This window comes from Paraburkholderia phosphatilytica, from assembly GCF_003443895.1.
Lineage (GTDB): Bacteria > Pseudomonadota > Gammaproteobacteria > Burkholderiales > Burkholderiaceae > Paraburkholderia > Paraburkholderia phosphatilytica.
In genome coordinates, this window is record NZ_QQOA01000044.1 from 1 (window position 1) to 57023 (window position 57023).

The 57023-nt window shown below is 65.2% G+C and carries 51 protein-coding genes and 1 pseudogene (1 of these 52 running past the window's edge); 20 read left to right on the top strand and 32 right to left on the bottom strand.

The window, feature by feature from the left end:
- From DVS29_RS30750 to DVS29_RS30760, 3 genes are all read left to right on the top strand, one after another.
- Positions 1-563: RNA-guided endonuclease InsQ/TnpB family protein (locus tag DVS29_RS30750; RefSeq protein WP_164708026.1), on the top strand; the 563-nt coding region annotated here is incomplete at its 5' end.
- A 403-nt stretch (positions 564-966) separates the two neighbouring features.
- Entirely contained in the window at positions 967-1371 is a 405-nt protein-coding gene (locus DVS29_RS30755; RefSeq protein WP_164708027.1) for an aspartate/glutamate racemase family protein, read from the top strand.
- 379 nt (positions 1372-1750) lie between these two features.
- Positions 1751-2842: an NHL repeat-containing protein gene (locus tag DVS29_RS30760; protein WP_240655875.1), complete on the top strand. Its 1092-nt coding sequence runs from the start codon at positions 1751-1753 to the stop codon at positions 2840-2842.
- Positions 2843-2903: 61 nt separating this feature from the next.
- Here DVS29_RS30760 and DVS29_RS30765 read toward each other — a convergent pair whose 3' ends face one another.
- The gene (locus DVS29_RS30765; RefSeq protein WP_240655877.1) at positions 2904-5198 is read right to left on the bottom strand and encodes a PA14 domain-containing protein; all 2295 of its coding nucleotides are present in this window, start codon (positions 5196-5198) and stop codon (positions 2904-2906) included.
- 222 nt (positions 5199-5420) lie between these two features.
- A complete protein-coding gene (locus DVS29_RS30770; protein ID WP_205962546.1) occupies positions 5421-6338 on the bottom strand; it encodes an AraC family transcriptional regulator in 918 nt (305 codons plus the stop codon).
- A gap of 98 nt (positions 6339-6436) precedes the next feature.
- Here DVS29_RS30770 and DVS29_RS30775 point away from each other — a divergent pair, with 98 nt between their 5' ends.
- Positions 6437-7186 carry an SDR family oxidoreductase gene (locus DVS29_RS30775; RefSeq protein ID WP_118184308.1) on the top strand — a complete coding sequence of 250 codons (750 nt, stop codon included), beginning with the start codon at positions 6437-6439 and terminating at the stop codon, positions 7184-7186.
- A gap of 57 nt (positions 7187-7243) precedes the next feature.
- Complete coding sequence (locus DVS29_RS30780; RefSeq protein WP_118184309.1) at positions 7244-8002, top strand: SDR family NAD(P)-dependent oxidoreductase; 759 nt, start codon at positions 7244-7246, stop codon at positions 8000-8002.
- Between the two features lie 18 nt (positions 8003-8020).
- Here the strand turns inward: DVS29_RS30780 and DVS29_RS30785 are convergent, their stop codons facing one another.
- Positions 8021-8950, bottom strand: a complete 930-nt coding sequence (locus tag DVS29_RS30785; RefSeq protein ID WP_118184310.1) for a LysR family transcriptional regulator — start codon at positions 8948-8950, stop codon at positions 8021-8023.
- A gap of 132 nt (positions 8951-9082) precedes the next feature.
- Here DVS29_RS30785 and DVS29_RS30790 point away from each other — a divergent pair, with 132 nt between their 5' ends.
- Positions 9083-9793, top strand: coding sequence for an SDR family NAD(P)-dependent oxidoreductase (locus DVS29_RS30790; protein ID WP_118184311.1), 711 nt, complete (start codon positions 9083-9085; stop codon positions 9791-9793).
- 30 nt (positions 9794-9823) lie between these two features.
- Here DVS29_RS30790 and DVS29_RS30795 read toward each other — a convergent pair whose 3' ends face one another.
- Complete coding sequence (locus DVS29_RS30795; RefSeq protein ID WP_118184312.1) at positions 9824-10771, bottom strand: LysR family transcriptional regulator; 948 nt, start codon at positions 10769-10771, stop codon at positions 9824-9826.
- A 158-nt stretch (positions 10772-10929) separates the two neighbouring features.
- On the opposite strand from DVS29_RS30795, the gene DVS29_RS30800 reads away from it, so the two are divergent.
- The 3 genes from DVS29_RS30800 to DVS29_RS30810 all read left to right on the top strand — a co-directional run bounded on the left by DVS29_RS30800 (position 10930) and on the right by DVS29_RS30810 (position 15174).
- Entirely contained in the window at positions 10930-12360 is a 1431-nt protein-coding gene (locus DVS29_RS30800) for a sulfatase family protein (RefSeq protein ID WP_118184358.1), read from the top strand.
- A gap of 61 nt (positions 12361-12421) precedes the next feature.
- Positions 12422-13726, top strand: coding sequence for an MFS transporter (locus DVS29_RS30805; RefSeq protein ID WP_118184313.1), 1305 nt, complete (start codon positions 12422-12424; stop codon positions 13724-13726).
- 74 nt (positions 13727-13800) lie between these two features.
- Positions 13801-15174, top strand: a complete 1374-nt coding sequence (locus tag DVS29_RS30810) for an FAD-binding oxidoreductase (protein WP_240655878.1) — start codon at positions 13801-13803, stop codon at positions 15172-15174.
- 10 nt (positions 15175-15184) lie between these two features.
- Here DVS29_RS30810 and DVS29_RS30815 read toward each other — a convergent pair whose 3' ends face one another.
- The 13 genes and pseudogenes from DVS29_RS30815 to DVS29_RS30875 all read right to left on the bottom strand — a co-directional run.
- Positions 15185-17464 carry a TonB-dependent receptor gene (locus DVS29_RS30815; protein WP_118184315.1) on the bottom strand — a complete coding sequence of 760 codons (2280 nt, stop codon included), beginning with the start codon at positions 17462-17464 and terminating at the stop codon, positions 15185-15187.
- Positions 17461-18639, bottom strand: a complete 1179-nt coding sequence (pqqE, locus tag DVS29_RS30820; protein ID WP_118184316.1) for a pyrroloquinoline quinone biosynthesis protein PqqE — start codon at positions 18637-18639, stop codon at positions 17461-17463. Before pqqE ends, DVS29_RS30815 begins: the two co-directional genes overlap by 4 nt.
- A 4-nt stretch (positions 18640-18643) precedes the next feature.
- Positions 18644-18934 carry a pyrroloquinoline quinone biosynthesis peptide chaperone PqqD gene (gene pqqD, locus DVS29_RS30825; RefSeq protein WP_118184317.1) on the bottom strand — a complete coding sequence of 97 codons (291 nt, stop codon included), beginning with the start codon at positions 18932-18934 and terminating at the stop codon, positions 18644-18646.
- The gene (gene pqqC, locus DVS29_RS30830) at positions 18931-19671 is read right to left on the bottom strand and encodes a pyrroloquinoline-quinone synthase PqqC (protein WP_118184318.1); all 741 of its coding nucleotides are present in this window, start codon (positions 19669-19671) and stop codon (positions 18931-18933) included. The genes pqqD (DVS29_RS30825) and pqqC overlap by 4 nt, the downstream gene beginning before the upstream one ends.
- 60 nt (positions 19672-19731) lie before the next feature.
- Entirely contained in the window at positions 19732-20661 is a 930-nt protein-coding gene (gene pqqB / locus DVS29_RS30835; RefSeq protein ID WP_118184319.1) for a pyrroloquinoline quinone biosynthesis protein PqqB, read from the bottom strand.
- Between the two features lie 51 nt (positions 20662-20712).
- Positions 20713-21981, bottom strand: coding sequence for a c-type cytochrome (locus DVS29_RS30840; RefSeq protein WP_118184320.1), 1269 nt, complete (start codon positions 21979-21981; stop codon positions 20713-20715).
- 93 nt (positions 21982-22074) lie between these two features.
- Positions 22075-23802 (bottom strand): methanol/ethanol family PQQ-dependent dehydrogenase, encoded by a 1728-nt coding sequence (locus tag DVS29_RS30845; protein WP_118184321.1) that lies wholly within the window; start codon positions 23800-23802, stop codon positions 22075-22077.
- Between the two features lie 285 nt (positions 23803-24087).
- Positions 24088-24372: a pyrroloquinoline quinone biosynthesis peptide chaperone PqqD gene (gene pqqD / locus DVS29_RS30850; RefSeq protein WP_118184322.1), complete on the bottom strand. Its 285-nt coding sequence runs from the start codon at positions 24370-24372 to the stop codon at positions 24088-24090.
- A 110-nt stretch (positions 24373-24482) separates the two neighbouring features.
- Complete coding sequence (pqqA, locus tag DVS29_RS30855; RefSeq protein WP_118184359.1) at positions 24483-24557, bottom strand: pyrroloquinoline quinone precursor peptide PqqA; 75 nt, start codon at positions 24555-24557, stop codon at positions 24483-24485.
- Between the two features lie 202 nt (positions 24558-24759).
- Positions 24760-26727 (bottom strand): sigma-54-dependent Fis family transcriptional regulator, encoded by a 1968-nt coding sequence (locus DVS29_RS30860; protein ID WP_118184323.1) that lies wholly within the window; start codon positions 26725-26727, stop codon positions 24760-24762.
- Positions 26728-26996: 269 nt separating this feature from the next.
- A complete protein-coding gene (locus DVS29_RS30865; RefSeq protein WP_118184324.1) occupies positions 26997-27782 on the bottom strand; it encodes a helix-turn-helix domain-containing protein in 786 nt (261 codons plus the stop codon).
- 197 nt (positions 27783-27979) lie between these two features.
- On the bottom strand, positions 27980-28627 hold the full coding sequence (locus DVS29_RS30870) for a response regulator (RefSeq protein WP_118184325.1): 648 nt from the start codon (positions 28625-28627) through the stop codon (positions 27980-27982).
- A pseudogene (locus tag DVS29_RS30875) lies at positions 28624-29883 on the bottom strand (PAS domain-containing sensor histidine kinase); the annotation flags it as partial. The gene DVS29_RS30870 and the pseudogene DVS29_RS30875, both read right to left, overlap by 4 nt.
- A gap of 306 nt (positions 29884-30189) precedes the next feature.
- Between DVS29_RS30875 and DVS29_RS30880 the strand changes: the two are divergent.
- Positions 30190-30663, top strand: coding sequence for a universal stress protein (locus tag DVS29_RS30880; RefSeq protein ID WP_118184327.1), 474 nt, complete (start codon positions 30190-30192; stop codon positions 30661-30663).
- Between the two features lie 20 nt (positions 30664-30683).
- Here the strand turns inward: DVS29_RS30880 and DVS29_RS30885 are convergent, their stop codons facing one another.
- The 3 genes from DVS29_RS30885 to DVS29_RS30895 all read right to left on the bottom strand — a co-directional run bounded on the left by DVS29_RS30885 (position 30684) and on the right by DVS29_RS30895 (position 33647).
- A complete protein-coding gene (locus tag DVS29_RS30885) occupies positions 30684-31190 on the bottom strand; it encodes a universal stress protein (protein WP_118184328.1) in 507 nt (168 codons plus the stop codon).
- Between the two features lie 30 nt (positions 31191-31220).
- Positions 31221-32048, bottom strand: a complete 828-nt coding sequence (locus DVS29_RS30890; RefSeq protein ID WP_118184329.1) for a universal stress protein — start codon at positions 32046-32048, stop codon at positions 31221-31223.
- Positions 32049-32255: 207 nt separating this feature from the next.
- A complete protein-coding gene (locus DVS29_RS30895; RefSeq protein ID WP_118184330.1) occupies positions 32256-33647 on the bottom strand; it encodes a GGDEF domain-containing protein in 1392 nt (463 codons plus the stop codon).
- A 437-nt stretch (positions 33648-34084) separates the two neighbouring features.
- Between DVS29_RS30895 and DVS29_RS30900 the strand changes: the two genes are divergently transcribed.
- Complete coding sequence (locus DVS29_RS30900) at positions 34085-35119, top strand: porin (RefSeq protein ID WP_118184331.1); 1035 nt, start codon at positions 34085-34087, stop codon at positions 35117-35119.
- Positions 35120-35191: 72 nt separating this feature from the next.
- On the opposite strand, the gene DVS29_RS30905 is transcribed toward DVS29_RS30900, so the two are convergent.
- Positions 35192-35884 carry a CBS domain-containing protein gene (locus DVS29_RS30905; RefSeq protein WP_118184332.1) on the bottom strand — a complete coding sequence of 231 codons (693 nt, stop codon included), beginning with the start codon at positions 35882-35884 and terminating at the stop codon, positions 35192-35194.
- Between the two features lie 517 nt (positions 35885-36401).
- Here DVS29_RS30905 and DVS29_RS30910 point away from each other — a divergent pair.
- The 3 genes from DVS29_RS30910 to DVS29_RS30920 are packed head-to-tail and all read left to right on the top strand — an operon-like array spanning position 36402 to position 38362.
- Positions 36402-37646: an alkaline phosphatase family protein gene (locus tag DVS29_RS30910; RefSeq protein ID WP_118184333.1), complete on the top strand. Its 1245-nt coding sequence runs from the start codon at positions 36402-36404 to the stop codon at positions 37644-37646.
- Positions 37643-37888, top strand: coding sequence for a hypothetical protein (locus tag DVS29_RS30915; RefSeq protein WP_118184334.1), 246 nt, complete (start codon positions 37643-37645; stop codon positions 37886-37888). Before DVS29_RS30910 ends, DVS29_RS30915 begins: the two co-directional genes overlap by 4 nt.
- 54 nt (positions 37889-37942) lie before the next feature.
- Complete coding sequence (locus DVS29_RS30920) at positions 37943-38362, top strand: ester cyclase (RefSeq protein WP_118184335.1); 420 nt, start codon at positions 37943-37945, stop codon at positions 38360-38362.
- Between the two features lie 12 nt (positions 38363-38374).
- On the opposite strand, the gene DVS29_RS30925 is transcribed toward DVS29_RS30920, so the two are convergent.
- Entirely contained in the window at positions 38375-39661 is a 1287-nt protein-coding gene (locus DVS29_RS30925) for an MFS transporter (RefSeq protein ID WP_118184336.1), read from the bottom strand.
- Positions 39662-39766: 105 nt separating this feature from the next.
- Between DVS29_RS30925 and DVS29_RS30930 the strand changes: the two genes are divergently transcribed.
- Positions 39767-40705 (top strand): LysR substrate-binding domain-containing protein, encoded by a 939-nt coding sequence (locus DVS29_RS30930; RefSeq protein ID WP_118184337.1) that lies wholly within the window; start codon positions 39767-39769, stop codon positions 40703-40705.
- Here DVS29_RS30930 and DVS29_RS30935 read toward each other — a convergent pair.
- From DVS29_RS30935 to DVS29_RS30945, 3 genes are read right to left on the bottom strand one after another with little or no spacing between them, the layout of a single operon-like run.
- Positions 40693-41604: a LysR family transcriptional regulator gene (locus tag DVS29_RS30935; RefSeq protein WP_118184338.1), complete on the bottom strand. Its 912-nt coding sequence runs from the start codon at positions 41602-41604 to the stop codon at positions 40693-40695. The two genes, DVS29_RS30930 and DVS29_RS30935, sit on opposite strands and share 13 nt — an antisense overlap.
- A 60-nt stretch (positions 41605-41664) precedes the next feature.
- The gene (locus tag DVS29_RS30940; protein ID WP_118184339.1) at positions 41665-43107 is read right to left on the bottom strand and encodes a M81 family metallopeptidase; all 1443 of its coding nucleotides are present in this window, start codon (positions 43105-43107) and stop codon (positions 41665-41667) included.
- Between the two features lie 37 nt (positions 43108-43144).
- Entirely contained in the window at positions 43145-44476 is a 1332-nt protein-coding gene (locus DVS29_RS30945; protein WP_118184340.1) for a D-amino acid dehydrogenase, read from the bottom strand.
- A 278-nt stretch (positions 44477-44754) separates the two neighbouring features.
- On the opposite strand from DVS29_RS30945, the gene DVS29_RS30950 reads away from it, so the two are divergent.
- Together DVS29_RS30950 and DVS29_RS30955 are read left to right on the top strand one after the other, a co-directional pair.
- The gene (locus DVS29_RS30950) at positions 44755-46029 is read left to right on the top strand and encodes an MFS transporter (RefSeq protein WP_118184341.1); all 1275 of its coding nucleotides are present in this window, start codon (positions 44755-44757) and stop codon (positions 46027-46029) included.
- 182 nt (positions 46030-46211) lie between these two features.
- Positions 46212-46631: an organic hydroperoxide resistance protein gene (locus DVS29_RS30955; RefSeq protein ID WP_118184360.1), complete on the top strand. Its 420-nt coding sequence runs from the start codon at positions 46212-46214 to the stop codon at positions 46629-46631.
- 69 nt (positions 46632-46700) lie between these two features.
- On the opposite strand, the gene DVS29_RS30960 is transcribed toward DVS29_RS30955, so the two are convergent.
- From DVS29_RS30960 to DVS29_RS30980, 5 genes are all read right to left on the bottom strand, one after another.
- Positions 46701-47165 (bottom strand): MarR family winged helix-turn-helix transcriptional regulator, encoded by a 465-nt coding sequence (locus tag DVS29_RS30960; RefSeq protein ID WP_118184342.1) that lies wholly within the window; start codon positions 47163-47165, stop codon positions 46701-46703.
- Between the two features lie 111 nt (positions 47166-47276).
- Positions 47277-48815 carry an efflux transporter outer membrane subunit gene (locus tag DVS29_RS30965; RefSeq protein ID WP_118184343.1) on the bottom strand — a complete coding sequence of 513 codons (1539 nt, stop codon included), beginning with the start codon at positions 48813-48815 and terminating at the stop codon, positions 47277-47279.
- Positions 48812-49897 carry an HlyD family secretion protein gene (locus DVS29_RS30970; RefSeq protein WP_118184344.1) on the bottom strand — a complete coding sequence of 362 codons (1086 nt, stop codon included), beginning with the start codon at positions 49895-49897 and terminating at the stop codon, positions 48812-48814. Before DVS29_RS30970 ends, DVS29_RS30965 begins: the two co-directional genes overlap by 4 nt.
- A 14-nt stretch (positions 49898-49911) precedes the next feature.
- Positions 49912-51477 (bottom strand): MFS transporter, encoded by a 1566-nt coding sequence (locus DVS29_RS30975; RefSeq protein ID WP_118184345.1) that lies wholly within the window; start codon positions 51475-51477, stop codon positions 49912-49914.
- Positions 51478-51488: 11 nt separating this feature from the next.
- Positions 51489-52163 (bottom strand): antibiotic biosynthesis monooxygenase family protein, encoded by a 675-nt coding sequence (locus DVS29_RS30980; RefSeq protein WP_118184346.1) that lies wholly within the window; start codon positions 52161-52163, stop codon positions 51489-51491.
- A 390-nt stretch (positions 52164-52553) separates the two neighbouring features.
- Here DVS29_RS30980 and DVS29_RS30985 point away from each other — a divergent pair, with 390 nt between their 5' ends.
- On the top strand, positions 52554-53486 hold the full coding sequence (locus tag DVS29_RS30985; RefSeq protein ID WP_118184347.1) for a LysR family transcriptional regulator: 933 nt from the start codon (positions 52554-52556) through the stop codon (positions 53484-53486).
- Here DVS29_RS30985 and mug read toward each other — a convergent pair.
- Positions 53447-53977 carry a G/U mismatch-specific DNA glycosylase gene (gene mug / locus DVS29_RS30990; RefSeq protein ID WP_118184348.1) on the bottom strand — a complete coding sequence of 177 codons (531 nt, stop codon included), beginning with the start codon at positions 53975-53977 and terminating at the stop codon, positions 53447-53449. The two genes, DVS29_RS30985 and mug, sit on opposite strands and share 40 nt — an antisense overlap.
- Complete coding sequence (locus tag DVS29_RS30995) at positions 53974-55005, bottom strand: GlxA family transcriptional regulator (RefSeq protein WP_118184349.1); 1032 nt, start codon at positions 55003-55005, stop codon at positions 53974-53976. Before DVS29_RS30995 ends, mug begins: the two co-directional genes overlap by 4 nt.
- A 372-nt stretch (positions 55006-55377) precedes the next feature.
- Between DVS29_RS30995 and DVS29_RS31000 the strand changes: the two genes are divergently transcribed.
- Both DVS29_RS31000 and ilvB read left to right on the top strand, forming a co-directional pair.
- Positions 55378-55947, top strand: coding sequence for a GlxA family transcriptional regulator (locus DVS29_RS31000; protein ID WP_118184350.1), 570 nt, complete (start codon positions 55378-55380; stop codon positions 55945-55947).
- Between the two features lie 74 nt (positions 55948-56021).
- Positions 56022-57023, top strand: the 5' portion of a protein-coding gene (ilvB, locus tag DVS29_RS31005; protein ID WP_118184351.1) for a biosynthetic-type acetolactate synthase large subunit. Its footprint extends 864 nt past the window's final position; the window shows 1002 of its 1866 coding nt (coding positions 1-1002); its start codon is at positions 56022-56024; the stop codon falls past the right edge of the window.

Consider the following 57023-nt stretch of genomic DNA (forward strand, 5'->3'; position numbering starts at 1 on the left):
ACTGGAAGAAGGCGAAAGCCCGCGTCCAGCGTATTCATTCCCGCATTGGCAACGCTCGCCGCGACTACCTGCACAAGTGCTCAACCACGATCAGCCCAAACCACGCGATGGTGTGTATCGAGGACTTGCAGGTGCGGAACATGTCCAGGTCCGCCACGGGCAATGCCGGACAACCGGGAAAGCAGGTCAGGGGCAAGTCCGGGCTGAACAGATCCATCCTCGATCAGGGCTGGTTCGAGTTCCGCCGCCAACTGGACTACAAGCTGGCGTGGCACGGCGGCTGGCTCGTCGCCGTACCGCCACGGAACACGAGCCGCACCTGTCCGTGCTGCGATCATGTGTCGGCGGACAACCGGCAGACGCAGGCGCGGTTCGCGTGCGTGGAGTGTGGCTTTGAGGAAAACGCCGATGTAGTCGGCGCGATCAATGTTCTAAGGGCGGGACACGCCCGGTTCGCCTGTGAAGTGAGCGATGCAGCACAGTCGCCAGCAGCAGGAACCCACCGAAGCGGCTCATCCCGGCTCGACGCCGGGGTGAGCGCCGTAGGAATCTCCGGCCTTTAGGCCGCGGGAGGATGTCAAATTGAGCTTCCGGCAGACCTCCGCAACGGATCGATAGAAGCGGCAAAGCAGACGCAGGTTCTCGCAAAAGTCGCTGGGCACACGCCCGCTTTCCGCGGCGGTTTCCGATGCTCGCCCAGGACGTCCTTCAACGGTTTCTTCGCCACAGCCGGTTCTCCACCCAGGACATCCAGTTGACTTCAAGCCGTTCGAATTCGACGGCTCCGTCCCTCGGGTCACGACTTGCGCGTGACCGCAAGCATCACCGGCTCACCTTATCGCGTCAAAAAGAATGGTGCTAGTCGATGCTCGATGAGCGTCGACTAGCACCACTTGGGCTCAGTTCGCGGAATTCTTTGACGTGCGACGAGCGCATATAGTCGATTCCGTCGCGATGTGGAGCGCATTGAACCGACCATATGCGAACAAGCGGCACATAACAGTGGGGCGGCGCCAGAACGACGACGAGCGTGGAGCGAATCGCGTCGCGCTGCTCGGCGCGCGGCCGGTTACCGATATGGGTCCATGGTCGCACTATCCAAGGCTGATGGGCCAGATCGATGTCGAATTGCCGGACGCAAAGGTGGCTGAAAGATTGCATGAGCTGATCTACGACATCAAGGAGAGAGGCAACGCGCCTGAACTCAGAGATGCGTTCACGGCGATCCTCGATGCCATGAAGTCCGACGTGGTGCTGCTTGCCTGTACCGAATTGCCCCTTGTTTATGTCGAGCATGAGGGCAAGGAAGTCGTCGACGTAACGGATCTGGTGGCACGTAAGCTGGCTCGTCTGACACTGCCGAACGGCTAGCGCCGCACGCAATCGATCGCAAATCCACGCTCGCATCGAACAGCGTGGAATATCCGCATCCCCCCGCACGTTTAAGCAGCACGGTCCGCCCGAGCGCGTTGATCCCCGTCGGACGTCCGTTCGCATCTGGTCATTCTGCAAGACGATCGGCCCACCGTTGACGCCACGCGTTGCATGGACGCGCATGGCGGTGGGCGCGCTCGACCCTGCCATCCAGCGACGGGCGAAACCGCTCGCGGCTGACACATGCCATTCCCGGCGTCGCTTGGTGTGCTCGCGGTCGCGATCTCTCTGGAGAATCGTCATGAATCGCGTTTTCTCTGCTCTCGAGTTCAGTGACAAGCCGTGGTCATGTGCGCGTTCGGCTCGCCGGAAAGGGATGGCGAGCGCTGCGCTGATAGCCGCGCTGTGTGCGGCGATCGTGTCAGCTGCAAGCAGGCCAGCGCTGGCCGACGATCTGCAACTGCTACCGCCGCCGGCGGTCATGTCATCCACCGTGCCGCCGAACGGCGACGTCAATCCATACGGCGTTGCGTTCGTTCCGCAAGGTTTTCCGTCGAACGGCACCATTAGCGCGAGCGATCTGCTGGTGGCCAATTTCAACAACGCGCAGAACCTCCAGGGCACCGGCAGGACGATTGTCAAGATCGTGCCGAACGGCAATCCGATGGTGTTCTTCCAGGGCCCGGCAGGGCTCGGTCTGACTACGGCGCTCGGCGTGCTGCGCGCTGGCTTCGTGCTGGTCGGGAACGTCCCGACAACAGACGGGACGTTTGCGACCATCCAGCCCGGCTCGCTGCTGGTGCTGAACCGGACGGGGAACGTCGTCGCGCAATGGACGATGGCGAACGCAGGTCTCGACGGCCCATGGGACCTGACGATTTTCGATCTTGGCGATCGCGCGAAAGTGTTCGTGTCGAACGTGCTCAACGGGACCGTGACGCGTCTCGACCTCACGATCGACGACAACGGCGTGCATCTGCAAGCCAGCACGCGGATCGCATCCGGCTATCCGTTCCGCGGCGATCCGGCCGCGCTGGTCGTGGGTCCGACCGGACTCGCGTACGATCCGCAGCGGGACGTGCTGTACGTCGCATCGACGGTCGACAATGCGATCTTCGCCGTGTTCGGCGCAGGCAATTCACGGCACGACGGCGGCAAGGGTGTGCTGATCTATGCGGACAATCAGCATCTGCACGGTCCGCTCGCGCTCGCGCTGGGTCCGAACGGCCATCTGTTCACTGCGAACGGCGATGCGATCAACGCTGACCCGACCCAGCCGAGCGAACTCGTTGAGTTCACGCCGCAAGGACGCTTCGTCGCGCAGCTTTCGGTGGATGCCGCGCAAGGCGGTGCATTCGGACTGGCGTTTTCGCAGGTGCGCAATAACGTCGTGCGCTTCGCGGCCGTTGACGACAACGTGCCCAACATCACTGTGTGGACTTTGCCATTCGATATGAACGGCCAATGAAGGCGAAAAAAGCCGGCGACGCTTCCACGCCGCCGGCAACGTCACACACACCGAGATCAGATCAGTTCGTCGCCACCAGCGGATCCGACGGTACGATCCTCACCGCCGCGGGGCTCTGCACCAGCGGATTCCACCACGACAGATGCATGTCCGCGGGCCCCGTGCCGTGCACGTACTCCACCTTGATCGACGTATGCTGCTTCGCGTTCAGCCACGTGATGCCGCTGACCGTGGAGCGCGTCGAGGTCTGCTTGTTGATGATCTCGACGCCGTTGATCCACAGACGCGCCACGTTGTCGCTGTTGATCGAGAACGTGTAGAGCCCTGACGTCGACGCTTCGATCGCACCGGTCCAGCGGATGCCGTAGTTGGTCGCATTGACGCCCGCGGATGCATCCGGCGAATCGGTGCCGCGCTCCGTGTTCAGATCGAAATCGACCAGCGGCGCAATCGACGTCTTCACCGGTGCGCTGTTGAACGTCGGGTCGTTGTAGTACGCGACGTTGAGCACCGGCAGCTTCACATCGAACCCTCCCGTCAGTGCCTGCACTTCCGACGTCTGCCACGGGTGACCGTCCGGGTAGATCGTCCCCTGGAACGGCGTGGCCGGTTCGACCGTCGCGGGTGCGCTCGGCGTCTGGCCCCAGTGGAAGCGCGTGTTGGTGCGCCCGATCATCAGTTCCCAGATGATGAAGCCGGTGGTGCCACCGTAGTTCGTTACGATGCCCGGCATCGTCTGCCCCGTCGTGCCGGGGAAGCCGCGCTGCAGCGTCTCGGAGTTGAGCGCGTTTACGTAGCTGCCGTTGACGGGACCCGTGTACGGGTTGTTGTACGGATGGAAGGCATAGAAGTCCGAGAAATACGTGCCTTCGTCTTCCTGCACCTGCGGCGAATTGATCGGCTGCGTCGCGCCCGCGTTCAGGATCGCGATGCGCGCATCGTTCATCATCACCGCGCGCGTTTCCTGCAGCGCGCCGTTGCCGCTGCAACCCGGCTCGTTCATCGGCTCCCAGAAGATGATGCGCGGGTCGTTACGATGCGGCGCCACGAAATCGGTGATGTAGTTCGCGAGGCTCTGCTTGTACGTGATCGATGCGTTCGTCGCGCTTGACTGGAAATACGCCTGCTCGACCGGCGTGCCCGGCGACTGCACCCACTGGCTGTTGTGCACGCCCCAGACCGGCGCCGGCTGCGGGCCGTACTGCGGGTTCGGATTCCAGCAGTCGTCGTAGAAGATCGGCGACACCTTGATGCCGTGCCGCGCCGCGATTTCCAGCAGGTTCTCGAACTTGCTCAGGAATGCGACACGATCGTTCGCCCACACCAGGTAATGCAGATACACGGCGATCGTGTTGACACCGTAGGTCTGCGCATAGGTCAGCTCGCGGTTCACCACTTCGGGGTCGTAGTTCTCCCAGAAGTCGATCGCGTTGTCGGCAGTGGACGGCGTGTAGACCGTGCCGACCACCTTGGAGAAATCGAAGGTCGGCGACGTCACGGTCGGATACGTCTTGATCGTGATGTTGCTGAAGGTCGCGCCCACGCCAAAACGGCGCACGCCGAAGCTGCCCTTCGAGAACGCGGCGGGCAGTGCATTGGTCGCGTCGTTCGCGCTGACCACACGCTGGTTGTCGAGGTCGACGGTGATCGCCGTGCCGCTTGTCGTCACCTTCAGATGGTGCGTGCTGCCGCCGACGATCGTGCTGATCGGGTACTGGATGAACTGCGTCCAGTTGTTGTTCTCGCGGCCCACCACCAGCGTATGCGAGCCGGTATCGAGGCCGATGAAGTAGCCGGTCAGGCTGTCGGGGCCGCCGGCGGTCGGATTGGTCGTGCGCACGATGAAGCCCGCGTTGGCTGGGCCGGTGCCCACCGGGTTGCTGACCGTGACGTCCGCTTCGTACGACGCGGTCGCATACGTGCTGCCGAGCGCGACGGCCTTGTCGCCGGCGCCCGTGCCGTTGGTCGCGGGCGCGGGAATCGTGATGCTCGACGGCGTTGCGCCGGCCACCCAGCCGTTCGTCGAACCGGCCGCGAGATAGCTCGTGAAGTCGCCATAGCTGAGCGTGGTCGACGTGAGCGCGGCGGGCGGCGCGGGCGGCGTGTACGGCGCGAGATTCTGGTCCGGATCGCTGATCACGACGGCCGGCGTGGTGGTTCGCATGCCGAGCGGCGTCGAGCCGGCAAGCTTGAATTCGGTCTGGATGTTGGCCGCCGCCGCAGCCGCAGCAGCCAATGCCGCGTCCGTGGCTGGCGTCTGACTGTTGGCCACGGAAGCCGGGCCGGACGAATCGTTGTTCCCTCCGCACGCGGCCAGCATGGCGGCGCTTGCGGCAAGCACGATGATATTGCGCACCTGTCTCTCCTGAGATCCCCGCCGTTATAGGAGGTCTGAAATTATTATTAATTTCTCGGGCAAAGCTCCGCCCCTTGCCGGTGTGCAGGCAATCCCAAAGGCTGGAAAGAAACGGTAAGGTTAAGGCGGAATTAATAATATTAGTAATTGTCCGCCGCCGTATTCGGACTTACCCTGGCGGGAGATGGCTCATCAACTGCTTGCGCGCGGCAACTGGGTCATTCACGCGCCGTTCGCGGCGCCCTGTTCTTCGCGCGCGTACTGCGTGGGTGGCCGGCCGACATGCCGCGTGAACGCGACGCTGAAAGTGCTGGCGGAGCTGTAGCCGACGCGCTGCGCGATCTCGGCGACGCGGCCCTGGTTGCGGCGTAGCAGGTCTTTCGCAAGCGCCATGCGCCAGCTGAGCAGATATTCCATCGGCGCGACGCCGACCGCGCGGCTGAAGCGCTCGAAAAAGCTCGAACGCGACAGCGCGGCTTCCTTCGCGAGCGCGGCAACGGTCCACGCGTGCGTCGGACGTTCGTGCATGCCGCGGATCGCGACCGCGAGGCGGCTGTCGGCCAGTCCGCGCACGAGCCCCGCCGGCGCGTTCGTCTCCGCGGTGGAACGCAATGCCTCGATCAGCAGCACTTCCAGCAGGCGTGACAGCACGACGTCGCGCGCGGGCCGCTGTTCGCTCGATTCCTCACGCACCAGCCGTACGAGCGTGGCGAGTCGCGCTTCGCCGCGCACGTGCACGAGTTGCGGCAGCAACGAGACCAGCAGCGACGCATCCGGCGAGCCGAAGCTGCAATGGCCCGCGATCATGCGCGAATCGATCGTGCGCTCCATGCCGCCAATGCGGTATTCGCCGTTGCCGAGCACGGTGGGCGCGAGCGTCTCGGCGACTGACGGTGACGCGTCGAGACTCGACATCGCGACGCCCCAGGCCGCCGGAATCAGCACGAAATCGCCCGAGAGAAGTTCGAGCGGTTCGTGTCCGTCGATCGCGATGCGGCAGCCGCCTTCCAGGATCACGCAATAGAACGGCTGGCCCGTATCCGTGCGGCGGATGCGCCACGGGCTCGCGCCGAACACGAGTTTGGAGAAGCGCGCGCTCGGCTGCAGCAGCGTCACGACTTCGGCGAGCGGATCGATCATCGCCGGACTCCTGCAAATGAAATTCGGACCTTCGATTGTAGCGAGTACGGCCGCGGCGATCTATCGTAGGGACACTTGCCAATCATCAAGGAGTGTCCATGCCAACCGTGTTGATCACCGGCTGTTCTTCGGGATTCGGTCTCGAGATCGCCCGCACCTTTCTCGCTCGCGACTGGCGCGTCGTCGCGACGATGCGCACGCCGCGCGCCGACGTGCTGCCGCCTTCGGAGCGCCTGCGCGTGCTGCCGCTCGACGTTACGAACGCCGACAGCATTCGCGCGGCCGTCGAAGCCGCAGGTCCGATCGACGTGCTCGTGAACAACGCGGGCTTCGGCGCCGCGTCGCCTGCCGAACTCGTGCCGCTCGCGACCGTGCGCGAGGTCTTCGAGACGAACACCATCGGCACGATCGCGCTGACCCAGGCGGTGCTGCCGCAGTTCCGGCAACGCGGCGCCGGCGTGGTCGTGAACGTCACGTCGAGCGTCACGCTAAAGGCGTTGCCGCTGATTTCCGCGTACCGCGCGAGCAAGGCAGCAGTGAACGCGTTCACGGAATCGATGGCGCTGGAACTCGAGCCGTTGGGCGTGCGGGTACGTCTCGTGCTGCCGGGACGCTCGCCCGAGACAAGCTTCGGCGACAACGCGCGCGCCCACATGCATGGCTTCGATCACGCGGCGTACGCGGACATCGTCAAGGCGACGTTCGCGCGTCTGGAGGACACGTCGGTTCCGCTCACGCGGTCACAGGATGTCGCCGAAGCGGTATGGCGCGCGGCGACGGACGCATCGTCGCCGATGCGTATCCCCGCCGGCGCCGATGCCGAAGCGTGGGCGGCTGAGGTCAGCTGATCCTCAATCCCGCACAAACATTCCGCGCAACACACGTAACACGATAAGGAGCATGCCATGCAGGACAAACGCGTCGTTCTCGTCACCGGAGCGAATCAGGGAATCGGTCTTCAGATCGCGAAGGATCTGGCCGCACACGATTTCATCGTGCTCGTCGGATCGCGCGATCTGACGCGCGGCGAAGCTGCTGCAAAAGAGGTCGGGAAGAACGCGATCGCGCTTCAGCTCGACGTGACCGATCAGGCATCGATCGCTGCGGTGGCACAGCGGATTCGCAAGGAAGCGGGCCGCCTCGATCTGCTCATCAACAACGCGGCGATTTCGAACACGCGCAGGCAGCAGGGTCAGCCAATCGAGGAGTACGCGAAAACGACCCGCACGAGCAACGTATCGCTCGATGAAATGCGCGCGGTGTGGGACACCAACGTGTTCGGCGTACTCGCGGTCTACCAGGCGATGCTGCCGCTGCTGCGCGAGGCGCCGTTCGCGCGCATCGTCAATGTGTCGAGCGGCGTGGGGTCGCTCGCGACGAACCTGAACCCCGAGTTCGCGTATCGCTCGATTTTCGGTCCGGTGTATCCGGCATCGAAGACGGCGCTCAATGCTTTGACCGTCGCGATGGCGATCGAGCTGGAGCCCGAGGGCATCAAGGTTCACGCTGTTTCGCCGGGATTTACGAAAACCAACCTAAACGGTTTTGCCGGTACCGATACGGTGGAACAGGGCGCGCGCGAAGTGGTGCGGGTGTCGCTGCTGGGTCCGGATAGTCCGACTGGCACGTTCACGCGATGGGAGGGCGAGACGATTCCGTGGTGATGCGGGGTGATTCCGTTGCTACGCCGCCGGATAAGCCTCACGACATAACGACAGAACGACTCCGCGCAACCATCGATGCGCCGGGTCCGCATGCACGCGAGGATGCCAGGTCGCCGAGATCCGCAATTCCGGCGTTTGCACTGGCAGCTCGAAGTCCTGCAGACCTTGCCGCGCAGCGTGATCGCTCGCGAGCGCGTTGCCGAGACACGATCGCGGCACCAGCGCGACCAGATCCGTATGACGCGCGATCCGCATCGCATCCGGAAAGCCGGGCACGACGATACGGATGTCCCGTCGAAGCCCAAGCGCTTCCAGCGCGTCATCCACAGGGCTGGTGAAATCGCCGCGCGGCGAGGCCGCAACATGCGCGCAGGCCGCATACCGTTCGACGGTCACTCTCTTGCCCGCCAGCAGCGGATGACCGATTCGCGCGATGCCAACCAGCCGGTCGCGGAACAGAAGCCGCGTATGCAATTCCGGCGCGCTGGCTTCGACCACGCCGATCTCGAGATCGATCAAGCCTTCTCTTAGCGGCCCCGCGTCCTTGTTCGGCTTCGGCGCGAAGCGAAGGCGAACGCGCGGCGCAGCTTCAGCGATCGCGGCCAGCAATGGCACGGAGAAGAACTCGACGAATGCCTCGTTCGCGCGAATCGTGAAGGTCTGCGCGAGCGAGGCGACTTCGAGATCGCTGGTCTGCGGCCTGAGCACGGCTTGCGCATCGCGCGTCAATTCACGGACGCGATCGCGCAGCGCGGCAGCGTGAGGCGTCGGTACCAGCCCGCGGCCCGCGCGCACCAGCAGCGGGTCACCGGTGGCCGATCGTAGCCGCGTGAGCGTGCGGCTCATCGCGGAAGAGCTCAGGCCAAGACGGCGGGCCGCGCCGGTGACGCTGCCTTCGGCGAGCAGCACATCGAGCGCGACGAGCAGGTTCAGGTCCACGTTGTCCATGGCCGGAGCATACCCCAATGGCTCGCGACACCCGGCGTTGAACGCAATGATGGTTTGATTCCTGTGCGTCTTGTGCATGCGAGGGGTGCGTGTCACGATCGACAGGGTTCAAGTCATCGAAGGAACTGCATCATGTCCACAGCAACTTCTAACCGCACGATCCTGATCGTCGGCGCGTCGCGCGGTCTGGGTCACGCGATGGCCGTCGAGTTTGTGAAGAAGGGATGGAGTGTGGTCGGCACGGTTCGCGGCGGCACGACCCGCACGTTGCTGCACGAACTCGCGGACCAGCACCCCGGTCAGGTCGACATCGAGGTCATCGACATCGTCGAACCGGATCAGCTCGCGGCGTTGAAGCAGCGTCTGTCGGGCCGCGCGTTCGACATCCTGTTCGTCAACGCGGGCACCACCAATCCCGATCCGACGCAGACGATCGGCGAAGTGTCCACGGGCGATTTCGTCAGCCTGATGATCACCAACGCGCTCAGCCCGATGCGTGTCGTCGAAGCGCTGGAGCAGAACGTGACGCCCGCGGGCATCATCGGCGTGATGTCGTCGGGCCAGGGCAGCGTCGGCAACAACGAGACCGGCGAGCGCGAACTGTATCGCGGCACCAAGGCGGCGCTGAACATGTTCATGCGCAGCTTCGCGACGCGTCACGCGAAATCGTCGCGCGCGATGGTATTGATGGCGCCGGGCTGGGTGCGCACCGATCTCGGCGGACCGGAAGGGCGGCTCAGCATCGAGGAAAGCGTGCCGAGCCTCGTGAACGTGCTGCTTTCGATGGAAGGCACGCCGGGTTTGCAGTATGTCGATTATCTCGGGCGTACCGTGCCATGGTAGGCGTGTTCACAGCGGGGTTCGACGCAGCGTTCACACGCTCAGCGAAGCCGAAATGCGCAGCTCGACGGCGGTCACGCAGTCGAGCGCGGTCGCGAGAACAGGATTGGGCGAGGTCTCGCTGAAGTAGAGCCGCACGGTTTCCAGAAAGCGCGCGCCTTCCAGCGCGAGGATCGCGAGCGTGTCGCGCGCGATGCCGCGTCTCGCCACCGTCAGCGGCATCAGCGCAAGAAACGGATACAGGCCGACCATCGTCTCGTTGGCCTGGATCGACACCGACTGTACGCAGCCGGCCGGCAATTCGAGGCCCCCACGTTGCAGCCAGCGTTCGAGCGCGATGAATGTGGGCGCTTCGCGCGGCGGCAAAATCCACGGCAGCCCGGCAAGGTCGGCTCGCGTTACGGTGCGGCGCGCGGCCAGCGGATGGTCGCGTCCGCACACGATCACGATCGGATCGTCGAGCAGCGCGCGCGACGCTAATCCGCCAATGCCCTCCTGCGGCTCGTTGCGGCTCAACACGAAATCGAGCCCGCCGGTGGCCAGCATCTGGAACAGCCGGTCGCTGGTGGCTTCGAAAAACGATGCGTTGACGTGCGGCGCGCGCTTCTTCAGTTCCAGTACGAGCTCGGGCGCGAACACCGGCAGCACGGTCGGCACCGCGCCCACCGAAATGCGCCCGGACAGGCCGCTTGTGAGCGCGTCGACCTCGTAGCGCGCCCGCTCGATCTGATGAAACACCTCGCGTGCGTGGCGCAGCAGCACGTCGCCGACCGGCGTGAAGCGGAGCCGGTTGCCCGCGCGTTCGAGCACCGTAGCGCCGAGCCCGTCTTCGAGATCGGCGAGCTGCTTCGAAACGGCGGCCTGCGTGAGGTTCAGGCGCTCCGCTACGAGCCGGATCTGGCCCAGGCTGTCGAACAGCGTCAGCAGGCGCAGATGGCTGAGCTTCAGGCCAGCCTCGAAAAAACGTTCGATCGGATTCATGGGCGCCAGGCAGGCTGCGAATAACGAAAAGTTATTCGCTTTCAAAAAACGCTCACTTGCATCTCATGCGCAAGCGTACCACCATTGGTTGCAGGAGACGCAGCCAGGCCTTACCCATGGGCTGCTCGCGCATTCATCTGCGCACAGACAACAGAGTCATGCGACCGACCAACGTCCTCTTCATCCTGTCGGACGAACACCAGCACGGCCTGATGGGCTGCGCGGGTCATCCGTTCATCCACACGCCCAACCTCGACGCGCTGGCCGCCCGCGGCACGCGTTTTTCGAACGCCTATACGCCGTCGCCGATCTGCGTGCCCGCGCGTGCGAGTCTTGCGACCGGGCGCCACGTGCACGACATCCGCTGCTGGGACAACGCGATCGCGTACGACGGCGTGCCGACCGGCTGGGCGCAACATCTCGCCGATCACGGCGTGCTGTGCGATTCGGTCGGCAAGCTGCATTACCAGTCGGAGGCGGCGCCGGTCGGTTTTCATCGTCAGCATCACGCGGTGCATATTCTCGACGGCATCGGCCAGGTGTGGGGCTCCGTGCGCGATCCGCTGCCGGAGACGATGGGCCGTTCGCCGCTGTACGACACGATCGGCGCGGGCACTTCCAGCTACAACCGCTTCGACATGCGCGTGGCCGACACCGCGGTCAGCTGGCTCGCGGACCACGCGCAGGACGCGTCGCCGTGGGTGCTGTACGTCGGCCTCGTCGCGCCGCATTTCCCGCTCGTGGTGCCGCAGGAATGGCTCGATCTGTATCCGCCCGAGTCGCTCGATCTGCCGTTGCTGCATCCGTCGACAGGCTATGTGCGTCACCCGTGGGTCGAGCGCCAGGCGCGCCACGTGGATCACGATGCCGCGGTGGGGAGCGAAGCGCGGCGGCGTCTTGCTGTCGCGTGCTATCTCGCGCTCGTATCGTTCATGGACGCGCAGGCGGGCAAGGTGCTCGCGGCGCTGCGCGAGCATGGCCTCGAAGACACGACGACGGTGATCTACAGCAGCGATCACGGCGACAACCTCGGCAAGCGCGGCATGTGGAACAAATGCCTGATGTACCGCGAATCGACGGGCGTGCCGCTGATTCTTGCGGGCCCCGGCATTCCGGCGGGCGAGGTCAACGCGACGCCGGTGTCCCTCGTCGACGTGCAGAACACGCTGCTGGACCTGACCGGTTGTCCCGAAGCGCTGCAGGCAGGCCCCGGCACCTCGCTCGCGCGGCTCGCGAACGCACCGGCGCAGCCGGACCGGCTTGCGTTCAGCGAGTACCATGCGGTCGGCTCCGAAACCGCGGCGTACATGCTTGCCGATGCGCGCTACAAGTTTCACTACTACGTGGGCCACCGCGCCGAACTGTTCGACCTGCAACGCGATCCCGAAGAGTTGCGCGACGTCGCGAACGATCCCGCTTATGCCGACGTGGTTGCGCGCTTCGAAGCGTCGTTGCGCGCGCTGCTCGACCCGGAAGCAGTCGATGCGGCGGCGAAAGCCGATCAGGCGCGTCTCATCGAAAAATTCGGCGGACGCGAAGCCGCGCTGAGAACCGGCACGCCGGCGGCCACACCGGTGCCGGCAGCCTGAACGCGCATCGCGGGCACGGCCCGCAGCAGCACAAAACAGAAAACACACATCGGAGACGACGATGCACTCAGCCCCTCTCGCCACGGCGGCGGCACCGGCCGGGCTCAGGCGCAAATGGAAGACGGTGATTCTCGCGAGCCTCGGCGGTTCGCTGGAGATCTACGACTTCATCATCTACGGCGTATTCGCGCGCGAGATCGCGCGGCAGTTTTTCCCCGCCGCGGATCCGGTCGCGTCGCTGATCAGCGCATTCGGCGTGTTCGCGATCGGCTACGTGTCGCGTCCGCTCGGCGGCATCGTGCTGTCGAGTCTCGGCGATCGCTTCGGGCGGCGCGCGATCTTTCTGGTGTCGGTGCTCGCGATGTCGGCATCGACGATCGGCATCGGGCTGATTCCCGGCTACGCGAGCATCGGCGTTTTCGCGCCGGTGCTGCTCGTGCTGCTGCGGCTTGCGCAAGGCTTTTTTCTCGCGGGCGAACTGCCGTGCTCGATCTCGTACGTCGTCGAGGAAATGCCGCAGCGTGCGAGTCTCGTCGGCGGTCTCGTGGTGTTCTGCCTGAACTCGGGCGTGCTCACCGCGACATTGATGAGCCTCGTGCTGCACGCGTCGCTCGACGCCGCCGACGTGCTCACGTACGGCTGGCGCATCGCGTTCATCTTCGGCGGCCTGATCGGGTTGCTGTCGTACTGGCTGCGCACGTCGCTCGAGGAATCCGCGGAATATCAGCGGCTGCGCAGCCACAAGGCGAAGCGTCCGTTTCGCACGGTGCTGACGGCCTATCCGTGGCAGGTCGCGGCGGGCGTCGGCGTGGCCGGCATCGTGAATGCGGCGAACAGCCTGCTGTTCGTCGTGCTGCCGTCGTATCTCGCGACGGTGCTGCATGAATCGCCGGCAACCGCGAGCGCCGCGCAGAATCTCGGCATCTCGGCGATGTCGGTGTCGCTGCTGGCCTGCGCGTGGCTCGGCGACCGTATTCCGCCGCGCGTCGTGCATCGCGCCGGCGCGCTGGTGATGCTCGCGGGCAGCTATCCGTTCTATCGACTCGTCGCTCACCACGCGATCGATCCGTACACGATGTTCGCGATCGTCGGCGTGGTGGGCGGCTTCGTCAACGGCACTTACGCGTTTCTGCTCGCGGATCTGTTCCCGACGCCGGTGCGTTTTTCCGGCGTCGCGCTCGCGCTCAATCTCGCGACCGTGGTGTTCACGGGCATCACGCCGCTCGTCGTCACCAACCTGCTGCATCGCGTGGGGCCGACCGCGCCGGGTCTTTATATGACCGTGATCGCGTGCATCGGGCTCGTTGCCGGTCTCGCGCTCAAGCGCTTCGGCGGCAAGGTCGAACGCACGCATAGCGCCGATTGAGCAGCGCGATACCGTTTGCTTCAACTCACGATTGCCCTGATTCGAGCGCTGCTGCCATGCACGATTCCCATTCGATGTTCCTTCAAGACGCGTTGGCCAAGGCCCTCGGCGCCGATCGCGTCACCGCCGATCGCGCCACGGCGGACGCCCATGCCGCCGACTGGAGCGATGCGCCGCGCTGCGTGCCGCCGCTCGTGATCCAGCCGCGTACGCCCGAAGAAGTCGCGCGCGCGTTCGCGGTGCTGGCGCAGCATCGTCAGCGGGTCGTCGTGCAAGGCGGCCTCACTGGACTCGCGGGCGCCGCTACGCCGCAGGCCGGCGAAGTGGTGCTGTCGCTCGCGCGGCTGAACGCGATCGAAGCGTTCGATACGACCGGCGGCACAATCACGGTGCAGGCGGGCGTCGTGCTCGAACAACTGCAGGGTCACGTGGAGGAAGCGGGCTGGTTCTTTCCACTGGATCTCGGCGCGCGCGGCTCGTGCCAGCTCGGCGGCAATGCGGCCACCAACGCGGGCGGCAATCGCGTGCTGCGCTTCGGCACCATGCGCGAGCGCATTCTCGGCCTGGAAGTGGCGCTGCCGGACGGCACCGTGCTGTCGATGCTCAACCGCACGACGAAGAACACCACGGGCATCGATCTGAAGCAGCTGTTCATCGGCTCGGAAGGTATGCTCGGTGCGATCACGCGGCTCGTGCTGAAGCTCGAACCCAAGCCCGCCGCCGCGCAGACGGCACTCTGCGCGCTCGGTTCGTTCGATGCCGCCGCGCAGCTGCTCAAAACGCTGCGCATGCGTTTGCCCGGTCTATCGTCGTTCGAACTGATGTGGGACGACTTCATGCTGGCGGCCGGCGAAGTCGCGCATCTGAAGCCTCCGTTTGCGACGCGCTATCCCGTGTACGCGCTCGTCGAAACGCTCGGCGATGCGGGCGACGATGCACAACGCGCGCTGGAAGCAGCGCTTGGCGATGCGCTCGAAGCCGGCAGCATCGACGACGTGATCGTCGCGCAGTCGATCGACCAGGCGAAGCAGCTGTGGGCCGCGCGCGAGTCGGTCGGCGAACTGCTGGCGGCGACGCGGCCGCACGCGGCATTCGATGTCGGCGTGCCGATGGATGCGATGGAGCGCTGCGTGTCGATGCTGAGCGCGAGCCTGCGAACGCGTTTTCCGGCGCAGCGTCATCTGTTCTTCGGCCATCTCGGCGATGGCAACCTGCACGTACTGAGCGGCCCGTATCACGACGAAGCCGCGCTGCACGACGTCGAACGGCTCGTGTACGAAGCGGTGAGCGACGCGGGCGGTTGCATTTCGGCGGAGCACGGCATCGGCGTCGTGAAGCGCGAATTCCTGCCGTTGACGCGCTCGGAGGCCGAACTCGAGCTGATGCGCAAGCTGAAGACACTGCTCGACCCGTCGCACATCCTGAACGCGGGCAGGGTGATGCCCTGACGGGGCTTCGTCACTTCCACGCGTAGCGTACCCCTACCCACGCACCGCGCGGCGTGCCGGGCCCCACGAACTGCTCGTTCACTGGGTTCGCACCATCGAACGTGTGGTTCGGCCCGTTGAAATAGTTCTGGCCGAGAATGCCGAACGTGTCGTAGCGCTTGTTCAAAAGATTCGTCACCGTCGCGAAGATCTGCAGTTGCTTCGTCGCCTGCCAGCTTGCATCGAGGTCCACGAGCAGATAGCCGGAGAGCTTGCCGTTCACGTCCTGATTGTCTTCGTCGCCGCGCGCGAAAATACTGCCACGCCATGTCAGGTTCGTGCCGACGGTCGAGTGCGCAGCCGGCTGATAGTCGAGACGCAGCTTGACGGTGTTCGCCGGAATGCCCGGGATGCGGTCGCCGGAATGCACCGTGATATTGCCGTTTGCGTCGGCGCTCGAATTGCTCGCGCTGCTTTCCACCCACGTCGATCGATAGGTCGCGTCGACAAAGCTGTAGCTCGCGCTCACACCCAATGGTCCGTACTGCGTGCGGCCCGCCAGTTCGAGGCCTTGACGGCGTGTCCTGCCGACGTTCTGGAAATTGCCGAGCGTGCTGGCCGCGCCCAGGCTGCTGACGAACTGGATGTCGTTGTCGAGCGTGGTGCGGTAGAGTGCCGCGCTCCACGTCGTGTTGCGGCCAATGCGCCCGCGCGCGCCCACCTCGATGGTCTTCGAAATCACCGGATGCAAAGACGGATCGGCGATGAAGTCGTTCGGCAGCGAGCACGGCGCGGCGGGGTCCGCGCACGCCAGTTCGATCGCGGTCGGCGAGCGCATGCCCTCGTTGTAGGTTGCGTACGCGGTGAAGTTCGGCGTTGGGTTCCAGTTGAGGCCTACGGCCGGATTGAAGCGCGAGAACGTATGCCGGCCGTCGAGCAGCGGCTCGATGCCGCTCTCGTCGCCGATCGTCGCGCGTGCCCAGTCGTAGCGCCCGGCGAGGGTCAGCGCCCACTGTTTCGTCAGCGACAGCGTGTCGTCGAAGTAGAGCCCGTAGTTCGCGTTGTGAGTGGCGGCGTTGGTCTGCGGCGTGTAGCTGCCGATGCCGAGCGTCGCGCGCGAGTCGCTGAACATGGCGTTCTGCTGCGATTGCACGAAGCCTGAATTTGCAATATCTGCCGATATGCCCGCGACGAACTGGTTGTCCATGCCAGCGAGCTTGTGCAGCAGCGTCAGTTGCAGGCTCGCGCCGTAGCTGTCCGTCGTGATGACGGACCGGTCGTTGGTCGCCTCGATCGTGTCGACGTTGCCGTTGTCGTCCACGGTGCCATAGTCGTTGTTGACGTTGCTGCTGATGTTCGTGTTGCGATAGTGGCGGTAGTAGACGTTGCCGCTCAGCTCCGCGTTCTCGTTGAAGTAATGGTCGCCGGAAAGCGTCACCCAGGTGGCGCTGTTTTCGTTCTGGTCCGGAAAGGTGTACGCCTGCTTCGGATTGCCAAGGAATGAGCGTGGAATGGTTTGTGTGCCTTGCAGGTGGTTGTCCGCGCCGCCGGCCGAGATCGACAGCGTCGTGTCGGCGTCGTGATAGCGCAGCTTGCCGAAGCCCTGACGTACGCGGCTCGCGTTGTGATCGGCCCAGCCATCGTCGTTTGCGATGTTGCCAGTCACGTAGTAGTCGAGGTTTGTGCCGATCGTGCCGCCCTGTTCAATCTGCGCGGTCTTGCGGCCCCACGAACCGGCGGTGATCTGCGCGTTGCCGCCGGGATCGGAGCGGCCGTTCTTCGTGGTGATCGCGAGCGCGCCGCCCAGCGTGTTCAGTCCATAGGTCGGGTTGGAGCCCGGAATCAGCTGGATCTGGCTGATCGCGTTCTGCGCGATCAGATCCCAGTTGACCACGTCGCCGAAGGGTTCGTTCACGCGCACGCCATCGACGAACACGGACAACCCCTGCGGCGTGCCGAGCAGCGGCGACGCGGTGAAGCCGCGGTAGTTCACGTCCTGCTGGAACGGACTGCCCTGCGCGTCGTTGATGTCGATGCTCTGCGCGTTCCTGTCGAGGTAGTCGGTGAGCGACTCGCGATGCTGCTGTGCGATGTCCCTGCCGCGTATCGTCTGCACGTCCGCAGGCACCAGCGGGAGCGGCGTGCCGACACCGGCGAGCGGCGTCGTGCCGACCACGAGGATCGGCGCGAGGGTCGTGACGGGCGTCGGCGGAGGACTGGTTTGCGCCCGGACTCCCGCAGGTACGCCGACTGCGAGCACGCTGCCGAACGCAACGCGCGCCGCGGTGGCGAGGGCTTTCTGGGCACTCATACGCCGCCCGTTGCCAATGCAAGCCAGCGCGAGTTCGCGTCGTTGCGGAACAGGATCGGCTGCTCGCGCGCCGCCGTGAGTTCCGGCGAAGCGCCGGCTTCCGCACGTGCCGCATCGCGCACCATCTGCACCACCTTCTCGTGCATCGGCGATCGGTCGCACACCGGGTCGGCGTTCGTCGGGTCGCCGGTCAGCATGGATGCCTGGCAGCGGCAGCCGCCCAGGTCGTGCTCCTTCTCGTCGCAACTGCGGCAGGGCTCCTTCATCCAGCTCGTGCCGCGAAAGCGGTTGAACGCATCGCTGTCGTACCAGATCTGGCGCAACGGCATGTCGCGCACATTCGGCAGCGCGAGGCCCGGCAAACTGCGCGCGGCGTGACAGGGCAGTGCGGTGCCATCGGGCCCAACCCCGAGGAACACCGACCCCCAGCCGTTCATGCAGCGCTTTGGCCGCCGCTCGAAGTAGTCGGGCACGACGAAGAAGATGCGGCAGCGTTCGCCAAGCTCGCGCCGATAGCGTTCGACGACGGCTTCCGCGGCGTCGAGCTGCTCGCGCGTCGGCATCAACTGCGCGCGGTTCGCGTGCGCCCAGCCGTAGTACTGCGTGTTCGCGAGTTCGAGATACTCGGCGCCGAGCGCAACGGCCATCTCGATGATGCGATCGACGTGCGGCAGGTTGAAGCGGTGCAGCACGCAGTTCATCACCATCGGAAAGCCGTGCCGCTTGATCGAATCGGCGACGCGGCGTTTCAGGGCGAAGGTGCGGGTGCTGCTCAGGAAATCGTTGAGTTCCTGCGTGGAGTCCTGAAACGACAGCTGGATGTGATCGAGGCCCGCGGTCTTGAGGTCGGCGAGCCTTCGTTCGGTCAGACCAACGCCGGACGTGATCAGGTTCGTGTAGAAGCCGAGCTTGCGTGCTTCGGCGACGAGCGTTTCGAGGTCGTCGCGCATCAAGGGCTCGCCGCCTGAAAAGCCCAGTTGCGCCGCGCCCAACGCACGCGCGTCGCGCAGCACGTCGATCCATTGGCCGGTTGAAAGTTCACGCGAATGGCGCGTGTAGTCGACCGGGTTGTAGCAGAACGCGCAGTGCAGCGGGCAGCGGTAAGTCAGTTCCGCGAGCAGCCACAGCGGCGGTTCGATGTGCGGTTGCGTTGACGCTGAACATGGTTCGCTCATGGCGTTACTCCAGCCAGCCGCGCGTATGCGCGTGTTCGACGAAGGCTCGTATTTCGGGGGCGAGTCCTGCTGTGTCGAATGCCTGTTCGAGATCGGCGACGAGCGCGTCGAACGAACGCGTGCCGTCACAGCGCTTCAGTATTTCCGCCGCGCTCTGGTTCAGCTTCACCATGCCCTCCGGGTACAGCAGCACCGACGCCTGCTGCGCGGGCTCCCATTGCAGCCGGAACAGCCGCTTCAGTTTCGGATGATCGGGCGCCGTGACGTTGCCGCCGGTTCGTGTGGTGTCGTTCATTGCGCGAAGGCCTTTTCGATCGAGTCCAGCATGGTCCACAGGATGTCGAGCTTGAATTGCAGGATTGCGAGCGCGCGATGCTGTTGTTCGCGAGTCCGGAAATGGTCGAGCGTCACTTCGAGACCGTGCTCGACGTCGCGCTGCGCGAGCGTGATGCGCGAGCGGAAATACGCGAGTCCAGCGGCTTCGATCCACGGGTAGTGCTGCGGCCACGACGCGAGACGATCGCGGTGTACCTGCGGTGCGAACATCTCGGTGAGTGACGAACACACCGCGTCCTGCCACGGCGCGCGGCGCGCGAAATTCACATACGCGTCCACCGCGAAGCGCACGCCAGGCGTCACGTGCTCCAGCGACCACAGTTCGCCGCGTGACAGGCCGACCGCGTCGCCGAGGCGCGCCCACGTCTCGATGCCGCCTTCCTGATCGCCGTAGCCGTCGTGATCGAGAATGCGCTGCACCCAGCGGCGCCGCGTCGCGCGATCGGGGCAATTCGACAGCACGGCCGCGTCTTTCAGCGGAATGTTGATCTGGTAGTAGAAGCGGTTCGCGACCCAGCCGCGGATCTGCTCGCGCGTACAGCCGCCGCTGTTCAGCTTTACGTTGAACGGGTGATGGATGTGATACGCGGTGCCTTTCGCGCGCAGTTGCGCCGCGAATTCGTCGCGGCTCCATGCGGGCAATGTGCCGTCCACCGGCAGCGCGGGCGCGGTGCCGTAGGTGTCGTTCAGGTTCATGCGTGTCTCCATGTCCGCCGTGTCGGTGTGTGCCGCACAGCGTCTTGCGCTTTGCGCGCTTTAAAGCTCGAAGCTCATGCCGTCGTACGCGACTTCGATGCGATGTTCCGCGAGCACGCGCCGCTCGGGGCCGTCGTCGATGAGGATCGGGTTCGTGTTGTTGATGTGAATCAGCACCTTGCGTTGCGCGCGGTCTCGCAGCGGTGCGAGCGCATCCAGTGTTTCGATCATGCCGCCGGCACCTGTTTGCGGCAGGTGCCCCATGTCCGCCGCGGTCTTGTTCGAGAGGCCCAGGCGGATCATCTCGTCGCCGGTCCACGTCGTACCGTCGACAAGCAGCAGGTCCGCATCGCGCATCGCGTCGCGCACGTGCGGCTCGATCGCGCCGAGCCCCGGCGCGTAGAACACGCTGCGCCCGCTCGCGGTATCGTCGATCACGATGCCGATGTTGTCGCCGCGTACAGGTGCATCACGATGTGGCGAGTACGGCGGCGCCTTGCTCGACAGCGGCAGCGCGACGACGCGGATGCCCGGCAGCGCGGCCATCTCGATGGGTGACCCGTCGAGTGCGATACGTCGATGCTCGACTCCGCAGTAGTGCGAGAGCATCGGCACGATCGGGAAGCCTTGCGACAGGTCCTGCCAGACGGCATCGGTCGCGTAGAGCGGCAGCGGCGTGCCGCGTTCGCGCAGCATCAGAAGACCCGTGACGTGATCGATCTGCGCATCCATCACGAGCGCCGCCGCGATGCCGCTGTCGCGTACGCGTCGCGCGGGTTGCAGTTCGGGATTCGCGGCGATCTGCGCGAGCAGGTCCGGCGATGCATTGACGAGCAGCCAGTCCTCGCCATTCGCGCTGACCGCGATCGACGACTGGGTGCGGCGCGTCGCCTTCAGCGTGCCGCGCCGGACCCCGTCGCAGTTGCGACAGTTGCAGTTCCACTGCGGAAAACCGCCGCCCGCGGACGATCCGAGCACCTTGATTTTCATATCGCGTGGCGCGTGTCGCGCCCCTCGTCGGCGATCATCGTGCGGCATCCGTCAATGCGCGCTACCGGCGTTGAGCGGCGTCGACGACGCTTTCGCGCGATCCGCCGTCAGCTTCGCGCTGCCCGCCGCATAGCCGTTCGAGTACAGCAGGAACGCCATGATGTCCGCGTAGTCCTGGTCCTTGAGCTTGCCGGGTTTGTCCGCGGGCATGTTGGTCGCCATGTAGCCGTACACGCCGCCGATGGTCAGATGCGAGTTCGACGCGGGCGCGAACGCGGGCCCTTTCAACGCCGGTGCGGTCACACCTTGCAGCGCCGCGCCGTGACACTTCGCGCAGGAACTCGCATACAGCCCTTTGCCGTGGTCGGCCTGAGTCTGCTCGAACGAAGGCACACCCGTGCCCGCATCCGCGCTATCGGCGACGCGGATCATTCGGCTAGTTGAAGACGTGGTCGCAACGGCTGTGATCAGACGCGGCGCATCGTTCGACGTGGCGCGCCATGCGGCAGTATGCATGCCGTTCGCGATTGAAGGAGCGATCGAAGACACCGTGCGATCCGGCAAGGTCCAGGCTTTCGTGAGCGTATCGAGCTGTCCGTTTGCGGTCAGCTTGACGAGCGCATCGTCGACCTGCCTGCGCAGCGCCGCCGATTTCGCGGGAAACGCGAACACCAGATGCCAGTCCGCGTACGGCGACGCCGCCGGCGCGACCCGGAAGTGCTGCGACGGATGCGCGAGACCATACGCGACCACCGCTGGATACCAGACCACGGCGCGCGCCGCTTCGCCGTTCACGACGGCTTCGACGGTGGATGCCGAGGTATTGCGCAGATCGAGCTTCACGCCGGACTGCTGCAGCGCGATCAGCTGCGCGGGGCTCGCATACATCGCCGCGACGACGTTGCCGTTTGCTGTTTCTCCAACGCCGTTGCCATTGCCACTGGAGGAAAGCCTGACGTCGACGTACCCGGACTTCAGATAGCCTTGCGAAAAGATCAGATCGTGACCCGATGCATCGGCCACGCTCGAACGCGGAAAGCCGGCGATCACGTCGCAGTCGCGACCGAGCACGCGATGCAGTTCTTTCAGCGACACGCCGTCGTCGTCGGCGTCGCCGATGCCGTCGGCGACGAGTGTGATCGGCACGCCGGCCGCCGCGAAGGTTTCGCTGGAGACGTGACGGTCGAGTGCGGCGGACGGGCTGCCCGGAAACGTGCAGACCCGGACGCCCGCGACCGAGGTGGCGGGGAGCGGCGCGAGCGTGCCCAGCAGCGCGGCGGCGACGAGCGAATCGATTCGATACTTGATGAGCGTGGACATGAGAACTTCCTTCGTGCGGTTGCGCGACCGCGGCACCGCGGCACGGTCACGCTTGGTAGAGAGCGTCAGGAGAAAGACGTCATGCAGGCGACGTCATGCATGACCGAGTGCGAAGACATACAGCGTGCCGCCCTTCGGCACCTGGTCCGCGATCTTCGCCATCGGGCCGCCCCAGATCGGATTCGCGCCGCCGTAGCCGGCCAGCACGGCGACGTACTCCTGGCCGTCCACGTCGAACACCGACGGCTGCGCAATAATGCCGCTCGCGAGCTTCGGGCTTTGCCACAGCACCTTGCCGGTGGCTTCGTCGAACGCGTACAGATGGCCGTCGAGCGAACCGCTGAACGCGAGGCCGCTCGCGGTCGTCGCGACGCCGCCGTTCCAGGGCAGCGCGCTCCAGTGGCTCCAGAGCTTCTTGCCGGTATTCACGTCGATCGCCTGCAGTTCGCCGTAGCCCTTGCTGCCAGGCTCTTTCTGGATCTCGAAGCCTTCGCCGAGATAGGGCAGGCCTTCCATGTAGTTCACCGATTTGCCGGACAGGGACATGCACGCGTGCAGCGTCGGCACCACGGCGATATGGGTCTTCGGATCGTACGAGAGCGACCACCAGTTCTTGCCGCCGAGGAAGCTCGGGCACGTCTCGATCGTCGTGCCGGCCTTCGGATATTTGCTGGCGTCCTGCTGCGGTGAACCGTCGTGCGCGTAACCCGTGACCGAGGTTGCGCGCACGAACGGCTTCGCGTAGATCAGCTTGCCCGTCGCGCGGTCGATCGCGTGGAAATAGCCGTTGCGGTCGGCATGCACGATCGCGTCGTAATCCTTGCCGTCGTACTGGATCTTCGCGAGCACCGGCGTATTCACGCCGTCGTAGTCCCACGTGTCGTGACGCGTGTACTGGTAGTGCCACTTCAGATCGCCGGTCTTCGGGTCCATCGCGAGCAGCGAATCGGAGTAGAGGTTGTCGCCCGGGCGCAGGTCCGCGAGCCACGGTCCGGGGTTGCCGACGCCCCAGTACAGCGTTTTCGAAGCGGGGTCGTACGTGCCGGTGAGCCACGCGGGCGCGCCGCCGTGTTCCTGCATGCCGTCCGGCCACGTGTCGCCGCCTTTCTCCTTCGCGCCCGGCACTGTGAAGCGCTTCCACAGTTCCTTGCCGTCGGCGGGATCGAGCGCGGCGATGAAGCCGCGCGCGCCGTATTCGCCGCCCGAACTGCCCACCACGATTTCGCCGTCGAGCGCGAGCGGCGCGAGCGAGAACGCGTAGCCGATGCCCGGATCGAACATCGTCTTCTTCCACACGAGCGCGCCGGTCTGCGCATCGAGCGCGACCACGTCGCCGCTCAGCATCGCGACGTACACGTTCTTGCCGTACAGCGCGACGCCGCGGTTTACCACGTCGCAGCAGGCGGTCTTGAACGATTCGGGCCCGAGATTGGGCTCGTATTTCCAGAGGTTTTTGCCGGTCAGCACATCGAACGCGTAGACGTTGTCCTTCGGCGTGGTGACGAACATGACGCGCCCGTTGACGATCGGCGTGGCTTCGAAGCCTTGCTGAAGATCCGCGGGGAAGCGGTAGCTCCACGCCTGCTTCAGCTTCGCGACGTTCGTGCGGTCGATCTTCGTGAGCGGCGAATGCGACTGTCCGTTGTAGGTGCGGTAGTACGTGAGCCAGCCCGGATCGTCCTGTGCGGCGCTCAGGCGTTCGTACGTGACGGCCGGATAGTCGTCCGCCGCGGCGACCGGGTGAGGATCGATGCCGAAAGCGGCCAGCACGCCGAGAGTGATGGTCGCGAACGCCGTGGCCGAAGCCAGCTGAGTCTTCATCTTTGTCTCCTGTGGATTTGTCATCGCAAGGCCGCTGGCTCGATGCTTACGCGCGCCGGCCGGCCGCGGATCGTTCAAGGCAAGTCGCATGCCATCGGATACAGGAGTACGAATGAACTGCGCTGGAGTGCGTGCTTGAACGCTGTGTGGCGTTCGGTGAGAAGTGACTGACGCGCGAGCGGTGTGCAGCGGTGTTGCGTTGTGCAACAGGTCATGCGCCGGGTGTTGAGTTGTGTGGCACCTGCTGCGGGCGAGCGTGCGTCATCGCATGCGTTAGCGCGTGTGTCAATCGAGCCAGCCGCGCTGGCGGGCATAGTCGATGAAGCGATAGATATCGGTGGCGAGATCGGATGCGCTGAACAGTGCCTCGAGCTCCTCGATGATGCCGTCGAGGTCGCGCGTGCCGTCGCAACGCGCTAGTATCTCGCCCGCGCTCGGATTCAGCCGGACCGTACCTTCAGGCCATGCAAGTACGTAGGTATCCTGCATGTTCTCCCATCGCAGGATGAAGCGGCTGCGCAGGATCGGACGTGGATTGACGCAAGGGCGTGCGGCGTCGGCGTTCGTCATGTCGGCTCTGCCTTGTCGGTCGAGTCGAACCTCGACCGCGGAGTGTCGTGAATGCGTGAACGAACCGGATGCCGCCGGCGTGGCAGACATCCGGGCATCGCGCTGCCGCGTCAGCGAGTGGCGATGTACATCGTGATTTCGAAGCCGTAGCGCAGATCGGTGTAAGCGGGGGTGGTCCAGGTCATGGCTGTCTCCTTGATATCGACAGTAGAAGATTGAGAGTGGCCGGCGCAATGCGACGGTCCGCGCTCAATTTGCAAGGTCCATGCCGGGCGGGTGCGACGTCATGCATCGCGACGCGATACGCTCACGGTTGCTCAGATTTCGAACACCGGTGTTACGGAACGGAACACAAGCGGAACAGCCAGGGTGTGACTCTCTCGACGATCACGAGGGTTCGTGCGCCGCGCCGCTCATATGCCGGTAGACGGTGTTGCGCGACACGCCGAGCGCACGCGCCGCCGCGGACACATTGCCGTTGTGCTGCGCGACCGCTGCCGCGATCGCGCTGGCCTGCAGGTTCTGCAGGCTGTTGTGCGACGCCGTTGCGGCTGCTGTGCCTGCGGCTGAAGGCGCGGCGACGAGGTAATCGAAGAAGTCGTCGGGCAGATGCTCCTGGCGGATCACGCCGTCGTCGTCCACCATCGCGGCGGCAGTGCGCAGCAGGTTGCCCAGCTGGCGGAAGTTGCCGGGCCACGCGCATTGCGCGAACAGCGCCATCACATCGTCGGCGACGCTGAGCATGGGTCCGTCGGGCAGTTCGTCGGACGTGCGTTGCAGCACCTTCTCGATCACGCGCTCGAGATCGGTGCGTTCGCGCAGCGGCGGTAGCTTCACGACCAGCCCGTTCAGGCGGAAATACAGGTCTTCCCTGAAACGGTTTTCCGCGATCATCTGCCGAAGGTCGCGGTGCGTCGCGCAGATGATCGCGATGTCGACCGGAATGGATCGGGACGAGCCCAGCGGATTCACGAGCCGCTCCTGCAGCACCCGCAGCAGCCGCACCTGGAGCGGATACGGCATGTCGCCGATCTCGTCGAGAAACAGCGTGCCGCCGTTCGCCTGCAGCAGCTTGCCCGTCGCGCCCTTGCGGCGCGCGCCGGTGAACGCGCCTTCCTCGTACCCGAACAGCTCGGATTCGATCAGCGTTTCGGGAATGGACGCGCAGTTCACCGCGACGAACGCCTGGCCGCGCCGCGGCGAATCGTTGTGGATCGCCTGCGCGAGCAACTCCTTGCCGGTGCCGGTTTCTCCGGTGATCAGGATCGGGATGTTGCGCGCGATCACCTTGCGCACCTTTGCGATCACGCCGGCAATCTGCGGGTCGCCGGTATCGAGGTACGCGAGCTTCGACAGCGCATTCGCGGATAGCTGCAGCGCCGTCGTTCCGGTTGCCCGCTGCGCACCTTCGGCGGGCTCCGCCGAAGGCAGCAAACCGTTCTGCGCGAGCGTGCCGCGCCGGTACTCGAGGTTCGCGCATACCACCGCGCCGCCGGGCAGGTTCAGCGTGACGTGGCGTCCGAGCGTGGAGCGGTACGCGTCGATCAGCTGCGTGCTGGTGACGCCCAACAGCGACGACAGCGTGTGTGCCCGCAGCGCCGGCAGCGGCAGCCCGAACTGGAACTGCGCGCTGCGATTCGCCGACAGGAAGCGGCCGTCGCAGGTGAACGCGGCGATGCCTTCCATCAGCGTGCCGAGGAACTCCGGGCGCGAGTGGAAGCTGATCTGCAGCGTATCGCGGAAGGTGGTCGCGAACAGGTGGTTTTCGATCATCTGCACGGACATGCGCGCGAGCGCCATCGTGTGCTGGTGATAGCTGCGATGATCGCCGGTCACGTCGAGCACGCCGATGAGGTCGCCGTACGGCCCGGAAATCGGCACGCTGGAGCAGGTCAGGAACTGGTTCGCGGCGAGGTAGTGCTGGTCGCCGTGCACGACGGTCGGCGAGCGTTCGATGATCGCCGTGCCGATTGCATTGGTGCCTTGCCGTTCTTCCGCCCAGTTGGCGCCCGGGCGCAACGCCACCTTTTCGGCGCGCTGCAGGAAGTCGTCGTCGCCGATCGAATGCAGGATCAGCCCGCTCGCGTCGGTCAGCACGATCATGCTCTGGGTATTGACGATCTGCTCGCGCAGCGTCTCCATCACCGGCGTTGCATGCACGCACAGCACGCGGCTTTGTTCGAGCTTCAGCGCGAGTTCGGAGGTGGGCAGCACGTCGTAGTCCGGCCGGGTGGCCGCGCTCAGTCCGAACGTTTCCGAGCGCTCGTGTGCTTTCTGGATCGCCGGGGTGAGCCATTCGCCTTCGCGTCCGCGGTTCTCGCCGCGCGGGCTGGCATGCGAAACTTCGTCGCGCATTGTCTCCCTCCTTGGTCGGGCGCCGGTCCTGATGCCGCCGCTTGATTTGTCGCCCTGTCGATGCAAATAGCGCGCCAGGTTGTGCGCATGTCGCGCGATGCGGTTCGATGCAGGCGGACATTGGGCGACGTGCTTGCCGCGTCACGCTTACCTGAGTCATCGCCATGCCGCATCGCGCGTGCTCGCGCCCATACGATGAGCCGCCGGAGTGAGGCTCGCCAATCCGGGCAACCCCGGGGGCAACTGCGCATCGGTGCTCGAACCCGCGCTCAAACGCATGCCGCGAGACCTTCCGGATCGAGAATGCGGATCTGCTTGCCTTGCGCGTCGAGCAGACGGTCGCGCTGGAAGCGCGACAGGGTCCGGCTCACGGTTTCGAGCTTCATGCCGAGATAGCAGCCAATCTCGCGTCGCGTCATCCGCAGATGAAACTCGGCGGACGAATAGCCGAGCGCCTTGAAGCGCTGCGACAGATTGAGCAGAAACGCGGCCACGCGCTGGTCCGCGCGCATCGTGCCGAGCAGCATCATGAGCCGCGATTCGCGGACGATCTCTCCGCTCATCAAACGATGCACGTGGTGCTGCATCGTGTGGATTTCGCGGCACACCGTCTCCAGCTGCAGGAACGAAATCACGCAGACCACACTGTCTTCCAGCGCGACCACGTCACCGTTATGGCGGCCCGTGTAGATGCCGTCGAGGCCGAGCGTTTCGCCCGTGATCTGAAAACCGGTGACCTGTTCGCGGCCATCCGAATGCACGATCACCGTCTTGAACGAGCCGGCGCGCACCGCATACAGGTACTGGAACAGGTCGCCCGAGCGAAACAGCGTGTCACCGCGCCTGACGGTGCGCGTGGTGCAGACGATCGAATCGACCCGCGACAGTTCTTCCGCGGTGAGTCCGGGCGGCGTGCACACGTTGCGCATCGAACAGGTGGAGCAGCGTACCGCTGCGCTGCGATTCACTTCGTCGCGCACGATCGGAACGATTTCGCGCAACACGGCCGGCGATGGGACGGACTCGAACGCTTCACGAATTGCGGACGACGGCATGATCGGCTCCTGATGACTCGCGCATTCGCTGACGGACGCCGCTGACAGGCGTCCACGTGCATCAGTATTGCCGGTGCCGGCGCGGAATTGAATCGGCGAAGCTTGTGATCGATGTAGGCGATGGGGAAGCGTTGTAGGGCAATGCCTACACGGCGCGGCGTGGGTGCCGCACGTTTGCCACGTCGTGCGCTCGAGGCCTAGACCTCGTCCTGATCGTCGAACAGCTTGTGGCGCATCGCGTAGCGCACCAGCGCCGCCTCGTGCGGCATCTGCATTTTCTCGAGAATGCGGGTCTTGTAGGTGCTGACGGTTTTCGTGCTGACGCAGAGTTCGTGCGCGATCTCGGTGATGGTCTCGCCAGCCGCGATGCGGCGGAACACGTCGAACTCGCGGTCGGACAGCCGCTGATGCGGCAGCGTATCGGCGGGTTCGTTGAGGCTTTGCGCGAAGCGCTCCGCCATCGTGAGACTCACGTAGACACCGCCCGCGGCGACCTTCGACACCGCGCCCACCAGTTCGTCGCTCGCGCTTTCCTTCGTGAGATAGCCCGACGCGCCGGCCTTGAATGCGCGCACCGCGTACTGCTGCTCGGCATGCATCGTCAGCACGAGAATCCGCAGCTCGGGCTTCTCGTCCTTGATCTGGCGGATCAGCTCGACGCCGTTGCGGCCCGGCATCGACAGATCGAGCACGAGCACGTCCGCCGGGGTGGTGCGCACGAGCGCGATCGTGGTGATGCCGTCCGATGCTTCGCCGACCACGTCGAAGCCGCTCGCGGTGCGCAGGATGTGCCGCAGGCCCTCGCGCACGAGCGTGTGGTCGTCGGCGATGAGGACCTTGATCATGACAGCAGCGCTTCCTGCTGGACGGCGCGCAGCGGCAGCGCCACCGCGATCCGGAAACCTTCGGCCGGGCTCGACACGATCGTCACGGTGCCGCCGAGCAGATGCGCGCGCTCGCGAATGCCGATCAGCCCGAACGACTTGCCGCTGTGGCCCGCATGGTCCGTCGCGCTGGGCGCCGCGCCTTTGCCGTTGTCCGCGATGTCGAGCACGCATTGATCGGCGGCGATCGCGAGCGTCAACGTGACGCGCGTCGCTTCCGCATGGCGCGCGACGTTCGTCAGCGCTTCCTGCACGATGCGAAAGAGCGTCGTCGCGCCGGCGGGCGTGAAGTCGACGCCGCCAGGATCGACGTGCCGCTCGACGTCGATGCCGTAGCGATTCGTGAAGTCGTCCGCAAGCCATTCGATCGCGGGCACGAGACCGAGATCGTCGAGCATCACTGGCCGCAGATCCGCGGCGATACGGCGCAGCGACGCGACCGTCGAATCGATCAGCCGGCGCATCGAGCCGAGCTGGCCGGCAATCCGTGCGCGGGTGGGTTCGTCGTCGTGCTGCGCGCTGTCATACGCGCGCAGCGCGTCTTCGATCGACGACACGTCCATCTTGAGCGCGGTGAGCTGCTGGCCGAGATCGTCGTGCAGCTCGCGTGCGATGCGCGTCTTTTCTTCCTCGCGCACGGCGAGCAGGTTGGCGGACAGCTCGCGCAGTTCTTCGCGCGACTGGCGCAGCGCGTGATCCGCGCGCACCCGCTCGGTGATGTCGCGCAGCATCACGGTGTAGAGCTTGCCGCGTGCATCGCGGATCTGCGAGATCGACGCTTCGATCGGAAACTCCTCGCCATTCGCGCGCAGCCCGTACAGCACGCGCTGGCGTCCCATCTGGCGATCGGAGACGCCGGTTGCGCCGAATTGCTCGACGTGGCGCGCGTGCGCTTCGCGATAGCGCTCCGGAATGAAGCGCGACAGCGGCGCACCGATCGCGTCCGCCGCCGCAACGCCGAACACGCGTTCGGCCATCGGGTTGAAGATCACGACGCGCTGCGCTTCGTCGACCGTGATGATCGCCTCCATCGACGAGCGGATGATGCCCGTCATGCGTGCGCCGTCGAGCGACTCGTCCTGTACCGCGCCGTTTTCATTTCGACGCCGGTGCCCGCTCCGGCTTGCAGCGGCGAGCGCGCCGAACGCGCACGCGGTCAACGCGTACAGCAGCGGCCGCGCCCATCGGCCGGCGCGCGGGTGGTCGGGATGCGCCTCGGTGCGGCGCGGGGCCTCGTCAGTTCGCATCGGTGCAGGTGAAGGGCTGGCGCGTCGTTTCGCGAGGGGATTGCGTCGCATTGTGCGCGTTTTAGCCGCTTCCGCCAATCGATGCGCAATTCCGTGAGTTGACCGGCTCGCGGAAGCGTGAAGTCGATGAAGTCATCGCACCGTCATGTGCGCGCGCGTTGATCGGCGTCAATCTTCCGTGAGAGAGGCGGGCGCAGACTGGATACGCTGCCCGCCGTCGTTCGTTCTTTCGTTCGCGACGTGGGCAGGCCGAATGGCAAGCACGGGAGACGCACGATGTACCACCGGATTCTGCTCGCGCTGGACGACAGCGCATGCGCGCAACGGGCGCTCGCGCAAGCGGTCGCGCTCGCAGGCGCGTTCAATGCCGCGTTGATCGCCGTCAACGTGTTCGATAACGGGCCGCTGCTCAGCGAACCTGACGCGCCGGAGCGGGCCGACACGCCGTCGGGCGTCGCGGTCGCGCTGCTGGAGCGCGCACGGGCGGTCATGGCCGACGCGCATGTCAAAGCGTCGGTTGCCGCGCTGGAGTCGGGCGGGGCGAGCGTGCCGTGGGTGTTGCTGCGTGCCGCGTGCGACTTCGAAGCCGAGCTGATCGTGATGGGCACGCACGGGCGGCGCGGCATGCGGCGGCTGGTGCTCGGCAGCGTGGCCGAAGCGGTGCTGCGGGATGCGCGCTGCCCGGTGCTCGTGATCGGCGAGGCGTCCGCTGCGTCGCGCGCCGCGAAGCGCGAATACGTGGTTGCCTGAGTGGATGTTGTCAGTGGGCGTTATGAAGCAGTCTGCGCTTCGACTGCATGCGGTGCTGCGTTCGCGCCGGCGCATGCCGCTTGTGCGGGCACCAGCAGCACCGGGCAGGGCGCGCCGCGCACCGTGCGTTCGGCGACGCTGCCGAGCACCAGCCGTCGCATGCCGCGTCGCCCATGTGTGCCCATTACGATCAGGTCCGCGTCGAAATCGCGTGCGGCGAGTTCGATGCAGTGCGCGATGTCTTCGCCGCCGGTCAGACTGACCTCGATGGTTCGCGCGATGCCCACCGCGCCCGCGCGCGCGATGCGTTCGGTTGCCTCGGCGGTGACGCGCCGGCCTTCTTCCACGAGTGCCGAACGGACGATCGATGGATCGTAGCCCGGTGCATCGAACGCGATCAGCGGAAGGTCGATCACGTAGAGCGGCTGCAGTGTCGCGCCCGTCAGTTTCGCGAGATCGAGCGCGGCGTCGAGCGCATGCGATGCGGTGTCGCTGCCGTCGAGCGCGACGAGGATCCGGTCGTACATGGTGGGTCTCCAGTTTGAACAGCGTCGTGCTCAATGCGACATCAATACAGGCGCCGTCATCGATTCGAGCACCGTGCGCGACGCGCCGCCCATCACGAGTTCGCGCCACCGTCCGTGGCCATACGCACCCATCACGATCAGGTCATGGCCGCCATCGTTCGCGCGTGTCAGCAGCACATCGCCAACGGATGCGCCGCTCGCATGATCGACGTTCACCATCGCGTTGTGGCGCGCGAGCGTGAGCGCGATCTCGGTGCCGCTTACGAATGCATCGGCGGGCTTGCCGGGTTCGCCGATCGTGAGCACCGTGGTCTGCTCCGCGCGCGCGATGAACGGCAACGCGTCGTACAGCGCGCGGCTCGCTTCGCGGCTGCCGTCCCACGCAACGAGCACGCGCTTGCCGATGGTCTCGAACTGGCCCGAGCGGGGCAGCAGCAGAACCGGACGTCCCGCGGAGAGCACGAGGTTCTCGATGAAATCCTCCGCGACGAAGGCGTTCGGATCGTCGTGATCGGTCTGACTCGCGATCACCAGGTCCGCGGCGCGGGCGCGTCGTGGCACGTCGACATTCGGATCGCCTTCGGCTCGCATCCAGTTGCCCTTGACGTCGGCGCGCGCGAGCTCGGCAGCGTACAGCCGTTTCACCGATGCGCGGTGCTGCTCGCGTTCGTGCCGGTGTTGCTCGAACCACGTTGCGCTGCCCGCCATCACGTGGAAGCCTTGCAACTCTGGCGAAAACACGGCGAACAATCCGTCGAGGTGCGCGTTGAATTTACGCGCGACGCGCAATGCGCTGTCAAGGCGCAGCGCCGCGCGCTCGCTGGTGTCGAGGTGAACGAGGATGGTCCTGTAGTTCATGGCGGGCGCTCCTGGCAAAGGCGATCGGAGCCATGGGCCGGCCTGCGCGATGCAGACGGCGGCCACGGCATCTGATAGCGAGTGTAGGAGCGTGGCCGCGTGCCGCGTTGACGTGGATCAACGGGCGAGTGAGCTTCACGTGGGCGTCATGCAGTGCCGCTGATGCGTCGCATCGCGCGGGCGGCGAGCGACGGGCGACGGGCGACGTCAGGTTCGTTGTGCGAAAGCGGGCACCGGAAAATCGACTGGTTCAGGCTTGCCCACCACGCGGTTGCGCCCGGCGAGCTTCGCGCGGTACAGGCTGACGTCCGCAGCCTTGATGAGTTCCGCGGTGTTGATCACGTCGCTTGTCGTCGCGACGCCGACGGATACCGTGACGAAGCCGGCGGGATTCGACGCCGTCGGCATCGCAAGCGCGCGCACTGCATGACGCAGCGATTCGCCAATGCGCAGCGCCACCGTGTGCGAACAGTTCGGCAGCGGCACGACGAATTCCTCGCCGCCGTAGCGGCACACGTAGTCGTCCTGGCGGCGCAGCGCCGACTGCAATGCGCGTGCGACGCGCCTCAGGCATTCGTCGCCGCGCACGTGTCCATACGTGTCGTTGTAGTCCTTGAAGTGATCGACGTCGATCATCAGCACCGAAAGACAGCTGTCCGCGCGGCGCGCGGCGAGCGCTTCGGCTTCGAAGTGCCGGTCGAACCAGCCGCGGTCGAAGAGGCCCGTCAGCGCGTCGAGGGCGGCCTCGACGGCAAGTGCGCGATTCGCGCGGGCGAGCCGGATATACAGGCCGCTCGTTTCGAAGATGAGCGCGGCGAGCACGACGATGGAGGACGTCAGCGAAGCGCAGCGCGCCGCATACCAGCCGAGCGAAAAGCGCGACGAGCCGGCCAGCGTGAGCGTCACATCGGCCAGCATCGCGACGAGCGCCACGCCGACCCACAGATCGAGCGGCGAACGCAGGCGCGTCGAATACGCATGCGCGCACAGGCCGAGCACCGCGATCGCTTCCACCGCGATGCCGATCCAGCCATGCGAAAGCCGTGCATACGAGCCGTGCGCGACGAGCAGCGGCATCCATGACGAGCGGAAGATGGCGAGCAGGCTGAAGCCGAACCCCAGCAGAACCGCGGCGCATGCGGTCACTGCACCCGAGCGGCGCGCCGCGGCGGCGCCCGGCTCGAAGCGGCGCTGCGCTGCCGCGAGCAGGATCAGCAGCGGGAAGCCTGCGTGCCAGATGACCCAGATCCACACGGCGGTCTGCATGCCGGCGCCCAGCAGCCCGGTTGCCGTGAACACGCCGGGAAACACGGCCAGCTGCAGCGCGGCGGTCAGTGCCGTGAATGCGTAGGCGCCGCTCAACGCGGCGACGGATGGCAGCCCGGACACGCGGAAGTACGCGGCGAGCAGCAGCGACGTGATGCCTTCCGTCAGTACGATGGTGGTCGAAAAGATCGGCAGGAATGCGGTGAGGACGGGCAGGCTCACGTCGGAGCGGGAGTAGACGACACCGGCGCCGCCAAGCATCAGACAGCAGACGAGCAGCGCGAAGACCCGCTGCGTCCGCGACGCCTGCGCGCCGATGATTGTCCCTTCCATTTTGCGACCTGCAGTCAACTTCCTTGTATATCGGCGTGCCGTGGAATTTCTTGAAAGATGGATCGGGTGCTGTTTTTTGCCATGTCCCACATGTTTCGCATGTCCCCATGCGCGAACGGAAAATGCCAGCGAAACTTGGTTTTGTGCAAAGACGCGATGTGGTGCATCCCATACTCTTGTTACATCAAATTAAAAGATCGATGGAGATATGGATGAACCCTCGCACTCTCGCGTCTCTTTAGCGGTCGCGCACCGCCTGTCCACTCGTTTCACATCTGTAGCGCCGTAGGCGCTATCTATTGCTTTTCCTTCGATCCGTCACGCCGCTGGATTCGATCAGGATGACGAACGAGTGATTCAAATCGCTCGCGTCGCACGAGGCATCGCGGCGTCGCACGACGACGTTCATCAGCTGGGCATCAAACCATGGAGACTGCATGAGGAAGGCTATCGTTATCGCGTCTGGCATCGCAGCGACGTGCGTGCTGAATATCGCGCACGCTCAATCTACGGTCACGCTCTACGGCGTGTTCGACAACGGCCTCGCGTACCAGAAGACCAATGGCGGCGCGGATGCGATTCGCGGCGTGCCGGGCGGGCTGTTCTCGACCCGGTTCGGCTTCCGGGGCAGCGAGGACATCGGCGGCGGACTCAAGGTCAATTTCCAGCTGGAGCAGGCGTTTTCCGGCATGACGGGCGCGGCGACGAACCCTGCCGACGCGTTCAACCGGCAGGCATGGGTCGGCGTGTCAGGCGGGTTCGGCGAGGTCCGCTTCGGTCTGCAGAACTCGCCGCAATACGATGTGCTGCAGGCCGCGATGGATCCCACGGCAGTGAAGAGCATCGCCTCGCCGATGAACAACTTCAACAGCCTGACCATCCGCGAAAGCAATGCGATTTCATACTTCACGCCGACGTTCAGCGGACTGAGCGCCCGCTTCATGGTCGCGATGCGCGATTCGACGGACAAGCCCTCCAACGGACTGCTGTTCTACAACGCAGTCGTTCAATACGAGAAGGGACCGTTCAGCGGAGCGGCCGGTTACCAGCAGGCGGCCAATGCAACCGGCACGTCGATACTGAAGGTGTTCAATGCGGGCGCGTCCATCCAGACGGGACCGAACCGGTTCTGGCTCGCGTATCACACGGAGCTTCAGACGGACACGCCCGGCAATTCGCGGCGCGACGTGTACCAGGTGTCGGATTCGTGGCTGTTCACGCTGGCGGACCAGCTGTCCGTGATGTACGGCTTCGTGCACGACAGAACCGGCGCGGGCAACAACGCGCAGGAGATCGGGCTCATCGACGAGTACTTCCTTTCGAAGGCGTCGGAGCTGTATGCGGCGGTGGGCTTCATCCAGAATCGCAACCGCTCGGATTTCTCGCTGAACGGCACCGCCTATTCGGGGCTCACGGTGGCGCCCGGCGCCGACACGCGCGGCATTACCGTCGGCATCGTGCACAAGTTCTGACGCGGGCGCTTCATGTGCTGACCGCGCGCCAGTCGCAAGCATCCAGGTGACGCGGCCAGACCAGCGCGCGGACTACAGCGTCGGAATCACGTGCGGGAATACGAGGTGGTTTTCCACGCGCTTGACGCCCGGCACATTCTCCGCGGCGATGCGGATCGCGCGGATTTCCTCCTCGGATTCGATCACGCCCCACAGATGCGCGACGCCGTCCTTGACGAGCACGCCCTGTTTCGGCAGCCCCCAGCGCTTGCCGTGCATCTCCAGCACGATCGCGTCGCGCAGGCTCGCGTCGTCGTGCACGGACGCGTCCATCGCCGGCGCGACACTTGCCAGCGCGCGAATCAGGTTCGAGCGGCTCACGATACCCACCAGCTTGCCGTCTTTCAGCACGGGCACGCGTTTGAGATGCTGGCGCTCCATTAGGTCGGCGATCCTGTCGAGCGGCATGTCCTCGGGAATCGACGTCACGTGGTCGCACATCACGTCGCCGACCACGTGCCCATGCTCCTTCACGTAGCGCGCGGCCTGCTCGCGCGGCGACGACAGCAGGAACTCGAGCCACCACGGGCGTTTGCCGTGGCTGGTGCCGTTTTCCGCGCGGTGCAGCAGATCGCCCTGGCTGACGATGCCGACCACCTTGCCGTCAGCATCGACGACGGGCATGCCGCTGATGTGATGCTCGACGAACAGCATCGCGGCTTCGTGGATCGTCATTTCCGGGGTGGCGGTAACGACGGACGTGGTCATGATGTCGAGTGCGCGCATGATCGCTCCTTCGGCAGATGCCGTGGCTGGCCGCGCACGTGAGACGCGTGCCGTATGGATGGAAGGGCTGATTCGGCGGCGCTGCGAGGCTCGGGGTGTGCCTCGGGATTCCTCACAGTGATCTGCGCTTCGGTGCGGTCCCGGGAGGACCCGACCTGCCCGCGATGCTGTGCTGCAATGCGGGGCGCGCGATTCATCAAGCGCTCGGTGTGCGCGGAGGAACACGTGTTTGACGCATTGATAGGTCACGCAGCTTTCAATAACATTGCGAGAAGTGTGGGGTACCGCACATTTCGCGCTGCATGCGAACGCGTGCCGGCGGTCGATGAGCGGCACAATGCATCGCCTTTATCGTGACATGGGCGCGACCGTACACTGAAAAAAGGATGCGCTTCACGCGTCCTGGTTTCGGGCGCCGCCGCGCGAATGCAGTGAACGTGGCGCGGTGCGTCAAACAACAAAAGCAGCGAAGCAGAAAAACAGCTCGGATGTTCAGTGAACGACAGGAGCACGCTTCATGAACGCAAACGCGCCGGCCGCCGCCGGTCTGAACGAGATCATCCAGCACGTGTTCGTGCTGATGCTGGAAAACCGGTCCTTCGACCATCTGTTCGCGCTGTCGGGCATACCCGGCATCACCGCCGCCACGGCCGCGAACACGAACACCTACGCAGGCACGAGCTACCAGTTCGGCGACGGCGCGCCGGGCCAGATGCCAACCGACCCCGGCCATGAATTCGCCGACGTGGTCGAGCAGCTATGCGGCACGGGCGTGCAGTTCCAGAAAGGGCAGGCCTATCCGCCGGTCGACAACTCCGGCTTCGTGTCGAACTACGCCACTACGCGTACCGAAGGCACACCGCCGCAAGGCGGCGACGTGAACGACATCATGCGCGGTGTCGACGCCCGCACGCAGTCCCCCGCGATGTATCAGCTCGCGACGCAGTTCGTGCTGTGCGACGCGTGGCATGCGTCGCTGCCCGGGCCGACGTGGCCGAACCGTTACTTCCTGCACGGCGCGTCGTCGGCTGGACTCGATCATTCGCCGACTTCGGCTGAGATGTGCGGTTGGGAAGGACTGGACGGCTTCGTCTATCCGAAGGGATCGATTTTCGATCTGCTCGGCAAGGACAACTACCGCCTGTATCAGGACCACCTCGGCGATCCGCTCGGCCGCATCCCGCAGGTTTCGTCGATCAAGGGCATCAGCTTCTGCGACGTCGACGACCTCGCGCACTTCGAAGCGGACCTCGCGGCGAACTACACGCCGCGCTACACGTTCATCGAGCCGAGCTACGGCGATGTCGTGAACGGCACCTACGAGAACGGCAGTTCGCAGCATCCGATGGACGGTCTCACCGCCGGCGACCAGCTCGCCGCACGCGTGTACAACGCGATCCGCAACTCGCCGGTGTGGGACAAGAGCCTCCTGGTGATTCTTTACGACGAGCACGGCGGCTTCTACGACTCGGTGCAGCCTGGCGCCGCCACGCCGCCGAACGACGGCGCGTCTGGCACGCTGAACACGAGCGGATTCCAGTTCGACGTGTACGGCGTGCGCGTTCCCGCGATCGTCGTGTCGCCGTGGGTCGAACAGGGGAAGGTGGATAGCACGACGTACGATCACAGCTCGGTGCTCGCGACGCTCGAGCGTCTGTTCGGTCTGCCGTCGCTCACGGATCGCGACAAAAACGCCAACCATCTGCTGTCGTTGATCACCCAGGAATGCCGCAACGACTGCCCGACGAGGATAGGCACATGACCACGACCACCACCGCGCACGCGCGCGACCACGAACCCGTGCCCGACCCCAGCACGCTGATGGGTCTGCTGCACGTGCTGCGCAAGGCCCATATGGAACTGGTCGGCAAGGACGTTGCGCATCAACGTTTCAGCCGGGTGTCCACGCGCGGCGATGCGCGGGAGTACATCGGCGAAGTGACGCAGCACCTCGTGAAGGAGCGCGAGAAGCGCATGCTGCACCGGCGCAAGAGCGGCAGGTAGACACGCCAGACGCCCGACGTGGGCGAGCCAGCGACTTCCAGGAGGCATCATCCCATGCAGCCGATCGGCGATGTGGTTCGCGAGTTTATCGAAGAGGTGCTGAATCAGGGGCGGGTCGAGTCCACCGACCGGTTCTTCTGGGACGACATGGTCGAGCAGGTCCCGTTTCCCGGGCAAGGTCCCGGCGTGGAGGGGCTCAAGGACGTGGTGCGCACAATGCGCGCCGCGTTCCCGGACATGCACTGGCGGATCGACGAACAGCTCACCGAAGGCGACCGCGTGCTGACCCGCTTCGAATGGACCGGCACGCATCGGGACACGTTCCTCGGCGTGCCCGCCACCGGGCGAACGGTGAGCGTGTGGGGCATGGTGATCGACCGCTTTCAGGAAGGCCGGATCAAGGAGACCCGCATCATCATGGACATGCTCGGCATGCTGATTCAGCTCGGCATGGTGCCGCCTCCGGGGTCATGATCGAGCGGCTACTCATGTGGTCACTCGTGTGGTCACAACTCGAAGTCGCACCGCGATAGCAATCGCGACGAGCAGCAACACGCCGGTCATCGACGTCACGCCGGACCATCTGCCGACGCTCCAGAACACGCCGCCCAGCGAGCCGACCACGCTGGAGCCGACGTAGTACGCGAACAGATACATCGCCGACGCCTGCGCTTTGCCTGTTTGCGCGCGCGCTCCGACCCACGCGCTCACAACCGAATGCGAGCCGAAGAAGCCGACGGTCAACACGGTGATGCCGCCGATGACGACGGGCAGCGAACTCGCTCGCGTGAGCACGGTGCCGAGCAGCATCAAGCCCAATGTGAACGGCAGCAACGTTTGCCGCCCGAGCCATCCGGACAGGCTGCCGATCCACGCCGAACTGACGATCCCGCACAGATAGACCACGAAAATCAGGCCGATTTCGGTCTGGCTCAGCGAGAACGGCGGCGCGACGAGCCGGTAGCCGACATAGTTGTAGACGGTCACGAACGCGCCCATTACGAGGAAGCCTTCCGCGAACAGCCACGGCAGCGCACGGTCGCGCAACTGGACCGCGTACATGTTCACGAGCGGCCCCACGTGCATCGGCCGCCGCACGAAATGCCGCGACGCGGGCAGGCAGCGCTGCAGGATCGCCGCGCATAGCACCGCCAGCACCGCCATTGTCATCACGGCCGCGCGCCAGCCCGACAGGTCCGTCACGACGCCCGTCAACAGACGCCCGGCCATGCCGCCCAGACCGGTGCCGCCCACGTAGAGTCCCATCGCGACACCGAGCGAACGCGGATGCATCTCTTCGCCGACGTACGCCATCGCCACGGCCGGCAAGCCGCTCAGCGCGACGCCCATCAACGCGCGCGTGACGAGAAACGCGTGCCAGTGCGGCAGCACCGCGCTCAGCGCCGCGAGCACCGCGGAGCAGAACAGCGAGCCGACCATCATCGGCTTGCGGCCCCACGTTTCGGACAGCACGCCCGCGACCAGCATCGAGACGGCCAGCAGGCCGGTGGTGAGCGACAGCGCGAGACTCGCACCCGCCGCGCTCACGTGAAAGCTCTGCGAGAAGAGCGGCATCAACGGTTGCACGCAGTAGAGCAGCGCGAAAGTCGCGAAGCCGGCGGCAAACAGCGCGCAGTTCGTGCGGATGAACGCGGACGTGCCGAATTCGATTTTCCCGTTCGCCGCGGCGGGAGCGGGCGCACCAGTTCCCGCTTCCGTTCCTTTCGCGACGGGTCTTTGAAGCTCCAGCGTGTCCACCGATGGTCCAGCCATGATCCACTCTCCGCCCAAAGCGTGTTCCGACAATATGGAATAATCGGCGCTGGACGGATATCCGTCCAATATCGATTTTCGCGTTATTGATACACGGTGGATATCATGGATTTACGCCGCATCCGCTATTTCGTCGTGCTGGCCGACACGCTGCATTTCGGCCGCGCGGCGCTGCGCCTGAATATGGCGCAGCCGCCGCTCAGCCAGCAGATTCGCGTGCTCGAAGACGAGCTGGGCGCGCAGCTCTTCGAGCGCGGCAACCGTCGGGTGGATCTGACGCCGGCCGGCAAGGCGCTGCTGCCCGAAGCGCGCGCGTTGCTCGCGCAGGCCGAGCGCGTGGCGACGGTGGCGGCGCGCGCGCAGCGCGGCGAACTCGGCGAGCTGCGTGTCGGGCTGACCGGGTCGGCCGCGTTTACCGCGCTGATTCCGCGGCTGATCCTGAAGTATCGGGAGCGTTTTCCCGGCGTGCATCTGCGCATCGAGGAACTGACCACGCAGGAGCAGCTGACGGCGCTGCTCGAACAGCGCCTCGACGTGGCGATCGTGCGCAGCGCGTCCGCGCTCGATCTGCCGCCCACGTTGCGCGCGATGCGCCTGTTCGAAGATTCGCTGGTGGTTGCGTTGCCGCCTCAGCACCGGCTGTCGGATGCCGCGAAGCCGCTCGCGATCGGCACGCTGGCTGACGAAGCGTTCGTCATGTATCCGCGCGAAAGCGGTACCGGCGTCTACGACCAGATCGTCGCGCTATGCAGGCAGGCGGGTTTCGCGCCGCGTATCGGGCAGGAGGCGCGGGTGGCGGCGACGATCGTCGGGCTCGTCGCGGCGGGGCTCGGCGTGGCGCTGGTGCCAGAGTCGATGCGCGCCGTCAACGCGAATGGCGTGGTGTACCGGCCGTTGAAGGACAAGGGCGCGCGTTCCGCGATGTGGCTGGTCTTGCGGACCCATCAGCCATCGCCGCAGGAATCCGCGTTCGCGGCGATGGCGAAGACGGAAGCCGCACAGGCACGCGAACACGCCGCTTCGGATATTCGTCAGGAACCCTGAGTGTCGGATGCGGCGGCGTGTTCTGCCAGCCGTGCGCGCAGCAGATCGATCAACACCTGCTGCGCATGCGAGCCCGCGCCGCTCGCTGGCAGCAGCGAAAACACGCCGATCGACACTGCCGGCTCGATACAGGTGAGCGGCGCGTTCCTGCGGCCCGCCGTCGCGGTGAACTCGTCGACGATCGCATAGCCCGCGCCGCAATCCACCAGCGCGCGGGCGAGGTAGTAGGTGCGCACCTCGATCGCGGGCGCGCGCGCCTCGAGGCCCAGTTCGCGCAGCTTGCGGTCGATCAGCGAGCCGAGCGGGTCGGCGGGATCGAGCCCGATCCAGCGGTCGGACTGCATGTCGGCCAGCCTGAACGGCGCGCCGTTCGCGGGTGTCTCGTCGGGCGGCCCGAGCCACGCGAGTCTCGCACGCCCCAGTTCGGTGGCCTCGATGCCGGCGCGTACCGGCGGATCGAACGCGATGCCGATGTCGAGTTCGCGCGCGAGCAGCGACGAGCACAGCTCGTCCGTGTGGTCGGTCTGGATGCTGAGCGACACTTCCGGATACTGCTTCGCGAACTGCGCGACCGCTTCCGGCAGCAGGCTGAGACCGATGCTCGGCACGCAGCCCACACGCAGATGGCCGCCCGGCCGCGCGTTCAGATTGCGCGCGAGACGACGGACGCTTTCGAGCCGTTCGTGCAGCCCCTTGGTTTCCGCGAACAGCAGCTCGGCTTCGCGCGTGGGCCGCAACTGGCCGTGCGCCCGCGTGAACAGCGCCACGCCGACGCTGCGCTCGGCGCTTGCCAGCATCTTGCTCGCGGCGGGCTGCGAGATGCACAGCAGGTCGGCGGCTTTCGACAACGAACCTGCCTGCATCACCGCGTGAAAGACTTCGATGTGGCGTAGACGCATGATGTGCGAACCTGGACTACGGAAGGGAACGCGCCGTGCCGGTCACGCGCGGCGGATCGTTCAGCCGATCGGCCATTTCGGCAGCGACACCTTGCGGTACGGCAACTCGTGCCAGCGTGGCGTCGCGGAGCCTGGCGCGCCGACGTACAGCACGCGTTTCGATACCTGCGAGAACGACGCGTAGAAATGCTGCGCCGACTTCACGACGATGATGCGCCGGCTCGCGAGATCGCAGCCGAGGCCGGCGAACAGGTCGACGTTCAGCGCCTGCGCCCGCCATGATATCAACACGCATTCCACCCCGCCGACGTCGACGAGCGCGCTGTCGCCGACCGAGGTCGGATTGCCGGCGAGGCCCGTCATCGTATGGCCGCGGACCAGCGCCTTCACGTGGCAATCGGCATCCACGGGGTCGCCGGACATCGGGCTGATCTTGCCGCCGATGCGCATCTTCAGACGCGCGCCGACGCCCGCCGTGAACGCGATCTGCACGGCGACCGGGTCCCACAGCGGGCCGAGCGTCGCGTCTTCGATGCCGCGTTCGATCAGCCGGCGCAGCAGGAAGGTCGAGTCGCCCGCGGCGCCGCTGCCGGGATTGTCGGAGCGGTCGGCGAGGATCACCGGGTGTTCGCTCGATGCGAGCGCTTCGTCGAGCGCGGCGTCGACATCCAGGTAATGGACCCTCAGCGCGTCGCGCATCGCCACGAGTTCATCGGCGAGTTCGCGCGCGAGCCGCGCGGCGCCGGCCGCATCCGCGTCCTTGTAGACGAGCATCTTGCAGCCCATGTCCGGCACGTCGCCGGTTGCGAAACCCTGGATCGCCGAGATGGACAGCACGCCGTCGTGCCCTTCCATCGCCATCAGCCGGTCGACGAAGCCGCGCGCCGGCTCGCGCGTGGTGTGCATCGGCACGACCATGCCGGTATCGGCGATTGCCGCGACCGGATGGATCGCGCCGGCAGCGGTGCGCGCGCACAGATCGACCAGCTCCTTCGCGCGCGGGTAGATGTCGGTGTGCGGATACTCCTTGTAGGCGACGAGCACGTTCGCCTGGTCGACCATCGTCTGGCTCAGGTGCGCATGCGGATCGAGCTCGGCGCCGATCACCACGCGCGGGCCGACGACCTCGCGCACGCAGCGCAGCAGCTCGCCTTCGCAGTCGTCGACGCCGTCGGCCACCATCGCGCCGTGCAGGCCAAGCAGCACCATGTCCACCGGCATCGCGTTGCGCAGGTCGGTCAGCAGTTCGTCGCGCAACTGCTCCCACGTTTCGCGCGTGGTCGTGCCGCCGGGCTGCGCGCCCGTCACCATGCCTTCGATCAGCGTCCAGCCCGCGTCGCGCGCGTGCTCGCGCGCCGCGAACATCGGCCCCGCGTAGTTCGATATCTCGGGCGGATGCTGGCCCGCGTGGTAATGACCGTGGGCGCGAAAGTCCTCGATGCCGGTCGGCATCGGCGAGAACGTATTGGTTTCGGTTCCGAGTCCTGCAGTGAACACACGCATGCTGTCTCCTGTGGTCCGATCGATTGAGTCTTGTCCTTCATGTCGTTCGGCGTGCCGCGTCGTCGTGCAGCACTGGCGATGCGCTGCGTGACGCGCCGCGTAATGCTCCGTACGCCCAGCTGAACGGGTCGAGTGCCAGCGCAGGTGTGCGGCCGCAGACGAGGTCCGTCACGAGTCGCGCGCTCGCGCAGGCGAGCGTGAAGCCGAGTGCGCCGTGGCCGACATTCAGCCACAGATTCGGCAACGGTGTCGCGCCGAGTATCGGTTTGCCGCTCGGCGTAGCGGGCCGCGCGCCGCTCCAGCCGCGTGCCGCTGCGTAGTCGCCGGCGTGCGGAAAGGTCTCGCGAGCCTGGCGCGCGAGCAGCGCAAGACGATCCGCGTTGCCATGCGCGGTGTGCTCGATACGTGTGCCCGCGACGTCGACCATGCCCGCGATGCGCAGGCTGTCGCCGAGCCGCGCGTAGACGATCTTGTGATGCGCATCCGTCACGCTGACTGAAGGCGCGAGATCCGTGCCGCGAATCGGCAGCGTGAGGCTGTAGCCGGTGAGCGGGTAGAGCGGCACGTCGAGGCCGAGCGGTTTCAGCAGCGCGCGCGTGCCGTTGCCGAGCGCCACCACGACGTGATCCGCTTCCAGCTCGCCGCGGCTTGTCCGTACCGCGCGCACGCGTCCCTGCGCGACGTCCAGCGCGTCGATGCGCGTGCCGGGCATGAGCCGTGCTCCGTAGCGTTCGGTTGCCGCGCGCGCGACGCCGCGCGTGAAGCCGAGGCAGTCGCCGGTTTCTTCTGAGCGGGTGTAGATGCCGCCGGCGAGCTGGCTCGCGAGTGCGCCGAGCGCCGGTTCCCGTTCGACACATGCGTGCGCGTTCAACGCCTGCTGCTCGCAGCCCAGCGCTGCCTGATAGCGCATCAGACGTTCTGCCGCGGCGAACGCAGCCGGGTCTCGATACACGACGAGCTTGCCGCTTTCCCGGTGCGCAAACGGGATCGCTTCGTCGTCGAGCAGTTCGCGCAGCATCGCCTGGCTGTAGAAGCCGAGCGCGAGCAGTTCGCGCGTGGTGGCGCGGCTGCATGCTGCGGTGCATTCGCGCAGGAACGCGATGCACCAGCGCCACTGGTCGACGCTGAACGAAGGGGTGAAGCGCAGCGGTGCCGTGCGCGACAGCAGCCAGTGCGGCAGCTTGCCGAACACCGATGGGTCGGCGAGCGGCGCGACGTAGCTGTAGCTCAGCTGTCCGCCATTCGCGAAGCTCGTGCCGTGGCCCACCTCGTCGTGCTGCTCGATGACGGTGACTTCATGGCCTTCGCGGGCCAGCCAGTACGCGGTCGTGATGCCGATCACGCCGCCGCCGAGCACGCAGATTCGCATAGCCTGTGGCTCCGTATTTGCCGTTGCGGGCAGGAAAACCGCAGTATGGAAGCCCCTTGACGGCGAAACAAATGAAAAGGCGTGGGTGCCCATAACCGCAGGCTATGTCTTGTTGCGGCAGCAAGCGCGTAACCCGCTCATAACCCGCGGTTATGGCCTCCGCTTATTTTTCATTGGACAGCGGGCGGCCGCGCACGCACAGTCGGCGGTCAGCAAGGGCGGCCCTCGCTGTGCGTGCGGGGCTGCCAGACAACCAGTCCGCAAACGGAGAAGAGGGGATGACAGCGACATTCAGCAGGTTCCAGAAGACGTCGTGCCTCGTGGGGCTGTTCCTGGCGTGGGCGGTCGGGTATGCCGACCGTGTGCTGATGAGCACCGCGCTCGTGCCGATCTCGCACGAGTTCGCGTTGAACGCGCGCGAGGCCGGCATGCTGCTGAGCGCGTTCTACATCAGCTACGCGCTGATGCAGCTGGTGGGCGGCTGGCTGTCCGACCGCTTCGGCTCGCGCATCGTGGTGGTAATGTGCATCGTGGTCTGGTCGGTGTTCACCGGCGCGACGAGCCTCGCGTGGTCGTTCGTGTCGCTGCTGGCGATCCGCTTTCTGTTCGGCGTGGGCGAGGGCAGTTTTTCGCCGGCGAGCTCGGTGACCGTCGCCGAGGTGTTTCCGAAACCCGAACGCGCGCGCGCCAAGTCCTTCCTGATTTCCACCGTGTATCTGGGCAACGCGGCCGGCTCCGGCATGATCGCGCTCACGGTGGCGAAGCTCGGCTGGCGGGGCTCGTTCGAGATCCTGTCGATGACGGGCGTCGTGGTCGCGGCCATTCTATGGATGTCGCTCAAGGGCGGCATGGCGCAGCAGCGGCAACGCAAGGCCGAACGTCCGCGCATGGTGTGGCGGCCGGTGCTGCGCATGCCGATGGCGTGGCGGCTGTGCGCGATCTGGTTCTTCACGAGCATGCTGTACGTGGGCGTGCAGTCGTGGATGCCGAGCTACCTGCTGAAGACCTATCGCATCGACCTGATGCATGTCGGCCTCGCGGTGACGGTGCCGAACCTGATCGCGTTCTGCGGCGGCTACGGTGTGGGTGCGCTGCTCGACCGCTTCGGCGCGCGCTACGAACGCCTGTTTCTCGTGATGGGCGCGCTCTGCGCCACGGTGTTCTTCTCGCTGATGATCACGACGACCACGATTGCGCTGCTGCTCGCGTACTGGACGCTCTTCCTGCTGTCGTTCAATTTCGTCTACGCGACCGTGTTCGCGGCGCCGCTGCGGCACGTGCCCGAGCACCTGATCGGCAGTACGTCGGGGCTGATGAATTTCGGCGGCCAGCTAGGCAACACCATCACGCCGGTCGCGACGGGCGCGCTGATTGCCGCGTCGGGCGGCGCGTTCTTCTCCGCATTCTGGCTGATGATCGGCGCGGGCGTGCTGGCGACGATCGCGGCGGCCACATGGAAGGTGACGGCCCCGCCGTCACAGCTGAATGCCGCGGCCGCGCCGGGCAGCCCGAACCGCGAAGCGATGGACGAGGGCCTGAACGCACAGCGCTGATGCGGCGCTGTGCGCAAACCGTGGCGGGCCCGCCGGGCCTGTCCGGATACATTGGAATACAAAAATCGCATGCGATTGAATCGTGAGCGATTGACATGCGTGACCGGTTCCTCCAGAATGCATCGCATGCGATTGAATCGCATCCAATGCAATATCCCTGTCAAACCCATGAGGAGCTGAACATGAGCAAGATCGACAAAGTGCTGTACACCGGCAAGACGCGCACGTCGTCAGGCGGACGCGATGGCGAAAGCCGCAGCGATGACGGCCGCCTGGACGTGAAGCTGTCGTCGCCCGGTAGCGCTGGCAACGGCACGAACCCGGAACAGCTGTTTGCCGCGGGCTGGTCCGCGTGTTTCATCGGCGCGATGCAGCTTGCCGCGCGCGCGCAGAAAGTGGCGCTGCCGGCCGACCTGGCGGTGAATGCCGAGGTGGATCTCGGCACGGGAGAGGGCGGTTATTTCCTGCAGGCGCGCCTGAACGTCAGCCTGCCTGGCGTGGAGCGCGACGTCGCGCAACGCCTCGTGGATACCGCGCATCAAACCTGCCCGTATTCGAAGGCGACGCGCGGCAATATCGATGTGACGATCAATATCGTCTGAACGCGGTTCAACTGTTGCGACGTATGACATGCGGCGCCGGGGGCGAATTGCCCCGGCGCCGCCGCCGCTTCAACCTTCCTGTTCTTCCACCGAGCGAATCAGGTTATTGCGCAGCGTGACGATCGCGCGCTGCATCTTCGCGAATTCGTCGGACGTGAGGCCGGTGGCCTCGGTCAGGTCCATGCAGAACCCTTTCTCGCGCAGACGCCGGCCGGTTTTCGTCAGGCTCACCAGCACCTGGCGTTCGTCTTCCGGGTCGCGCTGCCGCTGCAGATACCCCATCGCTTCGAGCTTCTTGAGGATCGGCGTGAGCGTGTTCGATTCCAGAAAGAGCTTTTCGCCGAGGCTGCCAACCGTCTGGTTGTCCTGCTCCCACAGCGCGATGATCGTGATGTACTGCGTGTAGGTGAGGCCGAGTTCTTCGAGGATCGGCTTGTACGCCTTGCCGAACGCGAGATTCGCGGAATACACCGCGAAGCACAGGAAGTCGGAGAGCTTCGGTTCGGCAACGGTAGTCTTGTGGTTCGAGGCCATGAGGATGCTGCTCCCGGATATGGACAGATACTGGCTTATATTCTATCGCATCCGATTGAATCGGAACCAATCGGATGCGATGGGGGAGACCTCGATAATCTGACTCGTCGGTCAATGCGCGGCAGCCGTGCTCGCGTACGTCGATTCCCATCCGCCGCCCAGTGCCTTGCACAGCGTGATCAGATTCGCGTCGGCGGTGGCCTTGCTCTGTTCCAGATTGCTTTGAGCCTCCAGCAACTGCTTCTGCACGTTGAGCACGTCCAGATAATCGAGCGCGCCTGCGTCGTAGCGTTGCCGTGCGATCGAGAGCGCGCGTTCGTTCAGGCTCACGACTGTCGTGAGCCGGTCGCGCCGCTGCTGTTCCGCATCGTAGACGTTCAGCGCGTCGTCCACTTCTTTCCACGCTTCGAGCACGGTGCGCTTGTAGACGATCGCGGCTTCCTGCTGCTGAGCCTCGCGCAGTTCGAGCGTGCCTTTCAGGCGTCCGCCTTCGAAGATCGGCATCGTGATCGACGGACCGAGCACGAACTGACCTGACGCCCAGTTTGCGAGGCTCGACAGTTGCAGGCTCTGGAACCCCGCGCTGCCGTTCAGCGAGATACGTGGATAGAAGTCCGCTTTCGCCATGCCGATCGATGCGGTGGCTGCATGCAGGTCGGCTTCCGCCTTGCGAATATCGGGCCGGCGCTGCACGAGCTCCGACGGAAAGCCGATCGGAATCTGTCCGGGAAGCGCCGGCACGTCGTGCGGCTCGTCGAGCGTTTGCTTCAGCGCGCCCGGTTCTTCGGCGAGCAGCATGCCCATCGCGTTGATCAACGTATCCTCGCGCGATTCGAGCGTTGGAATGATGCTCTCGATCGACTCGGCCTGGGCCGCGGCGTTCGCCCGGTCCAGGTCCGTCGTCACGCCATCGCGCACGCGATCCTGCGTCAGCTTCGTCACGTCGTTCGCGATCGCGAGGTTCTGCTTCGCGATCTGCAGCAGCGACTGCGTGTCGCGCAGGTCGATATAGTCGCGTGCAAGTTCCGCGCGGGCCGAGAGCAGGATCGCATTGCGATCTTCGTACGACGCGTCCGACAGCGCGCCCGCGGCTTCGACGGTGCGACGCACGCCACCCCAGATGTCGAGTTCCCACGATGCGTCGAAGCCTGCCTGATACAGGTTGTACGCGGGCGAACCCTTCGATCCCGGCACGGGTGCTACGCCCAGCGGCGTGGCGCCCGACGCCGATTGCGACTGCGCGCCCGTCGGCGACACGCCGAGCAGCGACAGGATGCCGTTCGGGCTGCCGCGCTCGCGGTCGTACGATGCGTTGGCATCCACCGTCGGGTACTTTGCCGCGCCGGCCACGCGCTGGTTGGCCCGGCTTTGCTGCAGACGCGCGGAGGCCGCGGCCACGTCGAGGTTCGCGTCGGCCAGCTGCTTTTCCAGCGTGTTCAGCGTGGGATCGTTGAACAGCGTCCACCAGTCCGGGTTGAAATCGGCTTCCACGGGCTTGCTTGCCGATTGCGCGGTTTCCGTGCGATCGAACACCTCAGGTGTAGCGCTCTTCGGCGGTTCGAAGTTCGGGCCCACGGTACAGCCGGTGATCGCGAGGCTCACGAGGATCGTGATCAGGATCTCGCGGAGGGAGAGTCGGATCGCGTTCATTTGTCTTCTCCTTGCTGCACTGCTGTAGCGCGCTGATCGCGCTGGCGGCCAACCGCCACTTCCGTTTCAACCGAAAGCCCCACGCTCAACGCGGACGCCGCCGGTTGTCCCTGCTCGATGGCGATCTTCACCGGCACGCGCTGCACGATCTTCGTGAAGTTGCCGGTGGCGTTGTCCGGTGCGATCGGCGCGAAGCTCACGCCGGTGGCCGGCGCGAGACTATCCACGTGACCGCGGATCACGACGCCCGGAAAACTGTCCACCTTGATGCGCACGCTTTCGCCGGGCCGCATTTTCGTGATCTGGTTCTCCTGGAAATTCGCGACCACATACGCATCCGAGAGCGGCACGATCGCGAGCACCGGCGCACCAGGCGTCACGAATGCACCGACGCGCGCCGAGCGCCGTCCGATCTTGCCGTCGACGGGTGCGCGAATTTCGGTGTACGAGAGGTTCAGCTCCGCCTGCTGCAGCACCGCTTCGGCGCGCTGCTCCGCGCCTGCTGCCTTGTCGCGCTGCGTACGCAGCACGTCGAGATTCTGCTCGGTCGCCGACAGCGCGGCGCGATCGTGCGCCTGCTGCGCGAGTTGCTCGGCCAGCGTGCTCGACGCATGCTGCTGCTCCTGCGCGGTGCCCGCGCCGGTTTCCGAAAGGCTCTGGTAACGCGCTGCGTTGGCCTGCGCGAACGAGATTGCCGCCTGATCGGATTGCAGTGCCGCGCGCGCCTGGTCGACGAGCGAGGGCTGCCGCGCGATCTCGGCATCGAAATTCGCCACGGCCGCTTTCGCTGCGGCGACATCGGCCTGCGCGCTCGACAATGCCGCGCGGTAGTCGCGATCGTCGATACGCACCAGCAATTGGCCGGCTTTCACCGACTGGTTGTCGTCGACCAGCACGTCCGAGATCTGCCCGCTGACGCGCGGCGCGACGAGCGTGAAATCGGCTTGCACGTAGGCGTCGTTGGTGGATTCGGTAGTCGGGTTCGCGAAGAGCTTCGTGGAGCCCCACGCCGCGACACCGAGTGCAACGGCAAGCACCGCAATGCGGATTGTCTTCGGATTGGAACGGATAAAGTTTGACATGATAGATACGCCCCTTAGTGGGAAGAGGGAGGCGTATCACTCCACGGCGGGTAGATACGCACGGGTAACACCGGAACAATCAGAAGCAGGACGATGGCGACGCCTGCCATCACGCGGTACAGGTCCGCGGATGTCAGTACCACGGCCTGCTCGTGGAGGCGGTGTGCGAGTTCGTCGAGGCCATGAGCCGCGTCGATGCTCTGGCTCGCGATCAGCGCATGGTTGCCCAGCTGATCGACGAGGACGGTCGAATGAAAGTGTTCGCGCGCGGTGCCCAGGCTTTCTATCAGGCCGGTTGCCGCGGCGGCGGAAAAGGTCTTCAGCGAGTTGAACATCGCCGATGCGAAGGGTCCTTCGGTGGGCGGCAAACCGGTTGTGACGCCCATCAGGATGCCCATGATCAGCATTGGCTGCGCGAGGATCTGCAGCGATTGCAGCAGGTAGAAATTCTGGCGCGTCCAGTCGCTGCTCATGAAGCTGCCCATCAGGCACGTCGCGATCATCAGCGAGATTCCGGTTGCGAGCACCCAGCGGCTATCCACGCGCTTGAGGTTCAGGATGGCAGCGGTCAGCGGCAGCGTGATCAGCAGCGGCACGGCAACCAGCAGCGACAGCGGCGCAGTTTGCAAAGGCCGGTACGAATGAACCTGCGCGAGGTATTGGCTGGGTATCGCCGTGACGCCGACGATCAACGTCACCGCACCCGCAAGCGTCGTCAGGCCATGCGTGAAGTTCCTGCGCGACAGCATCTGGAGCTTGAAGAACGGCAGCGGATGAAACCATTCGTTCACGAAAAACGCCACCAGCAGCAGCGCGCCGCCACCCACCATCACGTAGATGAACGACGAGTTCAGCCAGTCGAGCCGGTCGCCTTGCAGCAGCGCGATCACGAGCATTGCGACGGCTGGAAAGCCGGTGATGAAGCCGGTCCAGTTGAACGAGCGAAGCCGTTCGAGCTTGAGCGGGTCGTCGGGCAGCCCTTGCTGGATCGCCACGCAGCTCAGCAGACCGAGCGGCACGATCTGCCAGAACGCCATGCGCCAGCTCACGAACTCCGTCCACAGCGCGGCGAGCGGTGTGCCGAGCGCCGGCCCGAACGTCGCGGTGAGCGCGTAACCCGCGAGTCCGTACAGCTTCACCTTCGGCGGCAGATAGCGAAGCGCGACGATGATCAGCATCGGCGGCAGACATCCGCCGGCAATGCCCTGCAGCACGCGCAACGTGTACAGCGACGCCACATTCGGCGCGAACGGACACAGCACGCCGAACAGCATCGTCGCGATCACGGCGCCGATCGTAAAGCGCTTCAGCGTGAACGTGATGCCGAACCATGGCGCGAAGACCATCGTCGCGACATTGGCGGCTTCGAACAATGCCGTCAGCCACGTGCCGTCGTCATGCCCGATCGACAGCGCGCCCTGAATGTCGGTCATCGCCTGCGCGGTGACCTGTTCGTTCAGGATGGCCAGCAGGGACGCGAGCAGCATCCCGATCAGGCCGCTGGCAAGACGAAGCGAAAGCGTGGCCTGAGCAGGCGTTCGCGCGGGCGTTTCAGTCGTCAAAGGATGAGCGGTAGACATAGCGGTTGCCCTCACGCGCGAGGCTGAGCCTCTTCGAAGTACTGCGGCGCTTCCCGGCGATCGAACATGCCGTACTCGCGAATCACGCGGATCTGGCGCGCGCGCACATCGCTCGGCAGCGTCGCGCTGCGTGCGAATGTGTCGGCAGCGTTCTGATCGCGCCACGTCGCCACCACGATCACTTCACCGGGCGTCATCAGCGCGTCGAACACGTCCCATGCAACGAGGCTCGATGCGCTTGTGTCGAACCCCAGCGATTTCGCGACGACTTGCGCGCCGGCCTGTTTTACCCATTCGGTTTCGCGCTTCGCATCGAGCAGCATGACCGCAGTGCCGGCGCCCGTTTCGGTCACGTCGAGGCGTTGTTCGAGCAGCACCTGTCCCGCGGGAATCCGCGTATCCGCGACGATCTGGCCAATGCGCAGCCGGTAGTCGGCGAACACCCGATCGCGCGCTGCCTGCTGCACCTTGTGATGCTTCGTCGTGGTGCGCCAGCGGATCAGCGACTTCTCGTCGCGCCAGCTCGACAGCGACAGCGGCCATCCATCGCGCGTCAGGCTCGCATAGCGGGTGTTGTCGACGAACCCGTCGATCTTTTCGAGCTCGGGACGAAGCATCTTCGCCATGCCGAGATAGGCATCGAACTGCTCGGGTATCGGGTTGACTTCAAGCATTGCGGAAAACATGACGGGCGCTTCCTTTTCTGTTGATACGACGTGACGTAAACCTTCGCGGGGCCGGCTGAATTCAGTGCGTTTTCCGCGGTGTTGAACCAGGCCAGGCGGTGAGTGAATTGTCTGTGAGCGGTCGCATTTTCTGAAGCAAAAGCGCGGCGGTTATTGGGCCATTGAATGCGCGAAATTTGCCATTAGATACGGGTGCTGAAACAGTGTTTTCAGCACGGCAGGCAACTGAATCTGATCGCGTCGAACGTGATGAAAAGCGCTGCTTCATAAGCGCATGAAAGCGATCGAAGCTGGCCATTCTTGATGCGTTTCAGGCCATGAGAACGCGCGGCGCATTGCGATGCCTACAATCGCGCCATATGTATGGTCTTGACGAGACAGGAACGGGAAATGGACAAACTGCGCGAGATGGAAGTGTTCGTTGCCATCGTCGATCGGGGCAGCTTCACGGGCGCGGCGGAAAAGCTCGGCATGTCGACACCCGCGGTGTCGCGCGCGCTCAATTCGCTCGAAGCGCGGCTCGGCACGCAGCTGCTTGCGCGCACCACGCGCACGATCCGTCCGACGGATGCGGGTGTGGGTTATCTGGATGCGTGCCGCAAGGTGCTGGACGCGGTCACCGACGCGGAAGCGGACGTCGCGGCCGACCCTCTCAATCCCGTGGGCACGCTGACCATTTCCGCGCCGGTGCTGTTCGGGCAGCGCTTCGTCGCGCCGCTCGTGAACGCGTTTGCGCTGCGCTATCCGGAGATCAGCATCCATGCCGTCTACGCGGATCGCACCACGCGACTGCTCGACGAAGGCGTGGATATCGCGGTTCGCATCGGCCATCTGGGCGATGCTTCGATCTTCGCGATTCCGCTAGGCTTCGTGCGGCGTCAAACGTTCGCAGCGCCCGCCTATCTCGCGACGCATGGCGAACCGGTGCATCCCCGCGACCTGTCGAATCACCGCTGCGTGTCGTTCGCAGGTGTGTCGCATCCGCTCGAGTGGGTGTTCAACGAGAACGGTGCGAGGCTACCGGTGCGGCTACAGCCACGGATGATCGTCGATCTTGCACCTGCCGCGATCCAGGCGGCGCTCGACTGCGTCGGGATCACGCAGTTGCTGTCGTATCAGGCGGCGCCCGAAGTGCTTGCCGGCAGATTGCGGCCGGTGCTGACGGCATTCGAGCCCGAGTCTACGCCGGTGAATCTGCTGCACGTCGAGCGGCGAGGCAGCAGCGGCAAGATCCGTGCATTCGTGGAATTCGTGACCGCGACTTTGCGCGGCAATCCGTATCTTCAAACCGAAGAGGCGACGGCAATGCACAGCTCGCGGTAAGCCGACACCAGCGCATCGAGGCTGAATGCGCGGTTGAGGCCGCTTGGATTCGGCAGCACCCAGACGCGCGCGCCGCCGAAGGTCTCCGGTTGCAGACCCCATTCGATATCGCGTTTGCCGGACATCGCGGCCAGCGCCATCTTGCCGAGGAACGCGACATAGCGCGGCGCATAGTGTTCGATCTTGCGTTCGAATGCCGCGGCGGACGCGGCGATTTCGACGCGCGTGAGTTCGTCCGCGCGTGCCGTTGCGCGCGAGACTGCTGTGGTGAGGCCGCAGCCATAGCGAAGAAACGTGTGGTCGTCTTCAGGGCGAATCTGTTCGCGCGTGAAGCCCGCGAGATGCACGACGCGCCAGAACCGGTTGTTTCGGCCCTCGAAGTGATGGCCCGTCAGCGCCGCGCGCAGGCCCGGATTGATGCCGCAAAACACCAGCGACAAACCCGGCGCGAGGATATCCGGCAGCGGTTGGGATGCAACGGCGACACTCACGGATGCGCGGCGCCTTGCGTAGCCGCTCGCTGGCTTGCGGCGCCGTTGAAGGTCCACGGTGCGGCGCCATCGGTGTCGGCACGAAAGCGTTGCCGATACTGTTTGGGCGTGACGTTCAGACGCCGCGAGAACGTGGTGCGCATCTGCGTTGCGCTGGTGAAGCCGCAATTGAACGCGACGGTTTTCAGCGGCGCATCCGAGTCTTCCAGCAGCTTCCTCGCGGTGTCCACGCGAACCTGTTCGACGAATGCCGACGGCGTGACCTTCGCGTACTTTGCGAACAACCGCGAAAACGTGCGCCGGCTCACGGACACCGCGCTCGCGAGCTGTTCGATCGAGAGGGCATCGGTTATATGTTCGGTCACGTACCGGTGCACCTTGCCGACGATCGGATTTTCGTCCTTGCCGGCGCCGATGTACGGGCTGTATTGCGACTGGCCGCCTTCGCGCTGGATGTACACGACGAGCCGCTTCGCGACGCGCACCGCCATCTCGTGGCCCCAGTCTTCCGCTACGAGCGACAGACACAGATCGATGCCCGCCGTCACACCGGCCGACGTAAACAGCCGGCCGTCGCGGATAAAAATCCTGTCGGGCTCCACGCAGGCATCTGGAAACTCGGCAGCGAGGCGCCCAGCGTCCGCCCAGTGCGTGGTCACTTCGCGGCCGTCGATCAAGCCGGCGTGCCCGAGCAGAAACGCGCCATTGCAGACTGAGCCGAAGCGGCTTGCACCACGCGCCTGATTTTGCAGCCATGCAAGAAACTCGCTCGATGGCTGCGAGTCCGGCAATTGCGGACCGCCTGCCACGAGGATCAGATCGTACTGGGTATCGGCATCGGCATAACCGAAGGGCACCGCAAGCTGCATCCCGTTCGAACAGGTCACGGTGCCGGCGCGGCTTCCCACCAGCGACACTTCGTACCGCTGATGCGCGGGGAGATTGGCATTCGCTTCTGCAAAGACGTCGAGCGGACCCGCGACGTCGAGTGCTTGCGCACCATCGGAGACAACAATGGCGACCTTCATGTCGTGACCTCGATCAGGGTTGCGCAAGCTTGCGGGGTACTACGTTTCGGCATCGCTTCGCGGAGGTTTGATGCAGAACGATCCGCGTCAGCAACGAGAGTGGCCAAGCTTACAGCATCCATCGCATCGCGCGCCCTCCATGGCCGTTAAATGACTTTTGCGTCCGTGTAAAGACTCGGAGCCGTGGCCCAAATTGCACTTCAAATGGCCTGCTAACGCGCCACCTGCAGGTTTCCGCTGGCGCGTCCATTCAATAGACTGGGTTCGAAGGGAATAGCCCGGCACTGAAGCGAAAGCCGGGCTGTTCCTGCAATCGCATCGGCGCTGAATGGTTCGTGCCATGCGCGGATTGGACGCTTGGAGTCACGGCGTATGCGTATCGCAATCATGTTGTATGCGGGATTTCAGCTGCTCGATGTGAGCGGGCCGATGGACGTGTTCCAGGAAGCCAACCGCCTTTACGGCGCGACGTTCTACGAGCAGCAACTCGTCGGACCGTCGCATGGGCCGGTGATGTGCTCGAACGGCACGGCGGTGAGCACGACAGCGAGTCTGCGCGACGCGCGCGCGTCGTTCGATATCGTTGTGGTGCCGGGCGCTCCGCTGGTTGCCGCGGAGCACGAGCATCGCGAACTGGTGGACTGGCTCAGTCGTACGGGACGCAACGCGCGCAAGCTCGCGTCGGTATCGAACGGCGCTTTCCTGGTGGCGCGTGCGGGTCTTGCCGATCATCGCTGGATGATCACGCATGGCCGCGATGCGCAACGTCTTGCCAGCGAATATCCGCTGGTGAACGTGACGACCGATCTGAATTGCCTGAAGGACGGCAACCTCTATTCGTCTGACGGTGTGAGCGCCGGCATTCATCTGGCCTTGACGCTGGTCGAGGAAGACCTCGGCGAGCACGCGGTTCGGCGTATCGCCAGTGCGTTGCTGATGTAACACGTGCCGCACGGCGGCACTTTCTTTTGACCGGCGGCTGACGCAGTCAGCGCCAGTTTCGACACGAGTCACTCATGACCCAGAATCCAGACCTCGCTTCACCCATGCTTTCGACGCAACCCGATGCCGGCGAAACCCTGTCAGGCGCCGACATCATTCTGCGCGTGCTGGCGGAACAGGGTGTCGATACGCTGTTCGGCTACAGCGGCGGCGCGATCCTGCCCACTTACGATGCCGTGTTCCGTTTCAACGAAACGCAGGCGGCGCATCGCGAGCGGCAGATCCGCTTCGTGGTGCCTTCGAACGAACAGTCGGCGGGTTTCATGGCCGCGGGCTATGCGCGGGCCAGCGGAAAAGTGGGCGTATTCATGGTGACGTCCGGTCCGGGTGCGACCAACGCGGTGACGCCGATCGCCGACTGCAATGGCGATTCGATCCCCGTCGTGCTGATATGCGGACAGGTGCCGCGCGCGGCGGTCGGCTCCGATGCGTTTCAGGAAGCGCCGGTTTTCAACATCATGTCCGCGTGCGCGAAGCAGGTTTTCCTCGTGACCGATCCGGAAAAACTCGAGCAGACGCTGCGCACCGCGTTCGAGATCGCGCGTACGGGCCGACCCGGTCCGGTCGTCGTGGACGTACCGAAGGATATCCAGAACTGGACCGGACGCTACCGCGGCGAAGGGACGTTGCAGTTTCGCGGCTATTCGGAACGCCTGCGAACGGCAGCGAACGGCACGCGTCTCGACGACCGCAAGCGGGCTGTATTCTTCGAGCTGCTTCGGCAAAGCCGGCGGCCGTTGCTGTATGTGGGCGGCGGTGTAATCGCAGGTGGCGCAAGCGCCGAGCTGCGCGAATTCGCCGAGCGTTACCGGATTCCCGTCGTGACCACGCTGATGGGCCTGGGCGCGATCTCCGCGAAACACGAGCTGTGGCTCGGCATGCTGGGCATGCACGGCATGGCCTCGGCGAACTATGCGGTCGAAGACTGCGACTTCCTGATCGCGGTCGGCGCGCGATTCGACGACCGGGTTGCGGGCGGCCGTCCCGAAGCATTCGCACGCGGCGCGACGCACGTC

Bases quoted from the DNA above. Each gene is read 5' to 3' on its own strand.
- DVS29_RS30760 (WP_240655875.1), top strand. From the start codon at position 1,751: ATGGCGAGCGCTGCGCTGATAGCCGCGCTGTGTGCGGCGATCGTGTCA.
- DVS29_RS30770 (WP_205962546.1), bottom strand. From the start codon at position 6,338: ATGATCGATCCGCTCGCCGAAGTCGTGACGCTGCTGCAGCCGAGCGCG.
- DVS29_RS30775 (WP_118184308.1), top strand. From the start codon at position 6,437: ATGCCAACCGTGTTGATCACCGGCTGTTCTTCGGGATTCGGTCTCGAG.
- DVS29_RS30780 (WP_118184309.1), top strand. From the start codon at position 7,244: ATGCAGGACAAACGCGTCGTTCTCGTCACCGGAGCGAATCAGGGAATC.
- DVS29_RS30785 (WP_118184310.1), bottom strand. From the start codon at position 8,950: ATGGACAACGTGGACCTGAACCTGCTCGTCGCGCTCGATGTGCTGCTC.
- DVS29_RS30790 (WP_118184311.1), top strand. From the start codon at position 9,083: ATGTCCACAGCAACTTCTAACCGCACGATCCTGATCGTCGGCGCGTCG.
- DVS29_RS30795 (WP_118184312.1), bottom strand. From the start codon at position 10,771: ATGAATCCGATCGAACGTTTTTTCGAGGCTGGCCTGAAGCTCAGCCAT.
- DVS29_RS30800 (WP_118184358.1), top strand. From the start codon at position 10,930: ATGCGACCGACCAACGTCCTCTTCATCCTGTCGGACGAACACCAGCAC.
- DVS29_RS30805 (WP_118184313.1), top strand. From the start codon at position 12,422: ATGCACTCAGCCCCTCTCGCCACGGCGGCGGCACCGGCCGGGCTCAGG.
- DVS29_RS30810 (WP_240655878.1), top strand. From the start codon at position 13,801: ATGTTCCTTCAAGACGCGTTGGCCAAGGCCCTCGGCGCCGATCGCGTC.
- DVS29_RS30815 (WP_118184315.1), bottom strand. From the start codon at position 17,464: ATGAGTGCCCAGAAAGCCCTCGCCACCGCGGCGCGCGTTGCGTTCGGC.
- pqqE (WP_118184316.1), bottom strand. From the start codon at position 18,639: ATGAGCGAACCATGTTCAGCGTCAACGCAACCGCACATCGAACCGCCG.
- pqqD (WP_118184317.1), bottom strand. From the start codon at position 18,934: ATGAACGACACCACACGAACCGGCGGCAACGTCACGGCGCCCGATCAT.
- pqqC (WP_118184318.1), bottom strand. From the start codon at position 19,671: ATGAACCTGAACGACACCTACGGCACCGCGCCCGCGCTGCCGGTGGAC.
- pqqB (WP_118184319.1), bottom strand. From the start codon at position 20,661: ATGAAAATCAAGGTGCTCGGATCGTCCGCGGGCGGCGGTTTTCCGCAG.
- DVS29_RS30840 (WP_118184320.1), bottom strand. From the start codon at position 21,981: ATGTCCACGCTCATCAAGTATCGAATCGATTCGCTCGTCGCCGCCGCG.
- DVS29_RS30845 (WP_118184321.1), bottom strand. From the start codon at position 23,802: ATGAAGACTCAGCTGGCTTCGGCCACGGCGTTCGCGACCATCACTCTC.
- pqqD (WP_118184322.1), bottom strand. From the start codon at position 24,372: ATGACGAACGCCGACGCCGCACGCCCTTGCGTCAATCCACGTCCGATC.
- DVS29_RS30860 (WP_118184323.1), bottom strand. From the start codon at position 26,727: ATGCGCGACGAAGTTTCGCATGCCAGCCCGCGCGGCGAGAACCGCGGA.
- DVS29_RS30865 (WP_118184324.1), bottom strand. From the start codon at position 27,782: ATGCCGTCGTCCGCAATTCGTGAAGCGTTCGAGTCCGTCCCATCGCCG.
- DVS29_RS30870 (WP_118184325.1), bottom strand. From the start codon at position 28,627: ATGATCAAGGTCCTCATCGCCGACGACCACACGCTCGTGCGCGAGGGC.
- DVS29_RS30880 (WP_118184327.1), top strand. From the start codon at position 30,190: ATGTACCACCGGATTCTGCTCGCGCTGGACGACAGCGCATGCGCGCAA.
- DVS29_RS30885 (WP_118184328.1), bottom strand. From the start codon at position 31,190: ATGTACGACCGGATCCTCGTCGCGCTCGACGGCAGCGACACCGCATCG.
- DVS29_RS30890 (WP_118184329.1), bottom strand. From the start codon at position 32,048: ATGAACTACAGGACCATCCTCGTTCACCTCGACACCAGCGAGCGCGCG.
- DVS29_RS30895 (WP_118184330.1), bottom strand. From the start codon at position 33,647: ATGGAAGGGACAATCATCGGCGCGCAGGCGTCGCGGACGCAGCGGGTC.
- DVS29_RS30900 (WP_118184331.1), top strand. From the start codon at position 34,085: ATGAGGAAGGCTATCGTTATCGCGTCTGGCATCGCAGCGACGTGCGTG.
- DVS29_RS30905 (WP_118184332.1), bottom strand. From the start codon at position 35,884: ATGCGCGCACTCGACATCATGACCACGTCCGTCGTTACCGCCACCCCG.
- DVS29_RS30910 (WP_118184333.1), top strand. From the start codon at position 36,402: ATGAACGCAAACGCGCCGGCCGCCGCCGGTCTGAACGAGATCATCCAG.
- DVS29_RS30915 (WP_118184334.1), top strand. From the start codon at position 37,643: ATGACCACGACCACCACCGCGCACGCGCGCGACCACGAACCCGTGCCC.
- DVS29_RS30920 (WP_118184335.1), top strand. From the start codon at position 37,943: ATGCAGCCGATCGGCGATGTGGTTCGCGAGTTTATCGAAGAGGTGCTG.
- DVS29_RS30925 (WP_118184336.1), bottom strand. From the start codon at position 39,661: ATGGCTGGACCATCGGTGGACACGCTGGAGCTTCAAAGACCCGTCGCG.
- DVS29_RS30930 (WP_118184337.1), top strand. From the start codon at position 39,767: ATGGATTTACGCCGCATCCGCTATTTCGTCGTGCTGGCCGACACGCTG.
- DVS29_RS30935 (WP_118184338.1), bottom strand. From the start codon at position 41,604: ATGCGTCTACGCCACATCGAAGTCTTTCACGCGGTGATGCAGGCAGGT.
- DVS29_RS30940 (WP_118184339.1), bottom strand. From the start codon at position 43,107: ATGCGTGTGTTCACTGCAGGACTCGGAACCGAAACCAATACGTTCTCG.
- DVS29_RS30945 (WP_118184340.1), bottom strand. From the start codon at position 44,476: ATGCGAATCTGCGTGCTCGGCGGCGGCGTGATCGGCATCACGACCGCG.
- DVS29_RS30950 (WP_118184341.1), top strand. From the start codon at position 44,755: ATGACAGCGACATTCAGCAGGTTCCAGAAGACGTCGTGCCTCGTGGGG.
- DVS29_RS30955 (WP_118184360.1), top strand. From the start codon at position 46,212: ATGAGCAAGATCGACAAAGTGCTGTACACCGGCAAGACGCGCACGTCG.
- DVS29_RS30960 (WP_118184342.1), bottom strand. From the start codon at position 47,165: ATGGCCTCGAACCACAAGACTACCGTTGCCGAACCGAAGCTCTCCGAC.
- DVS29_RS30965 (WP_118184343.1), bottom strand. From the start codon at position 48,815: ATGAACGCGATCCGACTCTCCCTCCGCGAGATCCTGATCACGATCCTC.
- DVS29_RS30970 (WP_118184344.1), bottom strand. From the start codon at position 49,897: ATGTCAAACTTTATCCGTTCCAATCCGAAGACAATCCGCATTGCGGTG.
- DVS29_RS30975 (WP_118184345.1), bottom strand. From the start codon at position 51,477: ATGTCTACCGCTCATCCTTTGACGACTGAAACGCCCGCGCGAACGCCT.
- DVS29_RS30980 (WP_118184346.1), bottom strand. From the start codon at position 52,163: ATGTTTTCCGCAATGCTTGAAGTCAACCCGATACCCGAGCAGTTCGAT.
- DVS29_RS30985 (WP_118184347.1), top strand. From the start codon at position 52,554: ATGGACAAACTGCGCGAGATGGAAGTGTTCGTTGCCATCGTCGATCGG.
- DVS29_RS30995 (WP_118184349.1), bottom strand. From the start codon at position 55,005: ATGAAGGTCGCCATTGTTGTCTCCGATGGTGCGCAAGCACTCGACGTC.
- DVS29_RS31000 (WP_118184350.1), top strand. From the start codon at position 55,378: ATGCGTATCGCAATCATGTTGTATGCGGGATTTCAGCTGCTCGATGTG.